General features: G+C 34.6%; 50 protein-coding genes, 1 tRNA gene and 1 pseudogene (1 of these 52 running past the window's edge). 38 read left to right on the top strand and 14 right to left on the bottom strand.

Going from position 1 to position 57,671, the window contains the following annotated elements; translation table 11 throughout:
- From ACIQ2L_RS09830 to ACIQ2L_RS09805, 6 genes are all read left to right on the top strand, one after another.
- Positions 1 to 635, top strand: partial view of a gliding motility-associated C-terminal domain-containing protein gene (locus ACIQ2L_RS09830; protein WP_396158265.1) — the 3' end only. It extends 1,183 nt beyond the left edge of the window; 635 of the gene's 1,818 nt are visible here — the last part of the coding sequence; the start codon falls outside the window, past its left edge; it ends in the stop codon at positions 633 to 635.
- Positions 636 to 671: 36 nt separating this feature from the next.
- The gene (locus tag ACIQ2L_RS09825) at positions 672 to 1,463 is read left to right on the top strand and encodes a TrmH family RNA methyltransferase (RefSeq protein ID WP_396158263.1); all 792 of its coding nucleotides are present in this window, start codon (positions 672 to 674) and stop codon (positions 1,461 to 1,463) included.
- 253 nt (positions 1,464 to 1,716) lie between these two features.
- Positions 1,717 to 3,936 (top strand): RelA/SpoT family protein, encoded by a 2,220-nt coding sequence (locus ACIQ2L_RS09820; RefSeq protein ID WP_396158261.1) that lies wholly within the window; start codon positions 1,717 to 1,719, stop codon positions 3,934 to 3,936.
- Positions 3,937 to 4,008: 72 nt separating this feature from the next.
- Positions 4,009 to 4,461, top strand: a complete 453-nt coding sequence (locus tag ACIQ2L_RS09815) for a Fur family transcriptional regulator (RefSeq protein ID WP_396158259.1) — start codon at positions 4,009 to 4,011, stop codon at positions 4,459 to 4,461.
- A 10-nt stretch (positions 4,462 to 4,471) separates the two neighbouring features.
- On the top strand, positions 4,472 to 5,110 hold the full coding sequence (locus ACIQ2L_RS09810; protein WP_396158257.1) for a hypothetical protein: 639 nt from the start codon (positions 4,472 to 4,474) through the stop codon (positions 5,108 to 5,110).
- A 23-nt stretch (positions 5,111 to 5,133) separates the two neighbouring features.
- The gene (locus tag ACIQ2L_RS09805) at positions 5,134 to 6,405 is read left to right on the top strand and encodes an adenylosuccinate synthase (RefSeq protein WP_396158255.1); all 1,272 of its coding nucleotides are present in this window, start codon (positions 5,134 to 5,136) and stop codon (positions 6,403 to 6,405) included.
- Positions 6,406 to 6,442: 37 nt separating this feature from the next.
- Here ACIQ2L_RS09805 and ACIQ2L_RS09800 read toward each other — a convergent pair whose 3' ends face one another.
- Together ACIQ2L_RS09800 and ACIQ2L_RS09795 are read right to left on the bottom strand one after the other, a co-directional pair.
- Positions 6,443 to 6,973, bottom strand: coding sequence for a CIA30 family protein (locus ACIQ2L_RS09800; RefSeq protein WP_396158253.1), 531 nt, complete (start codon positions 6,971 to 6,973; stop codon positions 6,443 to 6,445).
- A 2-nt stretch (positions 6,974 to 6,975) separates the two neighbouring features.
- Positions 6,976 to 8,847 (bottom strand): alpha-amylase family protein, encoded by a 1,872-nt coding sequence (locus tag ACIQ2L_RS09795; RefSeq protein ID WP_396158251.1) that lies wholly within the window; start codon positions 8,845 to 8,847, stop codon positions 6,976 to 6,978.
- Between the two features lie 128 nt (positions 8,848 to 8,975).
- On the opposite strand from ACIQ2L_RS09795, the gene ACIQ2L_RS09790 reads away from it, so the two are divergent.
- The 5 genes from ACIQ2L_RS09790 (at position 8,976) to rlmH (ending at position 14,837) form a co-directional block, all read left to right on the top strand.
- On the top strand, positions 8,976 to 10,679 hold the full coding sequence (locus tag ACIQ2L_RS09790; RefSeq protein ID WP_396158249.1) for an OstA-like protein: 1,704 nt from the start codon (positions 8,976 to 8,978) through the stop codon (positions 10,677 to 10,679).
- 25 nt (positions 10,680 to 10,704) lie between these two features.
- On the top strand, positions 10,705 to 11,898 hold the full coding sequence (locus tag ACIQ2L_RS09785; protein WP_396158247.1) for an aspartate aminotransferase family protein: 1,194 nt from the start codon (positions 10,705 to 10,707) through the stop codon (positions 11,896 to 11,898).
- Between the two features lie 207 nt (positions 11,899 to 12,105).
- Positions 12,106 to 13,503 (top strand): tetratricopeptide repeat protein, encoded by a 1,398-nt coding sequence (locus tag ACIQ2L_RS09780; protein ID WP_396158245.1) that lies wholly within the window; start codon positions 12,106 to 12,108, stop codon positions 13,501 to 13,503.
- A gap of 2 nt (positions 13,504 to 13,505) precedes the next feature.
- Positions 13,506 to 14,246, top strand: a complete 741-nt coding sequence (locus ACIQ2L_RS09775; protein ID WP_396158243.1) for a shikimate dehydrogenase family protein — start codon at positions 13,506 to 13,508, stop codon at positions 14,244 to 14,246.
- A 117-nt stretch (positions 14,247 to 14,363) separates the two neighbouring features.
- On the top strand, positions 14,364 to 14,837 hold the full coding sequence (rlmH, locus tag ACIQ2L_RS09770) for a 23S rRNA (pseudouridine(1915)-N(3))-methyltransferase RlmH (protein WP_396158241.1): 474 nt from the start codon (positions 14,364 to 14,366) through the stop codon (positions 14,835 to 14,837).
- 41 nt (positions 14,838 to 14,878) lie between these two features.
- On the opposite strand, the gene ACIQ2L_RS09765 is transcribed toward rlmH, so the two are convergent.
- Together ACIQ2L_RS09765 and folP are read right to left on the bottom strand one after the other, a co-directional pair.
- Positions 14,879 to 15,493 (bottom strand): hypothetical protein, encoded by a 615-nt coding sequence (locus ACIQ2L_RS09765; protein ID WP_396158240.1) that lies wholly within the window; start codon positions 15,491 to 15,493, stop codon positions 14,879 to 14,881.
- A complete protein-coding gene (gene folP / locus ACIQ2L_RS09760; protein WP_396158238.1) occupies positions 15,490 to 16,308 on the bottom strand; it encodes a dihydropteroate synthase in 819 nt (272 codons plus the stop codon). The genes ACIQ2L_RS09765 and folP overlap by 4 nt, the downstream gene beginning before the upstream one ends.
- 91 nt (positions 16,309 to 16,399) lie before the next feature.
- Between folP and ACIQ2L_RS09755 the strand changes: the two genes are divergently transcribed.
- The 8 genes from ACIQ2L_RS09755 to ACIQ2L_RS09720 all read left to right on the top strand — a co-directional run bounded on the left by ACIQ2L_RS09755 (position 16,400) and on the right by ACIQ2L_RS09720 (position 21,548).
- Complete coding sequence (locus ACIQ2L_RS09755; RefSeq protein WP_396158394.1) at positions 16,400 to 16,942, top strand: DUF1599 domain-containing protein; 543 nt, start codon at positions 16,400 to 16,402, stop codon at positions 16,940 to 16,942.
- 10 nt (positions 16,943 to 16,952) lie between these two features.
- Positions 16,953 to 18,044, top strand: coding sequence for a MauE/DoxX family redox-associated membrane protein (locus ACIQ2L_RS09750; RefSeq protein WP_396158236.1), 1,092 nt, complete (start codon positions 16,953 to 16,955; stop codon positions 18,042 to 18,044).
- A 70-nt stretch (positions 18,045 to 18,114) separates the two neighbouring features.
- Positions 18,115 to 18,414 carry a hypothetical protein gene (locus ACIQ2L_RS09745; protein WP_396158234.1) on the top strand — a complete coding sequence of 100 codons (300 nt, stop codon included), beginning with the start codon at positions 18,115 to 18,117 and terminating at the stop codon, positions 18,412 to 18,414.
- A 29-nt stretch (positions 18,415 to 18,443) separates the two neighbouring features.
- A complete protein-coding gene (locus tag ACIQ2L_RS09740; protein WP_396158232.1) occupies positions 18,444 to 18,941 on the top strand; it encodes a TlpA family protein disulfide reductase in 498 nt (165 codons plus the stop codon).
- Positions 18,941 to 19,693 carry a triose-phosphate isomerase gene (tpiA, locus tag ACIQ2L_RS09735; RefSeq protein WP_396158230.1) on the top strand — a complete coding sequence of 251 codons (753 nt, stop codon included), beginning with the start codon at positions 18,941 to 18,943 and terminating at the stop codon, positions 19,691 to 19,693. The genes ACIQ2L_RS09740 and tpiA overlap by 1 nt, the downstream gene beginning before the upstream one ends.
- 142 nt (positions 19,694 to 19,835) lie before the next feature.
- Positions 19,836 to 20,306, top strand: coding sequence for a hypothetical protein (locus ACIQ2L_RS09730; RefSeq protein ID WP_396158228.1), 471 nt, complete (start codon positions 19,836 to 19,838; stop codon positions 20,304 to 20,306).
- Positions 20,307 to 20,401: 95 nt separating this feature from the next.
- Positions 20,402 to 21,238: a 50S ribosomal protein L11 methyltransferase gene (prmA, locus tag ACIQ2L_RS09725; protein ID WP_396158226.1), complete on the top strand. Its 837-nt coding sequence runs from the start codon at positions 20,402 to 20,404 to the stop codon at positions 21,236 to 21,238.
- A 34-nt stretch (positions 21,239 to 21,272) separates the two neighbouring features.
- Entirely contained in the window at positions 21,273 to 21,548 is a 276-nt protein-coding gene (locus ACIQ2L_RS09720; RefSeq protein ID WP_396158224.1) for an ATP-dependent Clp protease adaptor ClpS, read from the top strand.
- A gap of 117 nt (positions 21,549 to 21,665) precedes the next feature.
- Here ACIQ2L_RS09720 and ACIQ2L_RS09715 read toward each other — a convergent pair whose 3' ends face one another.
- Positions 21,666 to 22,094, bottom strand: a complete 429-nt coding sequence (locus ACIQ2L_RS09715) for a hypothetical protein (protein ID WP_396158222.1) — start codon at positions 22,092 to 22,094, stop codon at positions 21,666 to 21,668.
- Between the two features lie 116 nt (positions 22,095 to 22,210).
- Between ACIQ2L_RS09715 and ACIQ2L_RS09710 the strand changes: the two genes are divergently transcribed.
- A complete protein-coding gene (locus ACIQ2L_RS09710) occupies positions 22,211 to 22,990 on the top strand; it encodes a hypothetical protein (RefSeq protein WP_396158220.1) in 780 nt (259 codons plus the stop codon).
- Here the strand turns inward: ACIQ2L_RS09710 and ACIQ2L_RS09705 are convergent.
- The 4 genes from ACIQ2L_RS09705 to ACIQ2L_RS09690 form a co-directional block, all read right to left on the bottom strand.
- A complete protein-coding gene (locus ACIQ2L_RS09705) occupies positions 22,987 to 24,186 on the bottom strand; it encodes an AIR synthase related protein (protein WP_396158218.1) in 1,200 nt (399 codons plus the stop codon). The genes ACIQ2L_RS09710 and ACIQ2L_RS09705 overlap by 4 nt on opposite strands.
- Before the next feature lie 99 nt (positions 24,187 to 24,285).
- Complete coding sequence (locus ACIQ2L_RS09700) at positions 24,286 to 25,056, bottom strand: OmpA family protein (RefSeq protein WP_396158216.1); 771 nt, start codon at positions 25,054 to 25,056, stop codon at positions 24,286 to 24,288.
- Positions 25,053 to 25,967, bottom strand: a complete 915-nt coding sequence (locus ACIQ2L_RS09695; protein WP_396158214.1) for an OmpA family protein — start codon at positions 25,965 to 25,967, stop codon at positions 25,053 to 25,055. The genes ACIQ2L_RS09700 and ACIQ2L_RS09695 overlap by 4 nt, the downstream gene beginning before the upstream one ends.
- Position 25,968: 1 nt before the next feature.
- Positions 25,969 to 26,853 (bottom strand): OmpA family protein, encoded by an 885-nt coding sequence (locus ACIQ2L_RS09690; protein WP_396158212.1) that lies wholly within the window; start codon positions 26,851 to 26,853, stop codon positions 25,969 to 25,971.
- A gap of 110 nt (positions 26,854 to 26,963) precedes the next feature.
- Here ACIQ2L_RS09690 and ACIQ2L_RS09685 point away from each other — a divergent pair, with 110 nt between their 5' ends.
- Positions 26,964 to 27,410: a T9SS type A sorting domain-containing protein gene (locus ACIQ2L_RS09685; RefSeq protein ID WP_396158210.1), complete on the top strand. Its 447-nt coding sequence runs from the start codon at positions 26,964 to 26,966 to the stop codon at positions 27,408 to 27,410.
- 1 nt (position 27,411) lies between these two features.
- Entirely contained in the window at positions 27,412 to 28,551 is a 1,140-nt protein-coding gene (locus tag ACIQ2L_RS09680) for a hypothetical protein (protein ID WP_396158208.1), read from the top strand.
- Between the two features lie 154 nt (positions 28,552 to 28,705).
- Here ACIQ2L_RS09680 and ACIQ2L_RS09675 read toward each other — a convergent pair whose 3' ends face one another.
- Entirely contained in the window at positions 28,706 to 30,895 is a 2,190-nt protein-coding gene (locus tag ACIQ2L_RS09675) for a glutamine synthetase III (RefSeq protein WP_396158206.1), read from the bottom strand.
- A 220-nt stretch (positions 30,896 to 31,115) separates the two neighbouring features.
- On the opposite strand from ACIQ2L_RS09675, the gene ACIQ2L_RS09670 reads away from it, so the two are divergent.
- Positions 31,116 to 32,054, top strand: a complete 939-nt coding sequence (locus ACIQ2L_RS09670; RefSeq protein ID WP_396158204.1) for a TerC family protein — start codon at positions 31,116 to 31,118, stop codon at positions 32,052 to 32,054.
- 196 nt (positions 32,055 to 32,250) lie between these two features.
- Here the strand turns inward: ACIQ2L_RS09670 and ACIQ2L_RS09665 are convergent, their stop codons facing one another.
- Complete coding sequence (locus ACIQ2L_RS09665) at positions 32,251 to 33,369, bottom strand: GTP cyclohydrolase (RefSeq protein ID WP_396158202.1); 1,119 nt, start codon at positions 33,367 to 33,369, stop codon at positions 32,251 to 32,253.
- Positions 33,369 to 34,310: a transporter gene (locus tag ACIQ2L_RS09660; RefSeq protein WP_396158200.1), complete on the bottom strand. Its 942-nt coding sequence runs from the start codon at positions 34,308 to 34,310 to the stop codon at positions 33,369 to 33,371. The genes ACIQ2L_RS09665 and ACIQ2L_RS09660 overlap by 1 nt, the downstream gene beginning before the upstream one ends.
- Before the next feature lie 149 nt (positions 34,311 to 34,459).
- Between ACIQ2L_RS09660 and ACIQ2L_RS09655 the strand changes: the two genes are divergently transcribed.
- The 13 genes from ACIQ2L_RS09655 to ACIQ2L_RS09595 all read left to right on the top strand — a co-directional run bounded on the left by ACIQ2L_RS09655 (position 34,460) and on the right by ACIQ2L_RS09595 (position 48,095).
- On the top strand, positions 34,460 to 34,741 hold the full coding sequence (locus ACIQ2L_RS09655) for a DUF4834 family protein (protein ID WP_396158198.1): 282 nt from the start codon (positions 34,460 to 34,462) through the stop codon (positions 34,739 to 34,741).
- Positions 34,742 to 34,796: 55 nt separating this feature from the next.
- Positions 34,797 to 37,301 (top strand): YfhO family protein, encoded by a 2,505-nt coding sequence (locus ACIQ2L_RS09650; RefSeq protein ID WP_396158196.1) that lies wholly within the window; start codon positions 34,797 to 34,799, stop codon positions 37,299 to 37,301.
- Between the two features lie 50 nt (positions 37,302 to 37,351).
- Positions 37,352 to 37,507 (top strand): hypothetical protein, encoded by a 156-nt coding sequence (locus ACIQ2L_RS09645; RefSeq protein WP_396158194.1) that lies wholly within the window; start codon positions 37,352 to 37,354, stop codon positions 37,505 to 37,507.
- A complete protein-coding gene (locus ACIQ2L_RS09640; RefSeq protein WP_396158192.1) occupies positions 37,504 to 37,971 on the top strand; it encodes a hypothetical protein in 468 nt (155 codons plus the stop codon). The genes ACIQ2L_RS09645 and ACIQ2L_RS09640 overlap by 4 nt, the downstream gene beginning before the upstream one ends.
- A gap of 34 nt (positions 37,972 to 38,005) precedes the next feature.
- A complete protein-coding gene (locus ACIQ2L_RS09635) occupies positions 38,006 to 39,262 on the top strand; it encodes a glycosyltransferase family 4 protein (protein ID WP_396158190.1) in 1,257 nt (418 codons plus the stop codon).
- A 2-nt stretch (positions 39,263 to 39,264) separates the two neighbouring features.
- The gene (locus ACIQ2L_RS09630) at positions 39,265 to 39,963 is read left to right on the top strand and encodes a hypothetical protein (RefSeq protein WP_396158188.1); all 699 of its coding nucleotides are present in this window, start codon (positions 39,265 to 39,267) and stop codon (positions 39,961 to 39,963) included.
- A gap of 35 nt (positions 39,964 to 39,998) precedes the next feature.
- Positions 39,999 to 41,465, top strand: a complete 1,467-nt coding sequence (locus ACIQ2L_RS09625) for a lipopolysaccharide biosynthesis protein (RefSeq protein ID WP_396158186.1) — start codon at positions 39,999 to 40,001, stop codon at positions 41,463 to 41,465.
- Between the two features lie 42 nt (positions 41,466 to 41,507).
- Positions 41,508 to 43,268, top strand: coding sequence for a DUF885 domain-containing protein (locus ACIQ2L_RS09620; protein ID WP_396158184.1), 1,761 nt, complete (start codon positions 41,508 to 41,510; stop codon positions 43,266 to 43,268).
- Positions 43,269 to 43,364: 96 nt separating this feature from the next.
- Complete coding sequence (locus ACIQ2L_RS09615; protein WP_396158182.1) at positions 43,365 to 43,901, top strand: AAA family ATPase; 537 nt, start codon at positions 43,365 to 43,367, stop codon at positions 43,899 to 43,901.
- Between the two features lie 171 nt (positions 43,902 to 44,072).
- Entirely contained in the window at positions 44,073 to 46,007 is a 1,935-nt protein-coding gene (locus ACIQ2L_RS09610; RefSeq protein WP_396158180.1) for an ATP-dependent DNA helicase RecQ, read from the top strand.
- An 11-nt stretch (positions 46,008 to 46,018) separates the two neighbouring features.
- Positions 46,019 to 46,966 (top strand): methionyl-tRNA formyltransferase, encoded by a 948-nt coding sequence (fmt, locus tag ACIQ2L_RS09605; RefSeq protein ID WP_396158178.1) that lies wholly within the window; start codon positions 46,019 to 46,021, stop codon positions 46,964 to 46,966.
- Between the two features lie 175 nt (positions 46,967 to 47,141).
- Positions 47,142 to 47,414: an HU family DNA-binding protein gene (locus ACIQ2L_RS09600; RefSeq protein ID WP_396158392.1), complete on the top strand. Its 273-nt coding sequence runs from the start codon at positions 47,142 to 47,144 to the stop codon at positions 47,412 to 47,414.
- A 120-nt stretch (positions 47,415 to 47,534) separates the two neighbouring features.
- Positions 47,535 to 48,095 (top strand): YqgE/AlgH family protein, encoded by a 561-nt coding sequence (locus ACIQ2L_RS09595; protein WP_396158176.1) that lies wholly within the window; start codon positions 47,535 to 47,537, stop codon positions 48,093 to 48,095.
- On the opposite strand, the gene ACIQ2L_RS09590 is transcribed toward ACIQ2L_RS09595, so the two are convergent.
- Positions 48,092 to 48,928: an aminotransferase class IV gene (locus ACIQ2L_RS09590; RefSeq protein WP_396158174.1), complete on the bottom strand. Its 837-nt coding sequence runs from the start codon at positions 48,926 to 48,928 to the stop codon at positions 48,092 to 48,094. The genes ACIQ2L_RS09595 and ACIQ2L_RS09590 overlap by 4 nt on opposite strands.
- A 62-nt stretch (positions 48,929 to 48,990) precedes the next feature.
- A complete protein-coding gene (locus ACIQ2L_RS09585; RefSeq protein WP_396158172.1) occupies positions 48,991 to 49,383 on the bottom strand; it encodes an START-like domain-containing protein in 393 nt (130 codons plus the stop codon).
- 200 nt (positions 49,384 to 49,583) lie between these two features.
- Between ACIQ2L_RS09585 and ACIQ2L_RS09580 the strand changes: the two genes are divergently transcribed.
- A tRNA-Met gene (locus ACIQ2L_RS09580) sits at positions 49,584 to 49,657 on the top strand.
- Positions 49,658 to 50,062: 405 nt separating this feature from the next.
- Positions 50,063 to 57,671: pseudogene (locus ACIQ2L_RS09575) on the top strand (hypothetical protein); the annotation flags it as partial.

Here is a 57,671-nt window from a genome sequence, read left to right as displayed (position 1 = left end):
GAGACGGAACAGGAATTGTGGCCGAATTAAACGAGAACAACAATACAGCTACTATTGCTGTTTCACTTTGGGTAACCCCAACCTTTAATACGTTAGAAAATTTAGTTGTTTGCAATGAAGGATTCACTCGCGGTACATTTGATTTTTCTACTTATGAGGAATTGGTGAAAACAAATCCTTTAGACGGTGTGCGTTTTTTCGAAACCCTAGAAAATGCAACTAATAATGTTAGTCCTATTTTAAATACAAGTAATTATCAAGCTAGTGCAACACCAAAAGAAATCTATGTTCGGATATTCAATGATAATTGTTTCGCGATTTCTGATTTTATTCTAACAACCAGAAACTGTCCTCCAACCGTTTACAACTATGTTTCTGTTAATAATGATACGTATAACGACAGTTTCACTATCGGAGGTTTGAGGGATATATTTCTAGATTTTAAATTAGAAATTTATAGCCGTTGGGGAAGATTACTTTGGACAGGAAATCAAAATACAGAAGATTGGAATGGTTATGTAAAAGATGGCTTTGGAAGCAAAAACGCTCCCGATGGTACTTATTTTTATTTGTTGTTTTTAAATGATGTCGATTATCCTGAACCATTGAAAGGATTTTTATATCTACATCATTAAAAAAAACAAGATACCTTTGGACATCCAAAAGCAATTATGAAACAAATTACTTCTTCACAAAATCCATTTATAAAATCATTAGTACAAGTACAAGAAAAAGCCAAAGCTCGAAAACAATTTGGTACTTTTTTGATAGAAGGGATGCGTGAAATTGAATTGGCGATTAAAGGAAATTACGAGATAGAAACCTTTCTTTTTTTAACAGAATTAGTTTCTGAAACGCAATTAAAAAAAATTATCAGTTCGAGCACAGTCGAGAACATAGAAATCTCTAAAGAAGTCTATCAAAAAATAGCGTATCGAGATACCACCGAAGGCATTTTAGCAGTAGCCAAAACCAAATCATTACAACTTTCAGATTTAAAGCTTCCGAAAAATCCATTACTAGTAGTTTTGGAAGCCATAGAAAAACCAGGCAATATTGGCGCTATCTTAAGAACTTGTGATGCTGCAAATGTAGACGCAGTGATTATTGCCAATCCAAAAACCGATTTGTTCAATCCAAATATTGTACGTTCTAGTGTTGGCTGCCTGTTTACCAATCAAATTGCACTGGCCTCAACAGAAGAAACTATCGATTTTTTAATCAAAAACAAGATTAATTTCTACAGCGCAACGTTACAAAATTCAACTTCGTATCACACCCAAAATTATACCACTCCAACGGCTTTGGTTGTAGGCACTGAAGCTACAGGATTAACTCAACTTTGGCGCGAAAAAGCAACACAAAACATCATTATTCCGATGCAAGGAGAAATTGACAGCATGAATGTGTCAGTAGCTGCAGCTATTTTGATTTTTGAAGCAAAAAGACAACGGGGATTATAATTTGGGATTTAGGATTTGGGATTTGGGATTTAGGATTTGGGATTTAGGATTTGGGATTTAGGATTTAGGATTTGGGATTTGGGATTTGGGATTTGGGATTTGGGATTTGGGATTTGGGATTTGGGATTTGGGATTTGGGATTTACAACTATATATTTAGTAATCACTTTTACTAATCAATAATGCTTTTTTAAATTTTCTATTTGCACATCTAATTTGTAATGCTTATTTTTAGCTACCTGATTACAAATGCTATGATCGAAATAGATTTAGAAGAAGAAAAAAAAGCCATTGCACGAGAATACAAAGAATTACTTCGCATAAGTTATCAAACACTCACTGATTCTGATAAAAAACTCATTCGAAAAGCCTTTGATGTTGCCGTAGAAGCGCACAAAGATCAACGCCGTAAATCAGGCGAAGCGTATATCTTTCATCCTATTGGTGTGGCCAAAATTGTTGCATCTGAAATCGGGTTAGGTGCTACAGGCATAGCAGCGGCATTGATGCATGATGTAGTTGAAGATACTGATGTAACTATCCAAGATATCGAAAAAAAATTCAATCCAAAAATCGCCCATCTGGTTGAAGGTTTAACTAAAATTTCTCAAGTTAAAAAAGACATGAACATCTCGATGCAAGCGGAAAATTTCCGTAAAATGCTCCTGACTCTGAATGATGATGTTCGTGTAATTTTAATTAAAATAGCAGACCGTTTGCACAATATGCAAACTATGGATTCGATGCCCGATTATAAACAGGTAAAAATTGCCTCTGAAACATTATACATTTATGCTCCATTAGCCCACCGATTGGGATTGTATAATATCAAAACCAAGCTCGAAGATTTAGGATTAAAATATACAGAACCTGAAGTTTTTAAAGATATCGTTAGCAAAATAAAAGAAACCAAAGAGGAACAGGATGACTATATCAAAACCATTTCTGATGTATTGAAAAAATCTCTTGATGAAGAAGGCGTTGACTATTTAATGAAAGGCCGTCCAAAATCAATTTACTCCATTCGAAGAAAAATGGCGGCTCAAAACGTAACGTTTGATGAAGTCTATGATAAATTTGCGCTTCGAATAATCTATAAATCAAATTTGCATGACGAGAAATTTTTGGCGTGGAAAATTTATTCTATTGTAACCGATCATTACCGCCCGAGTCCAAGCCGATTGCGCGATTGGATTTCTTCGCCAAAATCTACTGGATACGAAGCGTTGCACATTACTGTGATGGGGCCAAAAGGCCGTTGGGTAGAAATTCAAGTACGAAGCGAGCGTATGGACGAAATTGCAGAGAAAGGGTATGCGGCTCATTACAAATATAAAAATGGTGCTACCGAAGAAAGCGGATTGGATACGTGGCTGAACCTTTTAAAAGAAGCCTTAGAAAGTTCAGAAACCAATGCGGTTGACTTTGTAGAAGATTTTAAAATGAATCTTTACGCCAAAGAAATCTTTGTCTTTACACCCAAAGGAGAAATAAAATCATTACCTAAAGGAGCAACATCTCTCGATTTTGCATTTAGTATTCACTCCGAAATTGGAATCAAAACTAGAGGAACTCGTGTGAACGGAAAACTAGTCCCGCTCAATCATGAATTAAAAAGTGGCGACCAAATAGAAATTATTACCTCTGTACATCAAAAACCAACAATTAACTGGTTGGATTATGTGACGACTTCAAGAGCGAAAAATAAAATCAGAAATGTTCTCAACGAAAACACTAAAAAAATTGCCGAAGATGGAAGGGAATTATTAACCCGAAAAATGAAACATTTAAAAATCACACTTAGTGAAACTGTGATAAATGAATTGGTAAATTTCTTTAATTTAAAAACCAGCCTAGACTTGTTTTACCGCGTTGGAATTGGCTCTATTGAAAACCAACAACTCAAGGACTTTGCCGCCCAAAAAAGCAATACTTTAATGAACTTCTTCAAGAGTAAAATAAAACGCTCACCTAGCGCTGCTCCAGAAGACATTAATAAACAAGTGCTCAATAGCAATTATGACATGTTGGTCTTTGGCTTAGAGCAAGATAAATTAGATTATAAATTATCTTCCTGTTGCAATCCGATTCCGGGTGATAAGGTGTTTGGTTTTATTACGATTAATGAAGGTATAAAAGTGCATAAAAAAGATTGTCCAAACGCCATAACGTTGCAATCCAATTATGCCTATCGCATTATGCAGGCCCGATGGATTGACTCATCCCAACAAGAATTTAAAGCCATTTTGAAAATTACTGGCATGGATAGTTTGGGATTAACAAACGAACTGACTAAAGTAATTTCTAACAACATGCACGTAAATATTCAAAGTATTTCACTAAGTGGTGATGCTGGGATTTTTAACGGACAAGTTGCCGTAATTGTACAAAACAATGCTATTTTGAAAAAATTAATTGACAATATCAAAAAAATAGATGGTGTTGATAAAGTAACAAGGGTTTATACCAATTAATATTCACAGCACATTGTTAATATTTAAACTTGTAAACTTTTAAACCTTAAACAAAAAAATTACCTTTGTCACATGACACTAATTGCATCAGATAATATCAAAAATCAAGAGACGGTAAAGAATGTTTTTACATTGTATCTTGAAAACAAAGGACACCGAAAAACACCCGAGCGTTATGCTATTCTTCACGAAATATATGATAGCGAAGAACATTTTGATATTGAGAATTTATATATCAAAATGAAAAACAAAAACTATCGTGTTTCTCGTGCAACTTTATACAATACCATTGAACTTTTACTCGATTGTGGGTTGGTTCGTAAACATCAATTTGGACAAAATCAGGCACATTATGAAAAATCGTATTTTGACAGACAACACGACCATATCATAATGACTGATACTGGTGAAGTGATTGAATTTTGTGATCCTAGAATTCAAACTATTAAGCAAACGATTGAAGAAATCTTTGGGATTGACATACACAATCATTCGCTTTATTTCTACGCGAATAAAAAAGAATAATATTTACCAAATGAAACAGAAAAACCATTTATCTTTTGTATTTCTATTATTTATACTCTTTTCTTTAAATTCAAACAGCTTAGCACAAAGACTTCCCGAAGAGCAATTACGGTTTCATAGAGATTATACAGAAAACGGACTACTATTTGGGACCATAACATTTCCAGATGATAAAATGAGATTTGATAATTATACTTTTCCAATAGTTTATATTTCACCAGATAAAAAATTACAAAGAAAATATACCAAAAATTTAAGGATTGACCCTACTATGTTTGTAGGCAAACATTATGGAGAACTTGATGGTGGAAGAACGTATCTTTTTGTTCTAGAAAAAGTACCAGGACTATACAATTTATCTTCTGCAAAATTTACTATTTTTAAGCTTTTTGATTATGCACCTCAATATAAACACGTATCAACAGTTACATCAAATTTTGAGGTAAATAAAGGAGAAATTATATATATAGGCAATATAAATATAAATGAATATGCCAATAAAGGAGAACGTGTTATAAATTTTGAAGATAAATTTGAAAGAGATAAAAAAGCTATGAAAGACTTATATAAAATGGTAAATTGGGATTTAGCGAAAAATATGAAAATTGAACTAAACACTAATATGTTTGAAAATATAAGCAACCATTAATAGTAATTATAAAAAACAACACAATGACTGTAGATTTACTACTAGGATTACAATGGGGCGATGAAGGCAAAGGAAAAATTGTTGACGTTCTTACTTCAAAATACGACATTATTGCTCGATTTCAAGGCGGACCAAATGCTGGGCACACACTTGAATTTGATGGTATAAAACATGTATTAAGAACTATTCCCTCAGGGATTTTTCATGGTAATAATATCAACCTTATCGGAAATGGTGTCGTTATTGACCCCGTGGTTTTTAAAAGTGAAATTGACGGTTTGGCCAAATTCAATCTCGATTTGAAATCAAAATTGTTTATTTCAAGAAAAGCGCATTTGATTCTGCCAACGCATCGTTTGCTTGATGCCGCTTCGGAAGCTTCAAAAGGGAAGGCCAAAATTGGCTCTACACTCAAAGGAATTGGACCAACCTATATGGATAAAACCGGAAGAAACGGCATTCGTGTAGGCGATATTGAACTAGCTGATTTTGCAGCACGTTATAGAGCTTTGGCGGACAAGCATGAAGCGATGATTGCATTTTATGATGTAAATATTCAGTATAATTTGGCTGAAATGGAAAATGAATTCTTTGAAGCCATTGAAGACTTACGAAAATTAGATTTTATCGACAGCGAGGAATATTTGGCACAAGCTCAAAAAGCTGGAAAATCGATTCTTTGTGAAGGTGCACAAGGTTCGTTGTTGGATGTTGATTTTGGAACCTATCCGTTTGTAACTTCATCAAACACCACGGCTGCTGGCGCTTGTACTGGTTTAGGCATTGCACCAAATAAAATTAAAGAAGTGTACGGTATTTTCAAAGCGTATACCACGCGTGTGGGTTCTGGACCATTTCCAACCGAAGATTTTGGCGAAGCTGGAGATATGATGGCAAGTGTAGGCAACGAATTTGGTTCGGTGACAGGAAGGAAACGCCGTTGTGGTTGGTTGGATTTAGTAGCCTTGAAATATGCTATTCAAATTAATGGCGTAACGCAATTGATGATGATGAAAGGCGATGTGCTTTCGGGTTTTGACACTTTAAAAGTGGCCACTGCTTATAACTACAAAGGCGAAGTGATTCAACATTTACCGTATAATATTGAAGAAGAAAACGTAACGCCTATTTATACTGAATTTAAAGGTTGGAAGCAAGATTTGACCGGACTAACCACTTTTGAAAGTTTGCCAAAAGAGTTAAAAGACTATATAGAATTTATTGAAAAGGAAGTCGAAGTACCTATAAAAATAGTTTCTGTTGGTCCAGATAGAAAGCAGACGATAATGAGATAAATAAAAACCAGACTAAAAAATTTTACTGGTTTGTCTATTATTTCACTTCTATCTTATCAATCATCAATTGAAAGTTTTCATTTTGCTTATTGCCAATTAAAAAGGCAATTTCTTCTAAATTTGTCCCATCATAATTAGGAAGATTCAAGGTTCTTCCTCGGAAAGAAGCATACATTTCGGTTATTGGAATTTCAACTGTTTGCCAATCGGACGTGGTTTGAAATTCATATATATAGGAATAATAGTCACTAACTTTAGACTTCACCCTAAACTGATATTTTTTTCCATCGCCTTTTAATCGGATGCTGAAAGTCTTTTGGTTTTTTAGAGATATTGGTTTGAAAAAATAACGAACCGAACAAAATCCACCATTATTATCAGTAGAAACAGTTCCTGAAAAGTTTCCGTTACCGTCACGATCAACCCTAAAAGTACTTGATGAAAGGCCACCCATCACTCCGTCATCAACAATTTTCCAATTAGAAATATCGCATTTCTCAGTAAAATCGAACAATAATATTGAATTCATCGCAAAAGAAATTGTAATAAGAAAAAAAACTAATTTCATTATTAAAGTTTTAAAATAAAACTCTCACTCGGTTTTATGCTTAACTGAATCGTTCCAATACCATTAGTAACTTTAAGCTGTGCTTTGCTACCGTATAGTTGATCGGTTACATCGTATAATCCATCTTTTAAATCCCATGATTTGATTATCGTTTCAGGTACTTTCAACTCGAAATTACTAGTAGTTACCCATGAGAAGTTTGCCACAATTATCAATCGTTCCTTTGCTGACCAACGCACAAAAGAATACAAACCTGAATCATATCCTGAAGTTGTATCTCGATTATACTTTTGAATCTCTTGGTATTTTCCCATCAAAGCATCGCTACTTAAAGTAAAATTTAATAAACGTTTATAAAAATCGCGTAGCGCTTTTTCACTTTGAGATAACTGTCCGCCATCAAACTTACCTTCATTCATCCAACGCTGATGATGTGGAACACCAATATAATCAAAAATGGAAGTGCGCGAATGGGTTCCAAATCCAGCATTCTCTTTTCCGTCTTCGCCCACTTCTTGCCCGAAATAAATCATTGTAGGTGATGAACTTAGTGTAGCTGAAACCACCATCATTGGTTTTCCTTTTTCGGGAGTACCCGCAAATTCTGGACTAGCCAATCGTTGTTCGTCATGATTATCTAAAAAGTGAAGCATGTGGTGCTCAATGTCGGCCAATCCGTTTTGTATATCCGATAATCCGTCCGGCAACGTTTTACCTTGAATTACTGCTTTCAAATGATCGTACGTTTCCACTTTATCGTAGAGATAATCCATTTTTCCCAACTTGATATAATTTCTATACTCTTTCGGATTGTAGACTTCTGCCAATAAAAATGCCTTCGGATTTTTCATTTTTATTGCCGAATTCATATAACTCCAAAATTCATACGGTACCATCTCCGCCATATCATAGCGGAAACCGTCTATACCTTTTGCCGTCCAATACAAGGCAATATCACGGAATTTTTTCCATGAACTTGGAACATCTTTGTCTTTCCAAAAAGCGAAATGGGCCTTACAATCTTTTGTATCGTAACCTGCAGGTAATTCGGGGAAATCTTTGGAACCATCTGGCTTGATGCCATAATTTACTTTCACCGTTTCATACCAGTCATTTATATCTGGTTTTGCTTGACGTGAACCGTTACCTGTCCATTTTGCTGGATATTCGGTAAACTTTCCGTCAATTAAAGGATTTTGTTCACCATTTAAAGGTTTGTAAGTATCCGATGTTGGCACTTCAAAAGCTTTTCCTGGAATGTAATAAAAATTATTGTTGCGAGCATATTCCACCGAAGTATCATCATCGGTACCAAAATCTTTTACACCTTTTGGATTGCTCAAACTATGGTAATTTCGTGCAATGTGATTGGGAACAATATCAATGATTACTTTTAAACCATTTTTGTGTGTGCGTGCAATTAAGGATTCAAACTCTTCCAATCTTTTAGCTGGATTAACGGCTAAATCAGGGTTTACGTTATAATAATCCTTCACAGCATAAGGAGAACCAGCTCTTCCTTTAACTACATCGGGATCGTCATTGGAGATTCCGTATTGAGTATAATCACGAATCACATCATGATGCGGAACGCCAGTATACCAAATATGAGTAACACCTAGTTTTTTGATTTCTTGCAGTGCTTTATCGGTAAAATCATTGAACTTCCCTACTCCATTTTCTTCAATGGTTCCCCAAGGTTTATTGGTGGTGTTTTTATTGCCAAACAATCGGGTGAAAACTTGATAAACAACCGCTTTCTTTGGAGCAATGATTTCTTTGGGATTGGCACTCATGGTATTCTTTTTTTGTGCAATGGTTATATTAGCTATAATACAACTCATAATTAAGGTATAGGTTAAACTTGTTTTCATACGACAGCATGCTTATAATTGGTTCAATAAGTCATTGTCACAAATATAGAAATATATGTAACATAAATAATTCTTAATAACCATTTTCATTGTACCTAATTTCATAAATTTGGCTAAAATTAAAACTCTTGAAAAAGTTCCTTTTTTATACCGGATTTCTCTTTTTTATTTTAGCAAATGTTCAAGCTCAAAAAACATCTCAAATAAATGTAGAATATTCCGATTTTGCAGATAGAAATCAAGACGAAATTCCCGATGCTTTGTTGCTGCGAGGTAACGTTAGAATAAGGCATGAAGGTGTGCTTTTTACTTGTAACAAGGCCTATTTTTTTGAGAAAGAAAACTACATCAAAGCATTTGGCGAAGTGCAGATGGTGCAAGGTGATACGCTTTTCCTAAACAGTAAATATGCCGAATACAATGGCGAACTAAAAAAAGCATATGCCACAGGAAACGTAATTATGCGTTCACCCGAATCGACTTTGGTAACCGACACCATTAACTTTGACCGAAATACACAAGAAGCTTTTTACAATTCCTTTGGCACCATTACTAGCAAAGAGAATACTTTAAAAAGTAAATCAGGTAGATACTTTGCTAACGAAAAGAAGTTTAAATTTTTAACGGCAGTCACCATTACCAACCCAAAATACACAATAAAATCGAATCATTTGGATTATTATACCAATTCGGGTCACTCCTATTTATTTGGTCCTTCAACGATTACAAGTAAGGAGAATTTCATTTATACCGAAAAAGGGTTTTATGATACCAAAAAGAATTTTGCCTTCTTTAAACGAAAGTCTTACATCAAATACAAAGACCGAAAAATTGAAGGCGATAGTTTGTATTATGATCGAAATCGCGAATACGCATCGGCGACTAATAATGTCAAAGTTACAGACACTATAAATAAAGGAATTCTCAAAGGCCATTATGCAGAAATTTACCGCAATCTAAAAACCGAGAAAGATTCGATGATGATTACCAAAAGAGCTGTTGCTATTACTTTGGTAGAGAATGATTCGATGTACATACATGGAAAAAAAATGCTTATTACAGGAAAAGTTGGCGACCGAGTTATTCGTGGATTTAATAATGTTCGTTTTTATAAAACGGATATGAGTGGCAAATGTGATTCTATTCATTCCAATCAGAAAACGGCGCTAACCAAGCTTATTGGCAAACCAATTCTTTGGAATTATGAGAACCAAATGACAGGTGACCTAATGCATCTTATTGGAAATAATACCACCGAGAAATTAGATTCGCTTAAAGTATTGAACAATGCCTTTATAATCTCTAAAGATTCAATAGGGACAGGGTATAATCAGGTCAAAGGAATGAATTTATACGGTAAGTTTAAAGACAATAAACTCCATGAAGTTGATATAGTAAAAAACACCGAAGTCATTTATTACATGCGAAATGACCAAAACGAACTGATTGGTATCAACAAAAGTGTTGGTAGTAAAATAAATATGATTTTAGACAAAAACACCATAGAAACCTTAACCATTTTCAACAATCCCGATGGCGATATTTATCCCGAGATAGAATTGCCCGAAAATGCTAGAAAACTTCGAGGTTTTATTTGGCGCGGTGAGGAACGAATAAAATCGAAGGATGATATTTTCCCACAAGAAGAAAACGATCTTGATGCCAAAATTCAAGCGGAGCGAAAAGCAGAAATGGAAAAAGAAAATGTACCCCTGAAACCGAGTAAAGAAACTTTAGAGTACGACAAAAACAACTCAACGCTAGCCAAAGGCGAACAGGGCGAAACCAAACCGAAATCTGACCAGAATAAATCGAAACCAATAGTGAAATAAGATTGCTTCAAAAGTTCGTAATGACATGAAAGAGGATTTCCTAAAATACCAAGCACAAACTTCTCCTTATCCTTTAGGTATGGAGGTTTCACATGCAATTGGTTCTTATATTTATGATACCAATAATAAAAAACATTTAGATTTCGTTGCAGGTGTTTCCGCTACAAGTTTAGGACATCAACATCCACGAGTTAATCAAGCCATCAAAGACCAATTGGATAAGTATTCACACGTAATGGTTTATGGTGAATATGCACAACATCCTGCAGTGGCTTATTGTAAATTATTAGTTGAGAATTTGCCCCCAGTTTTAAACAAAGTCTATTTAGTCAATTCGGGAACAGAAGCCTGTGAAGGTGCACTAAAGTTGGTTCGTCGCGTTACCGGAAGAAGTCAATTAATTTCTTGTCACAATGCCTATCACGGCAATACCTTGGGTGCTATGAGCGTCATGGGATTTGAAGAACGAAAGCAAATTTTTCGTCCATTAATTCCAGATGTTGATTTTATCACTTTTAATAATGAAGATGATATTCAAAAAATAACGACCAAAACTGCTGGAATCATTTTGGAAAGTATTCAAGGTGGCGCAGGTTTTATTGAACCTCAAAATGATTTCTTAGCCAAAGTAAAAAAACGTTGTGAAGAAGTTGGTGCTTTACTGATTCTCGATGAAATCCAACCTGGTTTTGGTAGAACCGGAAAATTATTTGGTTTTGAGAACTATAATGTTATACCCGACGTTGTGATAATTGGAAAAGGAATGGCTGGTGGTATGCCAGTAGGTGGATTTATTGCAAACTCTACATATATGGATTTACTAAGTCATGATCCTAAACTTGGTCACATCACAACTTTTGGAGGTCATCCTGTCATTGCGGCAGCATGCGTAGCCACCTTAGAAGAAATTCTTGAAAAAGATTACATTACGCAATCTTTAGCTAAAGAAAAGATATTCAGAGAACTTTTGGTACATCCTTTGATAAAGGAAATACGCGGAAGAGGATTGATGTTAGCGGCAATGACAAAAAACGCTGAAATAACAAACCAAGTAATTTTTAAATGTATGGAAAAAGGGTTGATATTATTTTGGTTGCTTTTCGAAGGTTGTGCTATTAGAATTACTCCACCATTAACTATATCTGAAAAGGAAATCAGAGAAGGTTGCGCCATTATTATTGAAGCAATGAATGAAATTCAAAATGAGAATAGATATTGAATTTTGTAATTGAATTGAAATTGATATTGATATTGATATTGACATTGAAATTGATATTGATATTGATATTGATATTGACATTGAAATTGATATTGATATTGATATTGAATAATTGTTAATTAAATTGTTTACAACAATAATCGCAACCCACAAAAAAAGCAACGTGTTTCCCTAATTTTATTAAGGATAATTTTAACACCTACAGTTATGCAATTAGATCACGACGAAGAAGACTACAACTTATCCTTATCAAAATTTGAATCGATGTTGAAAACCAACAAAGTTTTATTTTTTGATTCCGAGGAATTCGAGGAAATTATTCTACATTATCTCGATATGGGAAAAGCCTCTTTAGCCAAAAAAGCGTTGAAGTTGGGATTGGAACAGCATCCAAAATCTACTGGTCTTAAACTAGTACAAGTAGAAATGCTAGTGTATGACGACAAGCTGGATCAAGCGGAAAAATTGCTTAACGAATTGTATGCTATTGAACCAACCAACGAAGAAATTTTTATTCAAAAAGCCAATATTTATTCAAAAAGAGATGACCACGAAAAAGCGGTCGGATTCTTAAAAACAGCGCTAAATTATACAGAAGATTATGCCGATGTTTACAACTTGATAGGCATGGAATATCTTTTTATGGATAATCTAGAATTGGCAAAAGAAAGTTTTATTAAATGTTTGGAAGAAGATATGGAAGATCAATCGGCCTTATATAATGTGGTCTATTGCTTTGAGTTTTTAGATCAAAATCAAGAAGCAATAGAATATCTAAAGACTTATATTGACAGAAATCCATATAGCGAAATTGCATGGCATCAGTCCGGTAGATTGTATTATGGTTTGAAAGATTACGAAAGTGCCTCTACCTGTTTTCAATTAGCAACCTACATAGATGAAGAATTTATAGGTGCTTATATGGAAAGAGGAAAAGCATTAGAGCGACTTAAAAATTATGCGGAAGCAATAGAAAGCTACAATCGTACCATTGAATTGGACGACCCAACCTCCTATGCCTTACTAAGAATTGGAAAATGCTATGAAAAATTAGGCAATAAAGTAGAAGCATTAAAATATTTTAATAAAACGGTTCATGAAGATCCGTTATTAGATAAGGGTTGGATTGCCATTACTGATTTTTATGTACGTCAAAAAAATTACCAAAAAGCGTTGTATTATGTAAACAAAGCATTGGCAATTGACGATCAAAACCGTTTATATTGGAAACGCTATGCAACCATCAACAAAGCGATAGATCATTTTGAGGAAGCAGAGTTTGGTTACAGAAAAGCAATAGAATTTGGCGATTATCAATTAGACACCTGGTTATTTTGGGTGGATATTATGCTCATTATGGGCGAGTATAATAATGCCATTTTGACTTTAATTCAAGCATCAGAATATTTCCCTGATGATTTTGAAATTGAATATCGCTTAGCAGGTTTTCACATGCTTTTGAACGAAGAAGAAAAAGGAAATTATCATTTAAGTAATGGTTTGCGAATTAATATGAAACACCAAACCCTTTTAAAAGAAATGTTTCCAACTGTTTGGGACAGAATATCGGTGCAAGATTATATTGCAAAACACGCAAAACCATAACAATGTCGAAAAGACAATTTGGTTTATTAGGTAAAAACATCTCCTATTCTTTTTCAAAAGACTATTTTACTGATAAATTTGCTTTAGGGAATTTAGTGGATTGTTCCTATGAAAACTTCGACATTCAAACCATTGAAGAATTTCCCTCAGTTATATCTAACAATCCAGATTTAATTGGCTTGAATGTTACTATTCCGTACAAAGAAACGATAATTCCCTATCTGAATAAACTTTCCAAAACCGCAGCACAAATTGGCGCTGTAAATGTCATTCGATTTACAAAAAATGGAAAACTAAAAGGGTACAATTCGGATTACTATGGATTTATGAAATCCTTAGAACCATTGCTGCAATCCCATCACAAAAAAGCATTAATTCTTGGAACTGGAGGTGCAGCAAAAGCGGTTTCTTTTGCTTTAGATAAACTCGGAATTCTATACACTTTTGTGACTCGTGAAGAAAAAGAAGGTATGATTGATTATAACCGAATCAACGCAACGACTTTTGACAATTACCATATCATAATCAATTGCACGCCTGTTGGAACTGTTCCAAATACCAAAGAGTTTCCCCCTATTCCCTATAATTTCTTTACCGAAAAGCATATTGCTTTTGACCTGATATACAATCCTGAGGAAACACAATTTTTGAAAAAAGCCAAGAAAAATGGTGCAGTAACTAAAAATGGTTATGAAATGTTAGTATTTCAAGCCGAAAAAGCGTGGAAGATTTGGAATAAATAACCGAGTTTTTTGTCATTCTGAATATAACAAAGTGGAATGAAGAATCTCATACTATTTGAATAATTATATGAGATTCCTAGTACCTCGGAATGAACAAAACACAATAGAAAAGAAAAAATGAACATCAAACTTATCGCCATAGGCAAAACTGATAACAAAGCGCTACAATCATTAATTGACGATTACACCAAGCGATTGTCATTTTACATCAAATTTGATTTAGAAACTATTCCCGATATTAAAAATGTCAAAAATCTTTCAGAAAGTCAGCAGAAAGAGAAAGAAGGCGAACTCATTTTATCAAAAGTTGCTCCAACCGACCAATTAATTTTATTGGACGAAAACGGAATTACTTTTTCGAGTATCAAGTTTGCTGATTATTTACAAAAGAAAATGAATTCTAGCGTAAAAACTTTAGTCTTTGTAATTGGTGGTCCATACGGATTTAGCGACGAAGTGTATAAAAAAGCACAAGGAAAAGTGTCGCTTTCAGAGATGACTTTTTCGCATCAAATGGTGCGGTTATTTTTTATTGAACAGTTGTATCGTGGGTTTACTATTTTGAGAAACGAGCCTTACCATCATCAGTGATTCGAAGTGTTCAGTAAACAGTTTTTAGTTGGCAGTTGAAACTAATAAATATACTCTTTAAAAGTAATAAATTTTATTTCTAAATCATTAGCGACATTTTTAGCAATAATATAATCTTGAAAAGACAAGTTTTTATCAAAACCAAAAGCTATTTCTTGATATGTCCTATTCAAGTTATTTAAATAGCTTTCTAAATCTTTTTTATCAACAAGAATGTTATTTACAAATATTTTATTTCTTTTTGTAAAGAAAACTGAAATACCATTATTATAATTCTTTAAAGTATAAGTCACATTTGTAAACGGTAGAAAAGCCAACGTCTTCTTTTTGCTATCCATATAAGTAAAATAGTTTTTGGAACCATTTATTAAATGTGAACTTTTCGCTTTTTTATCTTGCAATTTCTGAATTTCAGGAATAACTAATTTCAATGGCAATCGCTTGTCGATATTAAACAACCAATTGGTTGAACTAATCGAATTGCTTCGGTTCACATCAATCAAAGTGTCTTTTCCATTAGTTTCAAAAAACATATAAATTGGCGAATGATTTTTTACATCTACCACTATTGTTTCGTTCAATTGTGGCAATTGAATTTCTTTTTTACCACAAGAAAATAATGAAATCAGAAATAAAGCAACTATTATTTTTTTCATAATTGGGATACTAATTTTATACATTCCATAGCTTCTTTTACATCATGCACTCTCAGGATATTAGCTCCTTTTTGCAGCGCAATGGTATTTAAAACCGAAGTGCCATTTAATGCCTGTTCAGCAGAAGTTTCAAGAGTTTTATAAATCATTGATTTTCGAGAAACGCCAACCAATAGTGGTAATTCTACCATTTGAAATAATTCCAAGTTATTCATTACCTCAAAATTTTGCTCCACTGTTTTAGCAAAACCAAATCCAGGGTCAATGATCAAATCATTAATTCCAAAACTTCTGGCTTGTGCTACTTTTTCGGAGAAATAATACAACATTTCTTTAGTGATATTCGAATAGTGGGCCAAACTCTGCATCGTTTGTGGATTGCCTTTCATGTGCATCATAATATATGGCACCCGAAGTTTTGCAACGCTTTCCATCATTATTGAATCCAAAGTACCTGCAGAAATATCATTTACCATGCAAGCACCTGTTTCTATAGCAGTTTTAGCTACATCACTACGAAACGTGTCAACAGATATCAACGTTTCAGGGAAATATTTCAATACTAATTTTATAACGGGTACTAAACGACGCATTTCCGCCGCTTCTGAAACAAATTCTGCATCAGGTTTACTAGAATAGGCGCCAATATCAATAAAAGCTGCGCCTTCAATAATCATTTTTTCAACATGATTTAGCAAAGTTTTTTCATCAGAATGTTTACCTCCATCATAGAACGAATTTGGTGTTACATTCAGTATACCCATTACTTTGGGAACAGACAAATCAATTAGTTTTCCGAGACAGTTTATTGTCATTGTTTTTTTAAGATAGTTATAAGTTTTAGTGCTTTGTACTTCAATCTTTATTCGTTACTTTTGGCCAAATTTGATACAAAGATACACTGAAATGAGTAATACTTCTCAAGAATATGACAAGGTTATCGCTATATGCCGACAACTTTATGCCAACAAAATGAAAGATTATGGAAGTGCATGGAGAATCTTGAGATTACCATCATTAACCGACCAAATATTCATCAAAGCTCAAAGAATTAGAAGTTTACAACAAAACAAAGTTCGTAAAGTTGAGGAAGATGAAACAGGTGAATTTATCGGAATTATTAATTATTCTATTATGGCTTTAATTCAATTGGATTTAGGTGTTGTTGATCAACCTGATTTAGATGCAGTAAAAGCGGTACAATTGTATGATGAAAAAATTGCGATAACCAAAAAATTAATGGAAGACAAAAACCACGATTATGGTGAAGCTTGGCGTGAAATGCGTGTGAGTTCGCTAACCGACTTAATTCTACAAAAGTTACTTCGTGTAAAACAAATTGAAGACAATAAAGGAAAAACTCTGGTATCGGAAGGTATTGACGCTAACTATCAAGATATGATTAATTACGCTGTTTTTGCTTTAATTTTAATGAACTTCGGACAATAAAAAATAATCAATGACACTATCAAAAAACACATTATCGTGGGGAATTCGATTTGTAATTTCATTTTTATTCTTGCTTTCTGCAGTTGCTAAACTGTATCCATCTCCCTATTTTGCGATATCTACTTTTGAAGTAAAACAACTTTATCCAATGGGGTTCAGCGAAAGTTTTGCTCCTTATTTTTCTCGAATTCTTATTGGAATTGAATTTGCTCTAGGGTTATTAATCTTGCAAAAAAACTTTCTACGTAGTGTTGTTATTCCAGCTACAGTCTTATTGTTAGCTGTATTTACAACACATTTAACCATTGTAACTTTTGTTAGTGGTGGCAACTCAGGAAACTGCGGATGCTTTGGTAGCCTGTTGCCAATGACACCAATAGAAGCAATTATCAAAAACGTGGCGGCACTACTTTTATTAGGTTGGCTTTACATTATCTTACCAAAATCCAATGAAAAAAAAGGAAACTTTTGGGTTTTAACTACTGTTACGTTTGCTTCAATTTTAGCGATGTTTATGATTGCACCTATGCAACCTGTCGAGAGTAAATTCAGTATTTCTGAACCAAATGAAACAACTATTGACTCTTTGGTTGTAGATAGTACAAAAGTTGAAGTGAATCCCGTTCTAGTTAAAGATAGTGTAAAAAAAGTTGAAGTTAAAAAAGAAGAACTTTTAGTGGAACTTAATGAACCTTCTAAAAAGAAATCAGGATATGCACAGTATTTTTCTAAACTAGACAATGGTAGAAAAACACTTTGTTTCTTTGTGCCTGGTTGTGATCACTGTCGAGTTGCGGCAAAAGAACTAACGGCATTGAAAAAGACCAATAAAAATTTTCCTGAAATTTCAATCGTCTTTATGAATGAAGAAGCCGATTTAATACCAGATTTTTTCAAAGAAGCTGGAGCTGAATATCCTTATAAAGTCATCGAAGTCATTCCTTTTTGGAAAGTTCTGGGTTCTGGAAAAGATACTCCTGGAGTAAAATATCTTTGGAACGGTAATGAGTACAAATACTATTGGGGTATTACCGATAATAAATTTGATGTTCAAGATTACCAAAAATTAATAAACAAATCCTACTCCGAGTTAAAAAAATAAAATTACACTATTTTGAATATCTTTTTAGTATATTTAAATCTTTAAAATTTAGATTATGATAAAATATTTTATGTCTAAGTCGGTAAAACAACGAGGACTAATTGGAATCATTTGTTGCATCATTCTTTTCGCTTTTGGATATTTCTTTGTTTTGAATTATGTATCAATAATGGAAAAACCTCCTTTAGGAAATACCGTATATATTTTATTAGGCAGTACTATTAGTATTGGATCAATATTGGGTATTTTGGTAATTTTGAAATATTTATACGATCATAAACAGAAAAAAGAATATAAAGAACGTAAAAGAAGAAAGCATAAAGTATTGTACTTAAAGAAGTCTAGGACAAAAAATAATCTGAGTAAATGATTTTAAATAAATCAACCATTTATATAATTATGAAAAAAATATTTTTTTTCTTGATAACGAGTATAGTCTCTTTAGGATGCACAAATGCTCAAAATAAAGAATTCTCAAAAGAAAGTTTATCTAAAAAATTAATTGCTTTAGATACCAGTGAAATATCATTTGAAAGAATCTTAAAAAAACACGCTGGTAAAGTTTTAGTAATTGAAGTTTGGGCTTCTTGGTGCAGCGATTGTGTAAAAGCTATGCCAAAAGTAAAAGAGATGCAATCCAATAATCCAGATGTGAATTATATTTTCATATCAATGGATAAGGCCTTTGATAAATGGCAGGCTGGAATTGAAAAACACGAATTAAAAGGCGATCATTATTGGGCAACCGACGGTATGAAAGGCGAATTTGGAAAATCAATAGATGTAGATTGGATTCCGAGATATATTGTTATCGATAAAAAAGGAAAGGTTCAAATTTACAGAGCAATAGAAACTGACTTTGACAAAATAAATGAGCAATTAAAAAAATTAAAATAATGAGACAAAAGATTGTTGCGGGCAATTGGAAAATGCATAAAAATGCAGAAGAAACAGAAGATTTATTAAATGAACTCATAAACGTATTGCCACATGACATTGAAGCTCAAATAATTGTAGCCCCAACATTTGTCAATCTTGCCTCTGCAGTTGACCACTTAGAATTTACCAATATTGGAGTAGCAGCTCAAAATATGAGTCAATTTGAAAATGGCGCGTATACTGGTGAAATTTCTGCCGATATGTTAAAAAGTATAGGCGTAAATACGGTATTAATTGGACATTCTGAACGTCGTGCCTATTTTAATGAAACTGATTTTATTTTATCTGATAAAGTAACTACAGCATTAAAACATAATATGACTGTGATCTTTTGTTTTGGAGAAGAATTAAAAGATCGACAAAATAATCAACACTTTAATGTGGTAGAAAATCAACTTCGTGATGGTTTGTTTCACATTAAAGATAAAGACTGGGAACAAATAGTTTTAGCTTATGAACCTGTTTGGGCTATAGGAACTGGAGAAACCGCTTCTCCTGAACAAGCTCAAGAAATGCATAAATTTATTAGAGAAACCGTTAGACATACTTTTGGAAGTATTGTTGCCGAAGATGTTTCTATACTTTACGGTGGCAGCGTAAAACCCGACAATGCAAAAGAAATTTTCTCAAAACCTGATGTGGATGGAGGATTAATTGGTGGTGCCGCACTTAAAGCAGCCGATTTTGCAGCTATAGTTAACTCTATTTAAAATATACAAATATTTTTATACTAACCTTTCATTAATTTGAAAGATTTTTTTTATTTTTTTAAAATTTAATTGCATTTTATCGATTTTATTTGCTTTTAATCGAAGTATTATTTTATTTTACGTTACAATAAAGTCAAAACAAATGAAAACAAGATTCGTCCTAATTCTTGTGCTTATTTTTTCATTGAACATGAAAGCACAAATTGATACACAGAAACGATTTCAATCGGACTCAAGAAAATATTACGTTTGGAACACTGAATTTGAAAAATATGAATTGAAAGAAACTGAATATGAAAACTCAGTAGTTGATATTCGAGAAATTGGTTCAAAAACAAACGGCTACATTGCCATCAGTATGATTGACAATGGTCAAGTGAGACTACACCATGGTTCAATAACAGAATTCTCTCAAACCAGTGAAACTGAAGGAACTTGGTATATTCGTTCCAAATTCATGAGAGCTAAACTTATTTATAATCCAAAAGAAAATACGATTACCTATTTATATGATGCTGAAAACAAACGTTACAGTAAACTTATGATTTTTTCTGTAGTTCCAGATGCGCTTCCTAACGCCAGCTTAAAAACTGTAGTCAAGACAGACGATTAATTTTTGTTGAAATGATTCGAAAGTGATACAGCCGATTGTTACCTTTGCACCCGAGACCACATAAGGTCGAATGTACAAAGTAAAAAAAAACAATAATGTCAAACGTATATTTAGGGTATCATTTTTCAGTTGAACCAAAAGAACTAGGTTCAGAAATTTTAATCGCAGAACTTGGCGAAAAACCATTTGAAAGTTTTATTGAAACCGATAACGGATTCAGTGCCTATATTCAAAAAGACCTTTGCACTAAAAATATATTAGATGATATTTATTTGTTACATTCTCCTGAGTTCATTATTTCCTATACAATCGAAGAGATTGACCAAGTCAATTGGAATGAAGATTGGGAAAAAAACTTCGAAGCCATCGACGTAGATGGAAAATGTCACGTACGAGCTTCTTTCCACCCAAAAACAACTGCTGAATTTGATATTGTCATCGAGCCCAAAATGAGCTTCGGAACAGGTCATCATGAAACTACTCATATGATGATTCAACATCTTCTAGAAACTGATGTAACCAATATGAAAACCTTAGACATGGGTTGTGGTACTGCAATTTTGGCTATTCTTGCCGAAATAAAAGGTGCCAAACCAATTGATGCTATTGACATTGACAATTGGTGTTATTTAAATTCCATCGAAAATTCGGAACGAAATAACTGTAACGAAATTACAGTTTATGAAGGCGATGCAGCTTTGCTGAAAGGCAAAAAATATGACCTAATTATAGCCAATATTAATCGCAATATTTTGTTGAACGATATGCAACATTATGTAGATTGTTTAAACAAAAAAGGAACATTATTATTGAGCGGATTTTATACAGAAGACATTCCATATATCGATGCTTCATGCACTGAAAAAGGGCTAACTTTTGTTAAAAAAATAGAAAGAAATAATTGGACTTCGCTTAAATATGTAAATTTGTAACTGAAAATTTTGCATAAAGTAAAACGAAATGAAAATGAGCACCATCGAAAAAGTACAGGAAGACGTTTTAGTCGAAGATCAAGTTGGTATTAACAACGAAATCATATTATATAATGATGATGTCAATACGTTTGATCACGTGATTGACACGCTAATTCGTGTTTGCAAACACACGGCTGAACAAGCAGAACAATGCGCTATATTAGTTCATTATAAAGGGAAATGTACTGTGAAAACGGGAAGTTTTGACGAACTTAAACCACAATGTATGCAACTTTTGGAAGCTGGTTTGAGTGCGGAAATAGTGTAATACTTCCGTCAGTTCGTATTTTTTGTGAAGTAAAACGAAGCAAAAAATGTATCGAGAACTACTAAACATCTCGATACATTTCGATTGCGGCGAAACACTCGAAGTGACGTGATAAAACTAACTTTTAAACTTCCAATTAAATTCATCTTTTTCGTTGATAATCGCACCTATTTCAACCCTAATGATATCATTGAATTCAGATTGTAGAATTAACCAATTACTTTCGTTGAAGTGATTTTCTGTTGTATCAAAATCTTCTTTTGTCCAGGATTTAAAAGGTAATTCGGCTTTAATGCTTTCTATATTTTTACCGATGACTTTTTTGTCCAAAATCGTAGCATCCGAATGGGAACAAATAATATATCCCAATCGAAAATCCTCTTCTTCATAAAAAGTTAAACTCCATTTTTGTTTATTAAACAAACAAATAACATTTCCTTCTTCATCTTTATATTGCTTATCTGGTTTCCCATAGATTGATTCCACATGAGTTTGTTTCATGCCAAAAAGCAATTGCTCTATTCCATTTTTAAGGTTGATAATCATTTTTATTTATTTAATATTTGATACAAAGGTCGTAAAGTTTTTAAAATATAATTCAAATTTTCATACCTTCGACACTAGTCCAAATCATCTTCTACATTAATTATAATAAAATAAACATGAAAACTGATTTACTTATTCAAACTGAAGCGTGGGTAATTGCCTCAATCCTATTTATATTAATGATTATTGCCACGATGGTTGGAAAAATAATTGGAAACAAAATTCGATCGAACAATAAATCAACACAAAATTTAACAGAAACTTCAGGACTAACTGCATTACTTTTTTTCTTATTAGCATTTACCTTTGGTATGAGTGGTAACCGTTATGATTCTAGGAGAACTATTGTGGTGGAAGAAGCAAATGATATTGGAACAGCCATTTTACGTAGCGATTTATATCCAGAAACAGAAAGAGTTCTATTCCGAAAAGATTTTAAAGACTATGTTGAAGCCAGAATTCAATACTATGAAGTTGGACCAAATGTAAAAGGAATTCTAAAAGCCGATAGTTTATCTCAAACAATTTCCGCAAGATTATGGAAACGAGCAAGTAACCTATCCAAAGACCCAAATAATCTTGCTGCCACACAACAAATGATTCCAGCTTTAAATACAATGATTGATGTAGCGACTTCGCGCTTATCAGGAGAAAAAGCAAAAGTTCCTGAAAGCATTCTAATCATGTTGTTTTTACTCGCGTTGATTACTGCCTTTTATAGTGGCTATTCCGATGGACGAAAAGGCAAAACTGATTGGTTAGTACAAACCGGATTTTGCTTATTAGTCTCTTTAGTTATATTATTCACTTATGACCTAGACCGACCGCGAAGAGGTTTTGTAAACTTAGATGGACCAAATCAAACGATAATTGAACTTCGAAAAAATTTTAATTAATACTCAAACTTCCCAAACTCACTTTCAATAGTGAGTTTTTTGGTTTTATTCTGATGCATATCAGAATCTATAGCTTCTACTCTACCCACAATTTGAGCGTCAACTCCAAAAGATTTTGAGATTTCGATGATGTCCTGAGCGATTTCATTTGAGACATACAACTCCATGCGATGACCACAATTAAACACTTGATACATTTCTTTCCAATCAGTATTTGACTGTTCTTGTATTAATTTAAAAAGTGGAGGTACCGAGAATAAGTTGTCTTTAATCACATGCACATTATCAACGAAATGTAATACTTTCGTTTGTGCCCCGCCAGAACAATGCACCATACCGTGAATGTCTTTTGCGCTGTACTTGTCTAAAATAGTTTTAATAATTGGAGCATACGTTCTCGTTGGTGACAATACCAATTTTCCAGCATCAATGGGAGAATTTTCAACTTCATCTGTTAATTTAACCTTTCCAGAATAAACCAAATCATTTGGGACAGCAGCATCGAAACTTTCCGGATATTTGTCCGCTAGATATTTGGCAAAAACATCATGACGCGCAGAAGTTAATCCGTTGCTTCCCATACCACCATTATAACTTTGTTCATAATTGGCCTGACCGAAAGAAGCCAATCCCACAATCACATCGCCAGCTTTTATATTAGCATTATCAATCACATCAGCCCTTTTCATCCTGGCTGTAACAGTTGAATCTACAATAATCGTTCTTACTAAATCGCCTACATCAGCCGTTTCGCCGCCGGTAGAATGAATAGTTACACCGTAGGTTTTGAGTTCCGCAATTAATTCTTCAGTTCCGTTGATAATGGCTGAAATTACTTCGGCTGGAATCAAATTCTTATTTCTTCCAATGGTAGATGAAAGCAGGATATTATCGGTAGCACCCACACAAAGCAAATCATCGATATTCATTATCAAGGCATCTTGCGCAATGCCTTTCCACACCGAAATATCACCTGTTTCTTTCCAATATAAATACGCTAAAGACGATTTTGTCCCTGCACCATCAGCATGCATGATAAGGCAAAAGTCTTCATCATTCGTTAAATAATCGGGGACAATTTTGCAGAAAGCTTTTGGGAATAATCCTTTATCAATGTTTTTGATGGCATGGTGTACATCTTCTTTAGAAGCCGAAACTCCTCGAAGATTATAACGTTGACTGTTATCAGAACTCATGTGCAGTAGTTAGTTGCCCTTCGACAAGCTCAGGGTGAATGAGTGGCAAAGATACCATTTGATTTGAAATTCAAGATTTGAGATTTGGGATTTTTTGAATTATTTTTCTAAAATTAAAATTTCAACTCTTCTATTTTCATCTTCTTCTTGTTCATTTTTTTCAGGAATTTTATGTATCGGTCTTGATACACCAAACCCAGTATATTTCATTCTAGTTCTATCAATTTTGTTTCTGATAAGATAGGAATAAATAGTTTTGGCTCGAGCTGTTGAAATCCCGTTAAAATCATTCACCAATTGACAGCAAATATGTCCTTGGATTTCAATTTTTAGTTTGGGATTTTCTTCCATAGCACAACGTAAGTCAATTAAAGTAGGTTGTGACTTTGGAACAATGCGCGCTGAATTATTGAAAAAATAAATATTGGGTAACGCAATCGTTTCGCCCACTTTGGAATTCTTTATTTTCTTGGTCAGTTCACTTTCAACGGGAACAAGTTCAGGTTCCGTATAAAAAATAGTTACTTTTCTATTTTCTGATTGAATTTTAGATTGCTTAAAATCTTTCCCAAAAGCAATTTTCTCTAAATTTTTATTAAACTTTAACCCACTTTTTTCTAATAAAATCTGAACATTATCAATCCGTCTTTCCGCTAATTTTTTATTATAATTTTTGGTATCGATACTGTCACAATAGCCTAAAAGCTTAATGATATCAACATTTTTATTATTAGCAATCCATTCGTTGATTTCTAAAATAGAAGTTTGATTTGGAAAATCTTTATTAAAGTCAAAGAAGACCTCAACTTGCTTTTGTCCTAGTGATTTGAAGGAAATAAGAAGAAATAGTATGAAGATTATCCATTTCATCGTTTGGCAACAATTAAAATTTCGACTCTGCGATTGGCAGCCCGTTCTTTTTCATTTCGTTCTGGCACTTTATAAATCGGATCGTTACTTCCATATCCTTTGAATGCCAATCGGTTTACTTCTATTCCGTTTTTAGTCAAATATTTAAGAATAACTAGTGCTCTTCTATAAGATAGTTTTGTGTCATTCGGGTTCGGATTGCAACAAATATGCCCGTGAATCTCAATTCTCAAAGTTGGATTACTTATCATTATTTCAAGTAATTCATCCAAGAGCGGAAACGATTGATCCATTACTTTTTCTGAATTAAAATAAAAATTGATATTACTAATTCTAACTAAATCCCCAACTTTTGCTTTGTTAAATTTTGCTGCTAATGTCGATTTTTCATCTTCAACTAGGGCTTCCATATCAATAGCTTCTACTATATCATATTCTTTATTTTGAGATGTTTCTTCTGCAGCAGCTTCTCTAACTGGCCTGTTACCAAAAGGAGTATCGGGTATTGTTTTAGTGTTTTTTACATCTTGTTTTTCATCTTTCAAAAGATTAAAAAAAAATACTACTTTTCTATTCTCGCTTTGATTTTTAGAATACTTAAAATCTTTGCCAAATGATTTAAGTTCTACTTTATGAGTAATCCTAACATTGTTCGTTTTAAAAAAAGTTACTATCGAATTGATTCTTCGCATGGCTAAATCTTTATTGTATTTGCTGTCGTCAACGCTATCGCAATAGCCAAGAACTTTAGTGATTTCAACATTTTTATTATCTAAAACCCATTGATTAATTATAATTTGGGACGACTTGTTAGGAACATCCTGATTAAAATCAAAAAAAACGTCGAGTTTGTTTTGACAAAAGCTATGCATCGAAAAAAACAAAAGATAAAGTAAAAAGAGCTTTTGCATCTTAATTTTCAATAATTAAAATTTCTACTCTTCGATTGGCGGCACGCTCCTTTTCATCTTTCTCGGGCAACGGATAAATGGGTTGTGTGCTTCCAAAACCTTTGTAGGACAATCGGCTTTTGTCGATTTCATTTTGTATCAAAAAATTATAAATGGCTTTGGCACGTTGGGTTGATAAATCAGTTCTATCTACTGGCATACAACATAAATGTCCGTGAATCTCGATTTTTAATTGCGGTTTTTTTTGCAAAACTAATAACAACTCATACATTTTTCCACGAGACTCATTCACCACAGCAAAGGTATTGATGATGAAATTAAGGTTTTCTATTTTTAATTTTTCACCAGGTTTTGCTTCACCCATTGTCTTCATAAAAACTCGATCCAATTTGAACTCTGATTTAGTTCCATTGGGATTTTCAAATACTAATTTTTCGGGGTAAACTATTTCGGGTTTTGGTTGTTCCTCCTTTACCACCTTTTTAATACCTAAAATTTCATCTTCTCGAGGTAAATCTTTTTCAAGGATATAAAAGATGGTAACTTTCCTGTTTTCGGCTTTATTGACTGACTGATTAAAACTTTCACCAAAACTTCTTGTTTTAAAATCTTCTCTAATTTTGATTTGATTTTTTACATTTTGAAAAATAAAATCTACTCTTTTTTGCGCTAAAGTATCATTAAAACCCGTTGTCCCAACTTCATCGGTAAAACCGTGAATGGCTACTATTTTATTGTTTTTATTTTCGGCAATCCAAATGTTTAGTCTTGTCTGTTCTTTGGTGCTTAATTCAAATTTGTTGCTGTCAAAATAAAGAGAAAATTGCTCTTGTGCGTATTGCGAAGTTGAAAAAAAAAGAAAGAGAAAAACAAATGTAAGTTTCATAAACTGTTTTTAATACAACCGAAAGTTACACAAAAATAACATTTGAAAGTAAAAATTTTGTCAAATAGTCATAATATAATATTTACATTTGTAAATAAAAACTTTAAGATATGAATCGAATAATATTTTTTTTTGCATTTTTAACCTTCACCATTTCAGTTAGTTCACAATCGGTTATTCAATCTGTCAATTCTGGAAGTTTAATTACAGCGAGTTCTTCGGTTTCCATTGGTGAAATTGTGGTAGTTCCTCAAAATCAATCGCAATCCAGTTCAGGAATTATTGGAATCTTAGTGCAAACGTTGGAAGTTCCACAACTAGAATTAAACAATAAGATTACGGTTTATCCTAATCCAACTTCGGCAACGATTTACTTTCAAACTGATACTAATCTGTCAGATGAACAAGTTTCAATTTTCAATTTATCGGGACAATTAGTTTCTGAAAACAAAATTACGTCGGACAAAGCTTTGGATTTATCGGAGCTTTCTGCTGGCGTTTACCTAATTCGATTTAAAAACAAAAACATTAATTCATTCAAAATTATCAAACGTTAACATGAAGAAACTATTATTATTATCAGCACTTTTTATTTCCTTTTTGACTTTTGCACAAGTGCCACAAGGAATTTCGTATCAAGCCATTGCGTTAAATACTTCTGGAAATCCAGTAGTAAATTCTAACGTAAGAATTCGTTTATCTATTCTAAACAACTCGGTTACAGGAACAAATCTTTACTCAGAAACACATTTAAGAACTACCAATGCACAAGGATTATTTAATTTAGTAATTGGACAAGGAACCGTAGTTTCTGGAACTTTCAACACGATCAATTGGTCAACAAATTCTAAGTTTTTATCAGTAGAAATGGACATAGCTGGCGGTACCAATTTTGTAGCTGTTGGTACAACACAATTGCTTTCTGTTCCTTATGCTTTGGCTGCAGACAGTTTAATTACTTCGCCTGGAGAAGGAATCACCTTAGTTTCGCCAAATGGAACGCCTTATCAAGTTACTGTAAATGATAGCGGGCAATTATCTTTGCCGTCGACTAATTCTTCGTCTACAAGCAGTCCAAATAATTTTTATATGTATGGAAGTTTTAATAGTTTTAACCCAACTTCAGCACTGCTAATGGATAATTCTTTTGGTTTATTTGCAAATTCCATTATAAGAACAGGTTATAGATATTTAACAGCTGGAACAGAAATTAAGTTTTTAGCGTCAAACTCAGTGTCATCACCGATTTATGGCATAAACATAACAAATAATTTAACGATAAATGGTTCTAGTTTTTTAGTTAACAATACAGGATTTTATTTGATAAACTTAATAAATCTTAATGAACAAAATAATTATCCATTAGAAAGTTTTTCATTAGGATTATCATCGTTTGCTCCCACTTTGATATTAGGTTCTGGGAATAATATAAATGGTACCTATTCTGTGGCTAATAACAGATTTACATTTATTGTTAACGGAATATCAAATAGTAGTGGTTCTAACACTAACTTTAGATTTAATATTTTGGGTCCAGAACAAACTTTTGATTATGGTGATAATCTCTCAGACGGAACAATAGATAATGGTGGAACATCTATAACTTTTCCAAACCTGACTTCCACACCTAAAAACTTTAGAGTAGAGCTAACTTTAAATTTCAACGGCTCAGGAACCTATACAATAACTCAGATTTAATCTGATTAAATTATAAAAAAATCCCGTCTCGTTTTGAACGAGACGGGATTTTTTTTGCGTTAAGGATTGGAGCAAGTACCGTGTACTGCGGAAAGCCTGACCTGAAGGAACACGAGGCTGAAAGCCGACTGCCGAAGGAAACGCCCTAATTTAATTATCTCGTAAACAACAACTCTCTGTATTTAGTCAAAGTCCAAATTTCGTCATCAACTAAAAGCTCTAATTTATCGCAATGTTCTCTAATTACATCGAAGTATGGTTTTACTTTATCACAATACATTTCGGCCATTTTTTGAGCATCGGTTAAAGCGTTTGCTTTCTTACGCGCTTCGGTCATCGCTTCAACATTAGAATTAATTCCTTCGATATGAGCTGAAATTTCTTTGATTAAAGAGATTTGTTCTTTAGCAATTTTCTCAAAGTCTTTACCGAAGATTTCTTTTAATCCACGTACGTTTTCAATCAACGTATTTTGGTAACGAATAGCGGTTGGAATTACATGGTTACGAGCAATATCTCCCAAAACTCTTCCTTCAATCTGAATTTTCTTAGTGTATTCTTCTAATTCAATTTCATAACGCGCTTCTACTTCTACATGGTTCATTACGTTCAAATCTTTGAACAAGTCTAACGCTTTTTTAGAAACTTTCGCTTTTAACGCTAAAGGAGTAGTTTTATGATTACTCAAACCACGTTTTTTAGCTTCTTTTTCCCATGCATCACTATATCCATCACCTTCAAAAAGAATATTTTTAGTTCCTTTAATGTATTCTCTTAATACGTTAAAAATGGCTTCGTCTTTCTTTAAATCGTTTTTCTCAATTAGAGCATCTACTTCTTTTTTGAAATCTTTCAATTGTTTGGCAACGATAGAATTCAGGGTTGTCATTGCGTTAGCACAATTGGCAGACGAACCAACCGCTCTAAACTCAAATTTATTTCCAGTGAATGCAAAAGGTGACGTTCTATTTCTATCGGTATTATCTAACATTACATCTGGAATTTTACCAACTACATTAAGCTTTAAGTCGGTTTTTTCTTCAGGAGATAATTTCCCTTTTGAAACACCTTCTAATTCCGCTAAAACCTTAGTCAATTGTTGCCCGATGAAAACCGAAATAATGGCTGGTGGTGCTTCGTTGGCTCCTAACCTGTGATCGTTACTTGCCGTTGCAATAGCTGCACGAAGTAATTCTTCATATTCATTTACCGCTTTAATTGTATTGATAAAAAACGATAGGAATTGTAAGTTACTCATTGGAGTTTTACCTGGTGATAATAAATTCACACCTGTATCAGTTGCCATCGACCAGTTATTGTGTTTCCCTGAACCGTTAACTCCTTTAAAAGGTTTTTCATGAAACAGTACTTTAAAATCATGTCGCTCTCCTACTTTTGACATTACATCCATCAACAATGAATTGTGGTCAACGGCCAGATTGGTTTCTTCAAAAATCGGAGCTAACTCAAATTGGTTTGGCGCTACTTCGTTATGACGTGTTTTAACTGGTATTCCCAACAACATACATTCTTCTTCTAACTCACGCATATAATTCAACGCACGCGATGGAATGGAACCAAAATAATGATCATCCAATTGTTGCCCTTTTGCAGAAGTATGACCTAACAAAGTTCTTCCTGTCATTACTAAATCGGGGCGAGAATTAGCTAGAGATGCATCAACTAAAAAGTATTCTTGTTCCCAACCCAGAGTGGCAGTTACTTTTTTTACGTTTTTATCAAAATATTTACAAACATCTGTCGCCGCTTCATCTACTGCATTTAAAGCACGTAACAATGGTGTTTTATAATCTAAAGCTTCACCAGTATAAGAGATAAAAACGGTTGGAATACATAAAGTAGTTCCAAAAATAAACGCTGGTGAGGTTGGATCCCAAGCAGTGTAACCACGAGCTTCAAATGTATTTCTGATGCCTCCATTTGGAAATGAAGAAGCATCTGGTTCTTGTTGTACTAATTGACCACCTCCAAATTTTTCAACAGGATCAGATCCATCGTAAGACGTTTCAAAAAAAGCGTCGTGTTTTTCAGCGGTTGCTCCTGTTAACGGTTGAAACCAATGCGTATAATGTGTTACCCCTTTGGCAACAGCCCATTCTTTCATTCCCATTGCGATATAATCGGCAAGTTTTCTATCTATTTTAGTTCCATGCTGCACCGCATCTTTTACACCTTTATAAGCATCTGAAGTTAGAAACTGCTTCATCGCTTTGTCGTTAAACACATTGGAACCAAAAATTGCTGATTTTTTTCCGGCTTCTTCAAATTTAACAGGTTTTCTACCTGAAGCCTCTTTTAATGCTTGGAAACGTAAAGTTGACATAAAATTTAATTTTTTATAGTTATACCCTAATAATTTGATGCAAATATAGAGTTATTTATAAATTAAAAAAAGACATACCCTATTTTTTTAGGGGTATTTTTAAAAATTATGAATAATTTTTGTTAACAACTTTTATGGTATAGATTTTTATTCAGTAAAACAACTTCAAATTATACTTTGAAAATCTAATCCACTATATTTGTACCTTAAAATTAAAAACATGATTGTTTGGATAATTTTTCTAGCTACAATTTTCCTTTTTCTTGCATTAGATTTGGGCGTATTCAATAAAAACCCACATATTATAAAACCAAAAGAAGCCGGAATATGGACGGGAATATGGGTAACGCTTTCTTTTGTTTTTTCTCTTGTTATCAATTGGATTTATAGTAATGGCTATATATCCAATCCCACAGGAATCACTCCTTCAGTGGCAACTTTAAAATTCATTACTGGTTATTTAATCGAATTATCATTAAGTATTGATAATATTTTTATCATAGCCGTGATATTTGCGTCTTTTAAAATTCCACAAAAATACCAGCATCGGGTTTTGTTTTGGGGAATTTTAGGTGCTATTGCATTTCGAGGTTTGATGATTTTCTTTGGTGTGATTTTAATAAATAAGTTTAGTTGGATGACTTATATATTTGGTGCATTCTTACTATTTACCGCTGTCAAAATGTTGTTAAAAGGTGAAGAGGAAGAATTCAATCCTAAGAAATCATTTGTGTATAGAAATTTACGTAAAATAATTCCCATCACAACACATATAGAAGGAGAACATTTTTTTGTGAAAAGAAAACACATCACGGCTGCCACTCCTCTTTTTGTAGCGTTGATAGTTATAGAAGTTATGGATATGTTATTTGCTTTGGATAGCGTTCCAGCAATATTAGCCATAACAGCTGATCCGTTTTTAGTTTTTAGCTCTAATATTTTTGCGATTTTAGGATTACGTTCTATGTATTTCTTTTTGGCCAATATGTTGGAAAAGTTCAGTTACTTAGAATATAGTTTGATTGCAATTCTAACTTTTGTTGGTGTTAAAATGTTATTGGTTCATTATTACAAGTTTCCAGAATGGGTTTCGTTATCCTTTATTGCACTTTCTCTTTTAATTGGTATAGTTGTTTCAATTAGAAGAAAAGAAGAATAAATATAGATTGAAACCAATTCAATTAATTCAGAATAATTACTAGTGATTAACTAACCGTAAAAGGGTCAAATCAAAAAGAGGAGTCCAATACCCTTTTCGATTTCATTGGTATCAAAATTAATTATAGGATTGACAACGCTTTTGGGTTTAGAAATAAGAAAATAGCTTTTTATTTAAAAAAGTTGAATAGTTATCCTCATAAAGGCAACTTATACGTTCTTCTTCTTCTGAAAGTAACTGGGTCAAAATGCTTCCACATATTATGAATGGCATGATTATCCTCTAACTCAGGAGTTCTAATGCAATTTAGTATGCCCTTTTCTTTAAAAGTATTATAATATTCGTTAAAGATTATTGCTGTTACTCCTTTACTTTGGTAGTCAGGGTCTACACCAATTAAGTAGAAAAGCACCTCTTTACTTTCTTTTTTTGCCTTGAGTAAATGATAAAATCCAAAAGGAAACAGTTTGCCTTTCGTTTTTTGCAATGCTTCTGAAAAACTAGGCATTACAATACTAAAAGCAACCATCTTGTTATCTTTATCCATCACAAATTTGATATATTCCGGATTGATGAAACTGATGTATTTCTTTTTGAAATAATCCTTTTGAATATCCGTAATGGCAACAAATGAAGATAAGCCTGAATAAGCTGCATTGAACAAATCAAACATCTTATCTACATAAGGCATAATTTCTTTGTTGCTGGTAAAATTTATCGGTCTTAGTTCATAGCGTTTCTTTATTAATTCATTTCCTTTCAAAAATATTTCTGGTTTAACATTGGCAAATGGAAATTTATTCTCCAAGTATTCTTTCTCTTTTATAAAAGACAATTTTTCTAAGTGATCTTTATAATAAGGAAAGTTATACCAAGTAATCATAGAGCCTATTTCATCAAAACCTTCTGTAAGCACACCTACTTTATCTAAATTGGAAAAACCCATCGGCCCCTCAACATATTCTAAGTTATTTTTTCTACCCAATTCATATACTTTCTCCAACAATGCTTTGGTGACTTCAATATCATCAATAACATCCCACCAACCAAAACGAACTTTCCGCTTTTTTTGATTATTAACTTCATCCCAATTTATAATGGCTGCAATTCTACCAACAACTTTATTGTCTTGGTAGGCCAAATAAAAAGTAGCTTCCGCAGATGTAAATGCTGGGTTTTTAGTTTTATCAAAAGTGTCTAGCTCGTCATTAATTAATGGAGGAACCCAATACGGATGGTTTTTATATAAGGTAAACGGAAAATTAACAAATGCTTTGAGCAGCTTTTTTGAATTGGCTTCAACTATAGTAATCATTATTTGGTCTTTTCTAATTCTACTTCGTCTTTGCGCTTTTTGCCTTTATCTCTTTTCGATTTCTTATCTTTCTTTTTGTCTTTTTTACCTCCATCAATTCGCTTGTAATTGGTTTCCCAATTGCTATCAAAACGCCAAGACATTCCAATATTGGCAATTAAAATCGAAGGGGTTTCTTTTACATTCTTATTAAAAGAAGCATCCAACTGAATGTTTTCACGAATTAGATAAGCAGCCCCAAAACGAAAAAGAGTGTCGGCATAATAATCACTTTTGTAGCCTTGTAATTCCAAAAAACCAGACCAACGCATATTAAAACCTCTTGTTAATGTTGATATGATTCCGAAGCTAGGATAATCTGTCATGTATTTATCAGCGATAATATTGTTAACCCAAACCCATTTAGATCCAAAATGATGCTGTGTAATAGCCATTATCTTGGGGCTTATCGTTCGGTCTGTTGGAAAAGTATATGGATTGGTTCCCAACTTTAAATTAAATCCCGCATATACTGCAACAGCAGGTATGAACTGCTTCCAACTAAATTTATGATTTGCTTTCCAACTATAAATATTTGCTTTTTCTTTCCTTATGAAAGGATCATATATCAAATATTTTGCACCAATAATAATTTGCTTAAAACCGCCTCGTGTATCATTGACCAAAGGTGCCTCATACCAATCATATTGATATTGTGTGTTTAGAGCAAACTCAAACTGGTCAAAAAAAGCGCCATATCTAACGTCAATTTCGGTTCCAAATCCATTCGCTTGATAACGTAATAAATCATGCTTCTCTTTAATTCCATATAATCCAGCTTCTGCCTGAATTACGGCCTTGCCAACAGAAAAAGCCGACATTGATTCTCCTGGTCTATTGGAATTAATAATATCGGTATATTGTGCATAAGGAGTGGCTGATAACAAAAAAAAACCAACCATAAGAAACATTTTTATATTCACCATTAGTTATGAAAATTAAGCATTAAAACTTAGTGTTTCAAAAGTAGTATATTTTATCATTTATTTAAGAAGTTAAACCGAATTTTAAATTGTGGAATTTAGTATTTTTGACAAAATTATTTTTTATAATGGAAACAGCATCTTTCAATGGTTTGTTAAAAGCCATATTCTATATCCTACTATTTTACTATGTAATTAAGTTTCTAGCGCGATTATTTTTACCTATACTGGCAAAAAAAGTAGTTGAAAAAGCCTCACAACAATTTCAACAACAGCAACAGAATTCACAAAACCAATATAATACTCAAAATCGTTCCAACGAAACCCGAGCCGAAGGCGAACGGAGTAAAACTAAACCAAAAGAGAAAAAAATTGTAGGTGACTATGTCGATTTTAAAGAAATAGAATAATTTCGTGGTCTATTATAACCATGAACCGTAAACCAAAAACCACTAAACCAAATACATGAAGCTACTTCAAAAGTTATATCCGCATCTATTAGCCATAATTGGTTTTATCGTTATTTCGCTAGTGTACTTCTATCCGGTTATTCAAGGAAAAAAAATCTACCAATCCGATATTGCTAAATATACCGGAATGGCCAAGGAACAAATCGATTTTAGAGCCGAAAACCATACAGAACCGTATTGGACAAACTCCTCTTTTGGTGGAATGCCAACGTATCAAGCGGGAGCAAATTATCCGAATGATTATATCGGAATGTTGGATAATGCGATTCGGTTTTTACCGCGTCCTGCGGATTATTTATTCCTTTACTTTCTTGGTTTTTATGCCTTAATGCTGGTTTTTCGAATTGACCCACTAAAAGCCTTTTTTGGTGCCTTAGCGTTTGGATTATCTACCTATTTGATTGTCATTATTGGTGTTGGACACAATGCCAAAGCTCATGCTATCGGCTATATGCCATTTGTGGTAGCTGGTTTTATTTTGGTTTTTAGAAAACGATATTTGTATGGTGGAATACTGACCATGTTAGCCATTGCACTTGAAATCACCGCCAATCACTTTCAAATGACGTACTATTTGTTATTGCTTTTGATAGTAATGAGTTTCTTTTTTGTATATCAACTTTACCAAGAAAAAGAATTGAAAGCTTTGCCAAAAATTATAGGGACATTCCTTGTTGCACTTATAATTGCTATTGGGGTAAATGCTACGAGTTTGATGGCAACTAAAGAATATGCTGATTTTAGTACGCGTGGAAAAAGTGAATTAACTTTTAATACCGATGGCACAAAAAAAGAAGCTAATATTGCCATGGACAGAGAATACATCACTGAATATAGTTATGGTATTTTAGAAAGTTTGAATCTCTTTTCGCCAAGATTATTTGGTGGCGGAAACAATCAAAAGTTAGGCGAAGATTCCCATGTATACAACTTCATGCTCAATTATGGTGCTTCTCCTGAAGAAGCCAAACAACTTACGGATAATTATGCCGTGGTATATTGGGGAGATCAACCTCAAGTGGCTGCCCCAGCCTATATTGGTGCTGTAGTTTTCTTCCTATTTGTGTTGGCATTATTTCATGACAAACGCAAAATTAAATATGCATTCCTTGCTGGAGCCATTTTCTCATTACTGCTTTCTTGGGGGAAAAACCTATCAATCGTGACCGATTTCTTTATTGATTACGTTCCGATATATGATAAGTTTAGAGCGGTTTCGTCCATTCAGGTTTTATTAGAATTATGTGTGCCTGTTTTGGCTATTCTGGGGTTACAATCCTTTTTTACTAATGAAGAAAATCGTTGGAAAAGCTTATGGAAAGCTGGAGCATCAACTTTAGGAATAATTGTGTTACTTTTTGTGTGCAAAAGCATGTTTCATTTTGTGGGCGAAATCGACAGCCAATTAATCGATGCCTTAAAACAACATCCAGATAAAACATTCGGATCACAATTTATAGATGCCTTAAGAGAAGATAGAAAAGATTTGTATTCGGCTGATTTATTGCGCTCCGGATTTTTAATTGCTATTTCGTTTGGTGTACTATATTTCTACATAAAAAATAAATTAGCGGCAAATACTGCTGTTATTTTGATTGGTGTAATTATGGTGGGTGATTTATTTTTTGTAGCTAAAAATTATCTAAGTAATGATGGCGAACAATTTAGAAGTGCCCAAGAAGTGGACGTGCCTTATCAACCGACTCAAGCTGATTCATTAATACTTCAAGACCCAACCAACTTTAGGGTATATGAAGTGGCGGGCGGAATTTACAGCCCACGTTCTTCGTATTTCCATAAATCTATTGGTGGCTATAGTGCTGTTATGCCTAGGCGTTTTAAAGAAGTCTACGAATATCAAATAGAAAAAAGCATGTCCGATTTGGGTAGCATTATCGATCCAAAAACGCTTTCACTTTCCAAAAGTATTCCGGTAATCAATGCCTTCAATATCAAATATTTGATTGTTGGGACTGAAGAAGGTGATATTCCAATTGTAAATCCGTTTCACAATGGGAATGCGTGGTTTGTAAAAGAATTGAAGTATGTAAATTCAGCAGATGAAGAGATTAAGGAATTTGGCAAAATTGAAACTAAAGATGTGGCTACATTAAATGAGTACGAATTTGGAGCATGGCGAAAAACAGATCCAAAAACTTTTATAACTGATAGTTTAGCAACCATAAAACTCGATTTATACAAACCAAACCATTTGATATACACTACCAATAATTCAAATAATGGCTTTGCAGTCTTCTCTGAAATCTATTATAAAGACGGTTGGAATGCTACAATTGATGGTAAAAAAGCATACATTTATAAAGTAGATTATACTTTACGTGGAATGGATATTCCCAAAGGAAAACACACCATCGAGTTCAAATTTGAGCCACAAGTGGTAAAAACGGGAAGTACGATTGCGCTGATTAGTTTTATCATTATGATATTGGTAATTATTGTCGGAGTTTTTTTCGATAGAAAAAGGACTCAAAATAGTTAAGTTAATTTTGTAAATTTGATTGTTAATTTCAAATTTTTATGAAGACAAAAATGTTAAATCATGCTCATCCTTCCAAAATGGAAGCACGTTATATTGATGAGATTAGAAAGATGTCTCCTCAACAACGATTTGATAAAATGATGGCTATTATTGAAATTTCCTATCTATTAAAAACAGCAAAAAAATCAAACCGAATAAATAAATGAATAGTCAAATAATTGATATTTGGAAGTACTTTTCTTTACATAAAGTAAAATATTTGACTATTGGAGGATTTGCTGTAAACATTTACGGCTATGGTCGAAATACAGGTGATATTGATATTTTTATTGAAGATTCAATTGAAAATAGAAAAAATTTAAGACTAGCATTGAAAAAAGCAGGAATAGGAGATTTTGAAAACTTAAATACAATGCAATTTATTCCGGGCTGGACTGATATTACGTTAAATTTTAATTTGCGTTTAGATATTATGACTTCAGTTAAAGGCCTAGAAAATAGTTCTTTCGAGCAACTTTTAGAAAAAGCTTACATTACTGAAATTAATGATATTCCCGTTTATTTTTTAGATTATGACAATTTAATTAAAGCTAAAAAAGCTTCTAATCGGCCAAAAGATATTTTAGATATTGAAGAGTTAGAAAAAATCAATAAAAAATCTAATTCATAACTTGAAACCTGAAACCAAAAAACTTTTAATCATCATGTACTATTGGCCGCCTGCCGGCGGTCCAGGAGTGCAACGATGGTTAAAGTTTGTGAAATATTTACCCGATTTTAATATCCAACCCATAGTTTTTATTCCCGAAAATCCAACTTATCCAATTATTGATGAAGGTTTGGAAAGCGAAGTTTCGGACAACGCTATTATTTTAAAAAACAAAATCTTTGAACCTTATGGTTTGGCTTCTGTTTTTGGTAAATCCAAAACCAAAAAAATCAGTTCCGGCATTATTCCCAATCAAAAAAAACAATCTTTTTTTGAAAAAACCATGCTCTGGGTTCGTGGCAATCTATTTATTCCTGACGCTCGTTTTCTTTGGGTAAAACCATCGGTAAAATATTTGAAAAAATACATTCAAGAAAATAATATTGACACCATTGTAACCTCCGGACCGCCGCATAGTTTGCATCTAATTGGTTTACAATTAAAAAAAGAATTGACTATAAAATGGTTGGCCGATTTCCGAGATCCATGGACAACCATTGGGTATCACAAAGCGCTGAAATTATCTTCTTATGCCGAAAAAAAACACAAAGCTTTAGAGGCAGCAGTGTTGAATTCAGCCGATACTATTATTGTAACGAGTAAAACTACTAAAACGGAATTTCAGGCGATAACTTCTCGACCAATTGAAGTCATTACGAATGGCTATGATATTGAAAAAGTTAACAAAAAACCTTTAGACGACAAATTCACTTTGGCTCATATTGGTTCGTTTTTATCCGAAAGAAATCCGAGAATAGTTTGGCAAGCCCTACAAGAATTAGTTACTGAAAATGAAAACTTCAAAAAAGATTTCCAGCTAAAATTAATTGGAGCTGTGAGTCAGGAAGTGTTGGATACCATTTCGGAATTTAAACTTACCGATTATGTTTTAAATTTGGGTTACGTTTCGCATCAAGAAGCATTAGAACACCAACGAAAATCTCAAGTTTTATTAGTAATCGAAATCAATTCAAACGATACCAAAAGTATTATTCCGGGAAAATTATTTGAATACATGGTTTCCGAAAGACCTATTATCGCAATTGGTCCAGAAGGTTCTGATTTTGCCGAAATTATTACCGTTACCAATACGGGAGTTTTCTTTACTTATGATGAGAAAGAAAAGTTGAAAGCGTTACTTTTGGAGTATTACAATTTATATTCGGTACAAAATTTAAAAGTTCATGCTGTTGGTTTGCAACAGTATTCAAGGCAGCATTTGACAGAAGAATTATCAAAACTTATATCCTAAGTATGAAAAACCGTTTTCTTATTATTTTGATTATTGTTAATTATTGCATTTATTCTCAAACAATAAATCCTTCAATTGGTTTAGGTCTTAGTACTCCTGAAAAAACTTCATTTGAAAAAGCTATAATTCATTTCAATGATGAAACTTCTATTGAAGGTATTGGAAGAATAAAAACTATTTTTATGTCTCAAGAAGAAGTTATTATTTTTAAAATTGAAGAAAAAGACAAAGATGAAACGTGGACTTATAAAGATGTCAAAGGAATAACCATCATTTCCGAAGATGAAGGTGTTACAGATTATGAATATCTGAAAGTGACAAAAAACAGTTTCCACGAATTATATGAAGTGGTTACTGAAGGTGATGTTAAGCTTTATAAAAAAACTACAAAATTTAGAACTTCAGGCACAACAACATTAACAACTTACAACAGCGTTCCTATGGGTAATACTGGAAAAATGGTAAGTTTTCCATCAACAACAACTTTTCCAGGGATGGCATCTGAAATAGAAAACTCAGTATATTATGTAAAAAGAAAAAGTGAACCTTTTCCAACAAAGATTAGAGACAATTACATTAAATCTTTTGCCAACTATATGAAAGATTGCGAGGTAATAATTGAAAAAATAAAGAACAACGAATACAATTTCAGCGAACTGAAAGATTTAGTCGATTATTATAATGCCAATTGTGGAGAATAATAAAAAACCTCTAACTTCGTAAATCGTACCTTAACATGGGCATCGTAATTAACCAATCCATCAAAAACACCATCATTACCTATATTGGTTTTGTGATTGGAGCTGCCAATGCGTTGTTTATGTATCCTCATTTTTTGGGTGAAAAATTTTATGGATTAACAGGTTATATCTTATCGTGTGCTAATGTTATTTTTCCATTGATGGCTTTTGGTATTCACAATACACTTGTAAAATTTTTCTCTGAATACAAAACCGAAAAAGAAAAAACGCAGTTTCTAAGTTTTGTTTTGGTGCTTCCATTAGTAGCAATTATTCCAATAGCAATTGTGGGGTCAATTTTTTATGATAGTATTGCTCAATTTTTATCCACCAAAAACGATATTGTATATGATTATGTTTGGCAAATACCAATTATCGGTTTGTGTATGGGTTATTTCGAGATTTTCTATGCTTGGGTAAAAGTGCACTTGCAATCTGTTTTTGGTAATTTCATCAAAGAGATTGGTTTACGAGTATTAATTTCTATTTTCCTTATTTCAGTTTATTTTGGGGCTCTTTCTATCGAACAATTTATCACGGCTACAATGTTTGTCTATTTATTGAGTACGCTAATTATGTTGTTCTATGCTAACAAAGTGAAAACTATCTCCTTTGATTTTAAATTCCCTCATAATTCTAAAGCCATATTAATCTATTCCAGTTTTATTATTCTTTCCGGCAGTGTTGCCAACATGCTTTTGGATATTGATAAAACGATGCTGAACCAATATGTAAAAATTGAAAATATTGCCTACTATTCGGTAGCCATATTTATTGCTACGGTTATAGCCGTTCCAAGCCGTGCGATGCATCAAATCACCTATCCAATTACGGCAAAACTAATGATCGAAGGTAAACACGACGAACTAAACGATTTATACAAGAAAACGGCTATTACATTGCAAATCGTTGGCGGATTGGTACTGGTTGGTATTCTAGTTAATATTGATCAAGTATATAGTCTATTGCCTGAAAATTATCGTGGTGGTATATTAGTTGTTTTTCTTATCGGATTGTCCAAATATTTTGATTTGGTTTTAGGAAATAACAATGCTATCATATTCAATTCCAAATACTATAGAGCCGTTTTATTTTTAGGATTGTTTTTAGCTTTTTTTGCCATTACACTAAATAAGATATTCATACCAATTTACGGAATTAACGGCGCAGCTATTGCTACTTTAATTTCAATTACACTATACAGTATTGCTAAATTACTTTTTGTTGTTATTCGAATGAAACTGTTTCCTTTTACCTTAAAAAACATTTATGCTTTATTGATTGGATTGCTTTGTTTCTCCTGCTTTTATTATTGGGACTTTTCTTTTCATCCCATCATAAACATCATTTTGAAATCAATATTAGTCACCATACTATATGTTGGTTTGGTATTCAAAGCCAATCTTTCAGCAGACATTAACGGCGTTATTGTAAATGTGTTGAAGAAAATAAAGCTGTTATAATTTTTTGTAAATTCGTAATACAAAAATTAACCAACCAATCTCATGAAAAAAACAATTGCGAAACTTCTTGTTTTGCTCACCCTTATTTTTATCAGTTGCAATTCGAATAAAAAAGAAAGTACTAGTACTATAGATTTGGACTTCGCAACATTTGAAACAAAATTTTTAGGCGCCTATTGGAAACAATATCCTTCGGGTTCAATCGCTCAAGGGTATGGCAAATATTATGATAAATTAGTGGTGCCAAATGCTGCCGCTTTTGACGATAATGTTGCCTTTTCTAAAAAATGGTTAGCCAATTTAGACGCTTTGGATTTTGACCAATTAAATGACAATAACAAAATAAGTTCCAACATTATTAAAAATCAATTGGAAAGCGACATTTGGTACACTAGTGTTTTCAAACAGCAAGAATGGGATGCCTCTGTATATAATATAAGTGGTTCTTGTGATTATATTATCAATCAACCTTATGCTCCGCTTGAAGAACGTTTGAAAATATTAACTAAATATCTGGAGAATTCAGAGGCATACTATAAAGCGGCTTTAGCCAATTTGAAGCAACCCACCAAAGAACATTTGGAAATGGCAATTAATCAAAACAAAGGCGGAATAGAAGTATTCGGCAAATCGTTAACCGATTCGATTGCGGTTTCTAAATTAAGTGCTGTTGAGAAAGAAAATCTACAAAAAAACATTACCAAAGCAATTACGGCAATGAACGGTTACGTAAGTGGTTTACAAAAAATGGAATCAAATAAAAATTTCAAATTCAAAGACTATCGAATCGGAAAAAAACTCTTTGCCCAAAAATTCAAATACGATTTAGCGACTGATTTTACTCCGGAACAGATTTATGAGAAAGCCATTACCGATAAGAAATTGTGGCATAGCAAAATGTTTATCACTGCCAATAAAGTATGGACAAAATATTATCCAACACAATCTCAACCAAAAGACAGTCTAGAAGTAGTTCGAATGGTGCTTGGTAAAATGCAATTGAATCATGCTACACCAGCTAACTTTTACCCAACACTTAAAAATCAAGTTACGCAATTGAAAAAGTTTATCATCGAGAAAGATTTATTCGATTTTGATACTACGTCAACTCCAATAAAAGTGAGATACATGCCAGCTTATGCACGTGGCTTTGCCATGGCAAGTGCCGAATTTGTTCCTCCTTATCAAAAAAAGGGAACTACTTTTTATAACATTGATGACCTAACGCTTTACACACCAGCAAAAGCCGAAAGTGCGTTGCGCGAAACCAACTCATACTCGTCACAAATATTATCGATTCACGAAGCGGTTCCTGGACATTGTATGCAAGGAATTTACAACAACAAAAAATCGCCAGATGTGTTGCGTTCTGTCTTCCAAAATGGTGCAATGATTGAAGGTTGGGCTGTGTATTGTGAAGGTATGATGGTAGAAAACGGATGGGGAAATCATGCGCCAGAAATAGAATTGGCATTGGGTGTTTGGAAACTTCGTGAATTGGCTAATGTTATTATTGATTATGATATTCAATGTTTGAACAAACCAAAAGAAGCTATTGTAAAACTTTTGTCCAAAGAATGTTTTCAAACCGACCAACAAGTTGAGGAAAAATACCATCGTGCAACGGTGTCACAAGTACAGCTTTGCTCCTATTATAGTGGGGCAACGGCAATTCAACAACTTAGAGATGACTATCAAAAGAAAATGGGTAATAAGTATAACCTAAAAGATTTTCATGAGAAGTTTTTAAGTTTTGGAAGTTCTCCTGTTAAATATATTCGAGAACGAATGTTACAAAAATAATACTAAAACTACGGCTTTAAATCAATTAAAAATAAATCTAAAAACACTTTAGGTATTCTAATTTGTTTCGATAAATTTGCGCTTCATTTCAAGAACTTGAAAAAAGAACTCATAGTCATAACAGGTGGCCCGGGAACCGGAAAAACGACCATAATCGATGCACTTATAGAGCAAGGTTATGCGTGTTTTCCTGAAATATCCAGACAAATAACACTCGAAGCGAAAAAGCAAGGTATCGAACAATTATTTCTCGAAAAGCCATTATTATTCAGCGAATTACTGTTAGAAGGAAGAAAAAGGCAACATGAACAAGCAATGGCCGGTCATACAGAAATTGTTTTTTTAGACCGAGGCATACCTGATATATTGGCCTATATGCACTACATAGGTGATCCTTATCCCGCTTTTTTCGATCAAGCAAGTAGAGAACATTCGTATTCCAAAGTGTTTGTGCTACCTCCTTGGGAAGATATTTATAAAAGTGATGAAGCGCGTTATGAAAACTTTGAACAGGCCAAACTCATTTTTAATCATTTACAGGAAACCTATCAAACCTATGGCTACAATTTAATTGAAGTGCCGAGAGGAACAATCGAAGAACGTGTACACTATATTTTAAGTCAACTTTTTTAAAAAGTTACGGATTTCGGGTTTCAAGTTTCGGGTTTCGGGTTATTTTTAAATCGTTGATTTAATATCTTTACATTAGGTCCATTCTATTTTCTTTTCTCTCATTTCTTTTCTCTAATTTCATATAAAATAAGTAGTTTTGAAAAACTCGTAACACGAAATACGTAACGTTAAATGTCTAAAGCATTAGAAATCCTTACAAAGTATTGGAAACACAGTACCTTCCGTTATCCTCAAGAAGAAATTATAGCTTCTGTTTTGGATGGAAAAGATACTTTTGCATTAATGCCTACTGGCGGTGGTAAGTCGATTTGTTTTCAAGTTCCGGCCATGATGCAAGAAGGCATGTGTTTGGTTGTTTCGCCCTTGATAGCCTTGATGAAAGATCAGGTGCAGAATCTGCAAAACATCGGAATAAAAGCTATAGCATTGACTGGCGGCATTCATCAAGATGAAATCATTGATTTATTAGACAATTGTCAATTTGGAAGTTATAAATTCCTTTATCTTTCTCCCGAGCGTTTACAGAACGATTGGATTTTGGAACGCATCAAAAATCTACCGGTAAACCTCATCGCTATAGATGAAGCTCATTGTGTGTCGCAATGGGGACATGATTTTCGCCCAGCGTATTTAAAGATTGTACAACTTAAAGAGTACTTTCCGAAAGTACCTTTTTTAGCTTTGACGGCTTCGGCCACTGTCAGAGTGAAAGAAGATATCATCACACAATTAAAACTCGAAAATCCTCAAATTTTTACAAAATCATTTTATAGAGATAACCTAGCCTATATGATTTTTGAGACAGAAGATAAGGTGCATCTCTTGCAGCAAATTTTATCCAAAAATGCAGAACCTTCCATTATATATGTTACCAATAGAAAATCGTGTCTTGAAACGGTTCATCAATTGGAAAGCCACGGATTTACGGCAACCTATTATCATGGTGGACTGACGTCTAACGACAAAGAACGTCATATGAAACTTTGGATGACCGAAAAAGTTCAGGTAATGGTGGCTACTAATGCTTTCGGAATGGGAATTGACAAAGCCAATGTGAGAACGATTATTCATTTACATTTACCTCAAAATTTAGAAAATTATTATCAAGAAACCGGACGAGCCGGAAGAAACGGCGAAAAAGCATTTGCGATTTTACTTATCAATCCATCGGATGTTTTGCATGCCGAAGCGCAGTTTTTAAGTGTATTGCCCGATAAAGCTTTTTTGAATTTGGTGTTTGTCAAACTTTGCACTTTTTTTCAAATTGCTTATGGTGAAGGAATTGACGAACAGTTCACTTTTAATCTGAATCAGTTTTGTAGTAAATATAATTTCCCAATTCTAAAAACCTATAATGCATTACAGTTTTTAGACCGTCAAGGTGTAATTACTTTGTCACAGGAATTCACAAAAAAAGTGAGTGTTCAATTTAATATTCCATCCAAAGAAGTGATACGGTATATGAGTTTAAATCCCAATGATGAAGACATCATGTTAACTATGCTCCGAACGTATCCTGGAGTTTATGATATGCAAACTGCTTTTAATACAACCCTAATTGCTAAAAAGTCCAATCGCAATGAAAAAGAGGTACTTTCACTTCTGCAAAAACTAAAAGAAAAGCAGGTAATTGATTTAATTGCTACCAATAATGACGTTATGATTACTTTTAATGAAGTTAGAGAAGATGAACGTACCGTAAATAGAGTATCCAAACATTTGCTCGCGCAAAACAAATTAAAAACCGAACAATTGCATGCGGTATTATATTATGGTAAAGAGAACAAGACTTGCAAGAATAAAGTATTGATGCGGTATTTTGGTGAAACCATAAAAGAAGATTGTGGTATTTGCTCTTATTGTATATCCAAAAATAAAAAGACGCGAGGTAAAGCCGAACTGAGTGAAGTTAAACAAAATGAAGAAAGCACTTCTGAAAAAATCCTTACTATGTTAAAGATTAAAGATTTCAATTCGAGAGATATTCAAAAATTGACCAAACTTCCGAAAGACGATGTTATCTTTGCACTTCAAAATCTATTGGAAAATGATACGATTTGTATCAACGCTACTAATTTATATTCTTTAAAGAAGCAACGGAACTAAATACAGCATAAATGGAAAAGCTACGCATTGTTTTTATGGGCACACCCGAATTTGCGGTTGGTATTTTGGATTCAATAGTAAAGAATAACTACGATGTCATTGGCGTTATTACAGCGGCTGATAAACCAGCTGGCCGCGGCCAAAAGATAAAATATTCAGCAGTGAAAGAATATGCATTAGAAAACAACTTGAATTTAATGCAGCCGACCAATCTAAAAGACGAAACTTTTTTGGCCGAATTAAAATCGCTGAATGCCAATTTGCAAGTTGTAGTTGCATTTAGAATGTTACCCGAAGTAGTTTGGAAAATGCCAAAACTTGGAACCTTTAATCTACATGCATCACTACTTCCTAATTATCGAGGTGCAGCACCAATTAATTGGGCTATTATAAATGGAGACACTAAAACTGGAGTAACGACATTTTTTATAGATGAAAAAATAGATACAGGAGCTGTGATTTTAAGTAAAGAAATAGCAATTACACCAAATGAAACTGCCGGAGTATTACATGATAAATTAATGACACTTGGAAGTGATGCAGTCATTCAAACCATGTCTTTAATAGAAAAAGGTACAGTTGAAACAACTATTCAACACGATAATTCAGAACTAAAAACGGCGTACAAATTAAATCGGGAGAATTGCAAAATTGACTGGTCTAAATCAGCTAGTGAAATTTATAATTTAATTAGAGGATTGTCTCCATATCCCTCAGCTTGGTGTTTGTTTAATGACAATGAAGAAGAATGGAATGTTAAAATATATAATGCCAAAGTTATTATAGAAAATCACACTTATTCTATAGGTAGTATTATAACAACAAAAAAAGAACTTAAAGTGGCTACAAAAGATGGCTTCATCCAGATTTTGAATATTCAGTTTCCGGGAAAGAAAAAAATGCAGGCCAATGAGCTACTTAATGGAATTGCATTTACCGAAAAAGCACAAGCTCAGTAGGGTCTGAAGAACATATCATCGACAAAATTGCTAATAAATCGCAGGTTTATCAACAAATAACCCAAGTTATCAACAAATGCTTGAAAAAAAGACGAAAACAGTTGTGTACAAAGGAATTCCTTTTAAATTTGTTTTCATTAACGAAATTTTTAACCAACAATTAATAACTAACATTATGAACAAATCAGAATTAATCGATGCAATCGCAGCTGACGCTGGAATCACTAAGGCAGCAGCTAAATTAGCTTTAGAATCATTTTTAGGAAATGTAGGTGGTACTTTGAAAAAAGGTGGAAGAGTATCTTTAGTAGGATTCGGATCTTGGTCAGTATCTAAAAGAGCTGCAAGAGACGGAAGAAATCCTCAAACAGGAAAAACTATCAAAATCGCTGCTAAGAATGTAGTTAAATTCAAAGCAGGTGCAGATTTAGACGGATCAGTAAACTAAGAATTTATTTCATCCGATATATAAAAACCATCCGCCACGGCAGATGGTTTTTCGTTTTTTTACAAAAAATATTTGGTTACTAAACTTTTTTTTAGCAATTTTATTACAAATTTAATCTAAATGATTACTGAAAAATTACAGAAAGGACTTCTATTACTAGCTGAGCCCTCTATAATTGGAGATGTATCTTTTAATAGGTCGGTTATTTTATTAGCAGACCATACCGATGAAGGTTCAGTAGGATTTATTTTAAACAAACCCCTTAAATACTCTATAAACGATTTAATCCCTGAAATCTCATCAGATTTTAAAGTTTATAATGGCGGTCCCGTTGAACAAGACAATCTCTATTTCATTCACAATATTCCTAAACTAATTCCTAACAGTATTATGATATCAAATGGTGTTTTTTGGGGTGGTGATTTTGAATCGACTAAAGATTTAATCAACAAAGGAATAATTAAAAAAAGAAATATACGTTTCTTTTTGGGCTATACGGGTTGGTGTGCTGATCAATTAGAAAATGAGATGCAGTCTAATTCGTGGATTTTAATTAAAAATAGTTATGAAAATAAAATTCTTCGCAAAGCAACTCCTCATTTTTGGAAAGAAAAAATTGTAGAATTAGGCGGAGATTACCTCATTTGGTCTAATGCTCCCGAAAATCCAATTTTAAATTAAACTTCGATTAAAGCATTCAATTTCTCTAATAATACTTGTGATACCAATACCCCAAACTCTTTTTTACGATATTTTGTAATAGGTCGGATCCCCATAATTACACTAGTAATAAATAATTCATCTGCTTTTTGCAAATCAAAGGGGGAAATAGGCGTTTCTATAACTTCAATAGAATCGATTTGTTTCGCAAGAGCTATAATTTGTTTTCTCATTATTCCATTTAAACAACCTTCGGTAATTGGTGGCGTAATTAATTGGTTCCCCATCACCATAAACAAATTTCCATTTGCAGCTTCAATTACATTTTTATCTTCATTAATAAGCAAGGAAGAATCAAGTTGATTTTCGTTGGCAAAAATACTTGCCGTGACATGTGTGATTTTATTAGCTGTTTTAAGTGTTGACAATAATTGCTTTGGAACTACATAATCTTTATACAAATCAACTTCAAATGTCTTTTTTGAAAATTGATACTTTATCTGTTCTAGTTCGCTTGTCTGAATAATATAAGAAATGGAATTATCTGTTGGCAAATAAAATCCGCCTTCATTTCTAAAAACGGTAAACCGAACACGAGCAGAATTCTGAACGCCATTTATAGCAATAAGCTTTACTATTTCTTCTTCCAGATATTCTAATGTAAAGCTAATTGGAATCTGCAGTCGTATGATTCGCATAGATGCCATAAGTCTAAAATAATGATCTTCAAAAAATAAAATTTTATTATTGACAACTTTTAAAGTTTCGAAAACGCCATCTCCGTATAGAAACGATCGATTAGAAACCGTTAATTGTTTATCTGAATCTAGAAGTACACCATTAAAATTAATCATAAAAAAATCCCATCTCGTTTTTTGATCGAGACGGGGCAAATATAACTTTTAAAAAATTGATTTTAAATAGAACCTATAACATGTTTTAAATCGGAAACTTGATTTTCCCACAACAACTTAGATTCATCTAATTCATCTTCTATGGCAAAATCAACCACCATTAACGATACATCTTTGGTGATTTCATCTTCTAATATTCTTAATTCAAAATAATAATCTGTATCTTTTTTGTTATCATCAACCCATCTAAACTTTATCTTCTCTCCTGTTTTTTTTGATGCAAGTCTGGCATTTTCTTCATTTCCATCCCAAATAAAAGTAAAAAATTCGCCTCTAGAGTTTACATTGTCAGCAAACCATTCCTGCAAACCAGATGGTGTAGAAATATATTGATATAACAATTGAGGTGAAGAATTTAGAGGGAACTCAAGTTCATAACGTATTTTACTATCCATAATTTGAATAAATTTTGTGGAAATATATAGATTATAAAATCAATAAAAAAGCATTTTTAAAAAATAAAAAAAATAAGTGTTTTAACTTTGCAACCATTGATATTAATTTTATATTTGCACCCGCAATTAAGCCGTAAGGCGTATCACTGAACACCTATAAAAAATAGAAATCAGTGAAGTATTCAAGGAATGCATTTAATGGCGAGGTAGCTCAGTCGGTTAGAGCGCAGGATTCATAACCCTGAGGTCGGGAGTTCAAATCTCCCTCTCGCTACACTTTAAAGGTTTGGAACGCTCCAAGCCTTTTTTTGTGTTTCATAGTTATACAATTCCAAGTATTTATAAACCTTTTTTTTATAAATAAAAATAGAAAAACTGAGTTTAGAAAAAATATAATAATTGTAAGTATTTTATATGTTTTAAATTTTATATTATGCATTTAATCGATTTTTTATGTGTTTTATCGATTTTTTATAATTATTCTATAGTTTTGTAATGTCAAATAATCATTAATTAATTAAAGCTTTATTAATTAAGCAAATTAAATAGTTTAATTTTAAAGCGTAATTACATACAAAATATGAAACAATTATTACTTAAATCGAAAAAATCAAACTTGCCGTTTTCCTTTTTAGAAAAAAAACAAGTTAAAAAAAGTTCATTTTCTATCACAACAAATATGCTTAAGTGCCTCTTTGTTGTGTTGTCACTCAATCCTTTTGCCGACCTAAAAGCCCAAAGCAACAATAGTTTCGACATGGTAAATATGTATGGTATAGAGACAACTACCGGGTACAGTCTCCGAAAATTGAGCAGCACTTATTTTGGCAGCGCCATTGAGGTTCGCAGAAGCGGCGATAATGCTCTAAAAGATATTGGCTTTATGTTTAGTCCGGATTGGGGAGCAATCCGCGATCTCGATACCCCTTCCTTAATTGCCTTTACCGATGCAGGTAATGTTTGGAATACAGGGGTACTCATCTCTGGGACCCCTACCCCTCAATTGTATTTCAATAAACAATTAGCAAATGGCGACCTATTGGTTGTTTCATACAATAACAACAGGATACATCGATCAACAAATAATGGTGTTAACTGGAATGCCGGTGTAGTGGTTGCGGCAGGTGCCGGTTTAAGAGGAATCACTCAATTGGCAAACGGTGACGTGCTAGCCACGGGTTATCTTGACAATAAAGTGTACCGTTCTATTGATAATGGCAACTCCTGGAATGCTGGTACACTAGTAGCGGCAGGTGCGGGTTTGAGTGGCATCACACAACTATCGAACGGCGTTCTTTTAACGGTTGGGACTACAACCAACAGGGTATATCGTTCTACCGATAACGGCGCCACCTGGGATGCCGGTGTAGAGGTTGCAGCAGGCGCAGGTTTAAGTAGCATCACACAATTATCAAACGGTAACCTGCTCGTTACCGGAAACACCTCTAACAAAATATATCGTTCTACTGATTTTGGCGCCACCTGGGACGCAGGTACAACAATTACCGGCGCAAGTGTAACCGGCATAACGCAATTGGCAAGCGGCCATGTGGTGGCGGTCGATAATGCTGCAAATAAAATTTACCGTTCTCTAGACAATGGTGTCACCTGGAGTGCCGGTTCGCTCGTGGCCACCAGTGCCGGTATTGTTGGCATATCACAGTTGGCCAATGGTGAGGTGGTTGCCTCTGCCACAAACGGTAGAATATATAAGTCAATCAAATTGAATGCTTTTGTGCGAACTTGGTACGACCAAAGCGGCCGCAATTTACGTGCCGTACAAAGTGTTCTCGCCCAACAACCCCGAATTGTAAATGCCGGTGTAATTGAACAAGTGAATGGAAAGCCCGCTGTTTACTTCAATGGGGTAAATAATTTGAGATGCTTCACGCCAACCCCGTTTCCAACAACCGGCTTTTCTGGTTTTACAGCCAATGTCGTAGCCAAATGGACAACGACTGGTACTACCGCAAGCAGTTCTCAAACATTAATCGATAATAATTTTAATGGAACTACTCAGGGCTTTGTAATTCGAGACAGACCTGATTTAGCTGCCAAACCGGCATCGTTTGGCATTACCGTGTCGCCCGGCACCCTTTCTACTGTTTCCGACAACACACAAACCGGAAATGGAACTGCCCGCATGCTTACCTTTGGTGCCGACAATACCACCGTTTCGGGTTTTAAAGAGGGCACTGCTATGCCCACATCGCTCATTACAGGAACCAATTATAATTTACAAACCACAATGGTAATTGGTGCAAGATGGAATGGTGGTACTGTAAGCAATCGTCTGACGGGGCATATTTCCGAAATCATCATTTTACCCGTTGCGCCTTCCTGCAATACCCGGTATCTTGAGGAGGACCAAAGTTATTATTACAGTATCACTTATGATTATTCAACACAAGCATCGGCCGAACTTAATAATGAACCGACTAATTATACTTGTGTCAATACACCTTATACAAGATCTTATGCAACAACTGGCGTCAGTGGCATTAGCACTTCGGCAACAACTTACTTACCGCCAGGTTTAACAGCGAGTTGGTCAAATAATGTACTTACCATTAGTGGAACACCCACCCAAGTGAACTATGCTTCTATCGGAGTCCCTTTAAATATCATTAACCCGACCCCCTGTTCGGGCACACTTATGTATGCTTCAGGATCTTTATCTGTGACCAATTCCAGTCTTAATACAAGCCCAAGTTCGAATCCAACGGTATGTGCAAATACAGTAATGCCCCAAATTATGTTTAACTTAAATAGTAAAGCATACATCAAGGGCACGCCCGTGAATCTTCCGCCGGGGGTTTCGGCGGGGGATACTGGATATGGAGAGGGTTCTATAATTATTAGTGGAACACCAACTTTAGCCGGAACTTACAATTATACCATTCCTTTAACTAATGTTACCTGTGTAGGGAACGCAACCTTAAGTGGCACAATTATTGTAACAAACACTCAGATCAATAGCGTTGGCCCAGCTTCGAGTACACCCACCCTTTGTGTAGGATCGTTATTACCAACTATTACACATACCACTACCGCAGGAACTGGCATTGGCCCAGCAAGCGGGTTACCGCCCGGTGTTACCGCTACCTTTGCTAACAATTTAATCAGAATCAGTGGTACGCCAACTGTAGCGAATGTCTATAACTATAGTATCCCCCTCCTAGGTGCCTGCGGTTCATCAGCTGCCACGGGAACCATTACGGTAACTACTTCTGGTACAGCCAACACCGTTGGTCCCCCTTCAAGCAGCCCAACGATATGCATCGGGCAAGCGTTACCCACCATTACACATGCTACTACGGGAGTCAATGGCATTGGTTCGGCAATAGGCCTACCGGCGGGCGTAACTGCAACCTGGGCAGGCAATGTAATTACCATTAGCGGAACGCCTACAATGAATGGTATCTTTAACTATTCCATTCCTTTAGCCGGGGGTTGCGGCAATGTGTCGGCAACGGGCACCATTACCGTCAATGCTACCCAACCTTATATAACGAGTTCGCTGCCCACTACCGCCGTTGGCACGGTAAGTACCTTTGCCGGTAATAGTATCTCTGGTAATGTGAATGGCACGGGTACCGCTGCAAGCTTCAGGCGACCAGAAGGAGCAGTAGCCGATGCGCTTGGAAATATTTATGTAGTAGATGGCGGTAATAACAATATACGTAAAATAACACCGGCAGCAGTGGTGACTACTTTTGCGGGCAAAGAGGGAACTGGTTCCAGCCGGGGTTACGTTGACGCCACGGGCACTGCCGCTCGATTCAGTAGTCCCATTGATATTGCTATAGACCGATTTGGAAATTTATTTGTAGCTGACTCCGGTAATAATATCATCAGAAAAATAACCCCGCAGGGTGTAGTAAGTACCTACGCGGGTGTATGGCGTGTGTATGGAAACCAAAACGGTCCTGCATTACAAGCCACGTTTATGTACATATATTCCATAACTGTCGATCCTGCAGGAAATGTTTATGTGGGCGATTATGATTATAATATTGGGGGGGCAATTATTCGTAAAATAACCCCGGAGGGTATAGTGAGCACTTTTGCCGGTAGCGGCAATTGGGGCCATCAAGACGGTCCTGGTGCACAAGCTAATTTTAGTGATGTTGGTGCGATGTGCGCAGATGCTGCGGGCAATTTATACGTTGCGGACTATTTTTATGTGCGCAAAGTTACCCCATCCGGTTTTGTAAGTACCGTAGCAGGAAACGGAATATACGGCAGTACTAATGCTCCTGATGCATTGCAAGCCAGTTTTAATTACCTTACCGGCATTGTTTTGGATGCAGCAGGCAACCTTTATGTAACTGAAGCGGATGTTTCAAGGGATATTCGTAGGATAACTCCGGCAGGTGTAGTAAGCACTTTGGCGGGCAGCAGCACTGCGGGCTATGTTGATGGTGTGGGTACTGTGGCGAGATTTGATTTCCAAAGTAATTCAGGATTATGCATCGATTATTCCGGTAATTTGTTTGCAATGGATAATAGAAGAATACGTAAAATAGTGGTTGCAGAAACGGTAGGTGTCTGTAGTGGCGATGCGGTTACTTTAACTGCAAACGGTGGTACCAGCTATACATGGTCGGGCCCGCAAGCCATTACCAATGGTGTTCCTTTTACTGTAGCAGCCGGAGGCACACACACCGTTACGGCTACCAACGGCAGTTGCAATTCGGCTACCAGGGCTATAACCCTTAATGTTAACCAGCCAACCATAACTACCAGCAACCCAAGCGTATGTGTTAACACTATTCTTATCATTACAAGAACTACTACTGTTGCTACCAGTATCGGAATTCCAACCGGGCTTCCGCCGGGAGTAACAGCCACTTGGGCGTCAAACGTACTTACCATCAGCGGTATACCATCGCTGGCAGGTGTTTATAATTATTCCATTCCTTTGTTAGGGGCTTGCCCTTTCAATGCAACAGGCACCATTACAGTAAATGACAATTCGGTTTCTGCACCATCTTCAACGCCTAGTTTATGTATCAACACGCCGTTAACAGCTATTACGCATACAACTACGGGTGCTACAGGTATAGGTACGGTTAGTGACTTACCATCCGGTGTAACAGCATCTTGGGCAAGTAATACCATTACTATTAGTGGTACACCAACGGAAGAAGGAATCTTCGAGTACAGCATACCCTTAACAGGAGGTTGTGGTATTGAAAATGCTGTAGGTACCATTACGGTGGGTACCAATACGGCTGACAATTCGGCAGGATCAGGAGCCAGCTCACCTACAATATGTTTTAGTGACGGTTTATCAAATATCACATTTAATACTACAGGCGCGACAGGTATTATTAATAGTGGTATTTCTGGCGCAAATGGATTGCCACCGGGAGTGAGTGCTACCTGGGCAGCTGATGTAATTACCATCAGTGGTACGCCTACAACTACAGGAACTTTCCCCTACAGCATCCCATTAACGGGTGGATGTGGATCAGTATTTGCAACTGGAACGATTACGATTTTACCGGCATCCGTTGGTGGTTCAATTTCAGGAAGTGCTATCGTTTGTTCAGGAACAAACACTACGAATTTAACCTTAAGCGGTCATACAGGAACAATCACACGTTGGGAGTCGACATTGACTAATTTTGCTACAGCAGGTACACCTATTGACAATACATCAACAAGCTTAACAGCAACCAACTTAACAGCTACTACTTCTTACAGAGCAGTGATTACAATTGGTTCATGTGTTTCGTATAGCGCAACAGCAACAGTTACGGTTTCGCAAGCATCTGTTGGTGGTACGGCTACTGCTACGCCAGCTACATTATGTTCAGGCAATTCTACTACCATAACATTAACCGGAAATACAGGTTCAACCATCCAATGGCAACAATCAGCCGATGGAAGTACAGATTGGGCAACAGTAACCGCAGGAAGTGGAGGTACTACAGCAACTTACACTACACCCAATTTAACTGCTACAACCTATTATAGAGCAGTTGTTACAAGTGGTGCATGTGTTGCTGCGTATAGCACAACGGCACCAGTTACGGTTACGGCTTTTCCAGCATCCGTTGGTGGTACAATTACAGGAAGTGCTAGTGTTTGTTCAGGAACAAACAGTACAGTATTAACCTTAGGCGGTCATATAGGAACAGTCACCCGTTGGGAATCCTCACTTAACAATTTTACTACAGCAGGCACAACTATTAACAATACGGCAACAACATTAACAGCAACCAACTTAACAGCGACTACTTCTTACAGAGCAGTTGTTACAAATGGTGGATGTGCTGCTGCTATTAGTGCACCGGCAACAGTTACTGTTTCGCCAGCATCTGTTGGTGGTACGGCTACTGCTACCCCACCTACATTGTGTTCAGGCAATTTTACTACCATAACATTAACCGGAAATACAGGTTCAACCATCCAATGGCAACAATCAGCCAATGGAAGTACAGGTTGGGCAACAGTAACCGGAGGAAGTGGAGGTACTACAGCAACTTATACTACACCCAATTTAACTGCTACAACCTATTATAGAGCAGTTGTTACAAGTGGTGCATGTATTGCTGCGAATAGCGCAATAGCACTAGTTTCGGTTACGGCTTCTCCAGCATCCGCTGGTGGTACAATTACAGGAAGTGCTAGCGTTTGTTCAGGAACAAACAGTACAGTATTAAACTTAAGCGGTCATACAGGAACAATCACCAGTTGGGAATCCTCACTTGACAATTTTACTACAGCAGGCACAACTATTAACAATACTACAATAACATTAACAGCAACCAACTTAACAGCGACTACTTTTTACAGAGCAGTTGTTACAAATGGTGCATGTGCTGCTGCGTATAGCACAACGGCAACAGTTACGGTTTCGCCAGCATCTGTTGGTGGTGCGGCTACTGCTGCCGCAACTACATTGTGTACAGGCAATTCTACTACCATAACATTAACCGGAAATACAGGTTCAACCATCCAATGGCAACAATCAGCCAATGGAAGTACAGGTTGGGCAACAGTAACCGGAGGAAGTGGAGGTACTACAGCAACTTATACTACACCCAATTTAACTTCTACAACCTATTATAGAGCAGTTGTTACAAGTGGTAATTGTAGTGTAGCAAACAGTACAATAGCAACTATTACGGTTAATGGGCCAACCGGTCAACCTACCCTAGGTTCCTTGGTGCAACCAACTTGTGCCGCTATGATTGGAAGTTTTACCATTACCAATTACAATGCCTCTTATACTTATACTGCTTCACCTTCAACTGGTGTAGTGATATCAGGGGCAAATGTCTCTGCTCCAGCGGGTACGTATACCATTTCAGCATCTTTTGCAGGTTGTTCCTCTCCAGCTTCAGCTAGTGTGACGCTCAATGCTTTACCAACGAATACTTGGAATGGTTCTTCTTGGTCCTTAGGTTCTAATCCTACAAGTTCGCAAATTGTTGTTTTTGCTGGAAATTACACTTCTTCAACAGATATAATAGGATGCTCTTGCATCATTAATTCTGGAAATATAACTATTAATTCTGGAAATACATTAACCATTACCAATGCGGTTACGGTAACGCTTGGTACGTTAATCTTTGAAAACGGGGCAAGTTTAGTACAAACCAATGATGCTTCAATCAATACTGGAACTATAATTTATAAAAGAAACTCTTCACCACTCAAACAATATGATTTCACCTATTGGTCATCTCCTGTGGCTAATACACCTTTAAGTCAATTAGCCACAAGTTCCGTATTTTATTCATTCAGCCCAACTATTAACAACTGGGCTTACGAATCAAGCACTACAATTATGGCTCCTGGAGTGGGCTATATAGCAAGAGCTCCCGACAATTTAACCTATAATCCAACTCAAGTGGTAGAAACTGTTTTCTCGGGTATTCCTAATAATGGTGTCATTTCAACATCAATTATAAAAAGTACAGGAACTTACAATTTAATTGGAAATCCATATCCATCAGCTTTAGATATTGATTTGTTCTTGACCGATCCTAGTAATGCTGGCGTAGTTAATGGTACTATTTATTTGTGGACGCATAATACGGCAATAACGAATAACAATTATACGGCAAATGACTATGCAAAATATAATTTTACAGGAGGTGTTAGAACGGCAACTTCTGCTATCACTGGAGGTTTTTTACCTACAGGAAAGGTTGCATCTGGTCAAGGATTTTTTATCGAAGCCAATTCGTCTTTAGCGAATGGAACTTACACCGCTACCTATAGAAACGCAATGCGTGTAGCATCAAATAATACTCAATTCTTCCGAACAA

The organism is Flavobacterium sp. (genome assembly GCF_044369455.1).
Taxonomy (GTDB): domain Bacteria; phylum Bacteroidota; class Bacteroidia; order Flavobacteriales; family Flavobacteriaceae; genus Flavobacterium.
The sequence above is the reverse complement of the archived record's forward strand: the minus strand, read 5'-3'. Positions and strand labels throughout refer to the sequence as shown.

What these genes read in the sequence shown, in the direction of transcription:
- ACIQ2L_RS09825 (WP_396158263.1), top strand. Translation starts at nt 672, where the DNA reads ATGAAACAAATTACTTCTTCACAAAATCCATTTATAAAATCATTAGTA.
- ACIQ2L_RS09820 (WP_396158261.1), top strand. Translation starts at nt 1,717, where the DNA reads ATGATCGAAATAGATTTAGAAGAAGAAAAAAAAGCCATTGCACGAGAA.
- ACIQ2L_RS09815 (WP_396158259.1), top strand. Translation starts at nt 4,009, where the DNA reads ATGACACTAATTGCATCAGATAATATCAAAAATCAAGAGACGGTAAAG.
- ACIQ2L_RS09810 (WP_396158257.1), top strand. Translation starts at nt 4,472, where the DNA reads ATGAAACAGAAAAACCATTTATCTTTTGTATTTCTATTATTTATACTC.
- ACIQ2L_RS09805 (WP_396158255.1), top strand. Translation starts at nt 5,134, where the DNA reads ATGACTGTAGATTTACTACTAGGATTACAATGGGGCGATGAAGGCAAA.
- ACIQ2L_RS09800 (WP_396158253.1), bottom strand. Translation starts at nt 6,973, where the DNA reads ATGAAATTAGTTTTTTTTCTTATTACAATTTCTTTTGCGATGAATTCA.
- ACIQ2L_RS09795 (WP_396158251.1), bottom strand. Translation starts at nt 8,847, where the DNA reads ATGAAAACAAGTTTAACCTATACCTTAATTATGAGTTGTATTATAGCT.
- ACIQ2L_RS09785 (WP_396158247.1), top strand. Translation starts at nt 10,705, where the DNA reads ATGAAAGAGGATTTCCTAAAATACCAAGCACAAACTTCTCCTTATCCT.
- ACIQ2L_RS09780 (WP_396158245.1), top strand. Translation starts at nt 12,106, where the DNA reads ATGCAATTAGATCACGACGAAGAAGACTACAACTTATCCTTATCAAAA.
- ACIQ2L_RS09775 (WP_396158243.1), top strand. Translation starts at nt 13,506, where the DNA reads ATGTCGAAAAGACAATTTGGTTTATTAGGTAAAAACATCTCCTATTCT.
- rlmH (WP_396158241.1), top strand. Translation starts at nt 14,364, where the DNA reads ATGAACATCAAACTTATCGCCATAGGCAAAACTGATAACAAAGCGCTA.
- ACIQ2L_RS09765 (WP_396158240.1), bottom strand. Translation starts at nt 15,493, where the DNA reads ATGAAAAAAATAATAGTTGCTTTATTTCTGATTTCATTATTTTCTTGT.
- folP (WP_396158238.1), bottom strand. Translation starts at nt 16,308, where the DNA reads ATGACAATAAACTGTCTCGGAAAACTAATTGATTTGTCTGTTCCCAAA.
- ACIQ2L_RS09755 (WP_396158394.1), top strand. Translation starts at nt 16,400, where the DNA reads ATGAGTAATACTTCTCAAGAATATGACAAGGTTATCGCTATATGCCGA.
- ACIQ2L_RS09750 (WP_396158236.1), top strand. Translation starts at nt 16,953, where the DNA reads ATGACACTATCAAAAAACACATTATCGTGGGGAATTCGATTTGTAATT.
- ACIQ2L_RS09745 (WP_396158234.1), top strand. Translation starts at nt 18,115, where the DNA reads ATGTCTAAGTCGGTAAAACAACGAGGACTAATTGGAATCATTTGTTGC.
- ACIQ2L_RS09740 (WP_396158232.1), top strand. Translation starts at nt 18,444, where the DNA reads ATGAAAAAAATATTTTTTTTCTTGATAACGAGTATAGTCTCTTTAGGA.
- tpiA (WP_396158230.1), top strand. Translation starts at nt 18,941, where the DNA reads ATGAGACAAAAGATTGTTGCGGGCAATTGGAAAATGCATAAAAATGCA.
- ACIQ2L_RS09730 (WP_396158228.1), top strand. Translation starts at nt 19,836, where the DNA reads ATGAAAACAAGATTCGTCCTAATTCTTGTGCTTATTTTTTCATTGAAC.
- prmA (WP_396158226.1), top strand. Translation starts at nt 20,402, where the DNA reads ATGTCAAACGTATATTTAGGGTATCATTTTTCAGTTGAACCAAAAGAA.
- ACIQ2L_RS09720 (WP_396158224.1), top strand. Translation starts at nt 21,273, where the DNA reads ATGAGCACCATCGAAAAAGTACAGGAAGACGTTTTAGTCGAAGATCAA.
- ACIQ2L_RS09715 (WP_396158222.1), bottom strand. Translation starts at nt 22,094, where the DNA reads ATGATTATCAACCTTAAAAATGGAATAGAGCAATTGCTTTTTGGCATG.
- ACIQ2L_RS09710 (WP_396158220.1), top strand. Translation starts at nt 22,211, where the DNA reads ATGAAAACTGATTTACTTATTCAAACTGAAGCGTGGGTAATTGCCTCA.
- ACIQ2L_RS09705 (WP_396158218.1), bottom strand. Translation starts at nt 24,186, where the DNA reads ATGAGTTCTGATAACAGTCAACGTTATAATCTTCGAGGAGTTTCGGCT.
- ACIQ2L_RS09700 (WP_396158216.1), bottom strand. Translation starts at nt 25,056, where the DNA reads ATGAAATGGATAATCTTCATACTATTTCTTCTTATTTCCTTCAAATCA.
- ACIQ2L_RS09695 (WP_396158214.1), bottom strand. Translation starts at nt 25,967, where the DNA reads ATGCAAAAGCTCTTTTTACTTTATCTTTTGTTTTTTTCGATGCATAGC.
- ACIQ2L_RS09690 (WP_396158212.1), bottom strand. Translation starts at nt 26,853, where the DNA reads ATGAAACTTACATTTGTTTTTCTCTTTCTTTTTTTTTCAACTTCGCAA.
- ACIQ2L_RS09685 (WP_396158210.1), top strand. Translation starts at nt 26,964, where the DNA reads ATGAATCGAATAATATTTTTTTTTGCATTTTTAACCTTCACCATTTCA.
- ACIQ2L_RS09680 (WP_396158208.1), top strand. Translation starts at nt 27,412, where the DNA reads ATGAAGAAACTATTATTATTATCAGCACTTTTTATTTCCTTTTTGACT.
- ACIQ2L_RS09675 (WP_396158206.1), bottom strand. Translation starts at nt 30,895, where the DNA reads ATGTCAACTTTACGTTTCCAAGCATTAAAAGAGGCTTCAGGTAGAAAA.
- ACIQ2L_RS09670 (WP_396158204.1), top strand. Translation starts at nt 31,116, where the DNA reads ATGATTGTTTGGATAATTTTTCTAGCTACAATTTTCCTTTTTCTTGCA.
- ACIQ2L_RS09665 (WP_396158202.1), bottom strand. Translation starts at nt 33,369, where the DNA reads ATGATTACTATAGTTGAAGCCAATTCAAAAAAGCTGCTCAAAGCATTT.
- ACIQ2L_RS09660 (WP_396158200.1), bottom strand. Translation starts at nt 34,310, where the DNA reads ATGGTTGGTTTTTTTTTGTTATCAGCCACTCCTTATGCACAATATACC.
- ACIQ2L_RS09655 (WP_396158198.1), top strand. Translation starts at nt 34,460, where the DNA reads ATGGAAACAGCATCTTTCAATGGTTTGTTAAAAGCCATATTCTATATC.
- ACIQ2L_RS09650 (WP_396158196.1), top strand. Translation starts at nt 34,797, where the DNA reads ATGAAGCTACTTCAAAAGTTATATCCGCATCTATTAGCCATAATTGGT.
- ACIQ2L_RS09645 (WP_396158194.1), top strand. Translation starts at nt 37,352, where the DNA reads ATGTTAAATCATGCTCATCCTTCCAAAATGGAAGCACGTTATATTGAT.
- ACIQ2L_RS09640 (WP_396158192.1), top strand. Translation starts at nt 37,504, where the DNA reads ATGAATAGTCAAATAATTGATATTTGGAAGTACTTTTCTTTACATAAA.
- ACIQ2L_RS09635 (WP_396158190.1), top strand. Translation starts at nt 38,006, where the DNA reads ATGTACTATTGGCCGCCTGCCGGCGGTCCAGGAGTGCAACGATGGTTA.
- ACIQ2L_RS09630 (WP_396158188.1), top strand. Translation starts at nt 39,265, where the DNA reads ATGAAAAACCGTTTTCTTATTATTTTGATTATTGTTAATTATTGCATT.
- ACIQ2L_RS09625 (WP_396158186.1), top strand. Translation starts at nt 39,999, where the DNA reads ATGGGCATCGTAATTAACCAATCCATCAAAAACACCATCATTACCTAT.
- ACIQ2L_RS09620 (WP_396158184.1), top strand. Translation starts at nt 41,508, where the DNA reads ATGAAAAAAACAATTGCGAAACTTCTTGTTTTGCTCACCCTTATTTTT.
- ACIQ2L_RS09610 (WP_396158180.1), top strand. Translation starts at nt 44,073, where the DNA reads ATGTCTAAAGCATTAGAAATCCTTACAAAGTATTGGAAACACAGTACC.
- fmt (WP_396158178.1), top strand. Translation starts at nt 46,019, where the DNA reads ATGGAAAAGCTACGCATTGTTTTTATGGGCACACCCGAATTTGCGGTT.
- ACIQ2L_RS09600 (WP_396158392.1), top strand. Translation starts at nt 47,142, where the DNA reads ATGAACAAATCAGAATTAATCGATGCAATCGCAGCTGACGCTGGAATC.
- ACIQ2L_RS09595 (WP_396158176.1), top strand. Translation starts at nt 47,535, where the DNA reads ATGATTACTGAAAAATTACAGAAAGGACTTCTATTACTAGCTGAGCCC.
- ACIQ2L_RS09590 (WP_396158174.1), bottom strand. Translation starts at nt 48,928, where the DNA reads ATGATTAATTTTAATGGTGTACTTCTAGATTCAGATAAACAATTAACG.
- ACIQ2L_RS09585 (WP_396158172.1), bottom strand. Translation starts at nt 49,383, where the DNA reads ATGGATAGTAAAATACGTTATGAACTTGAGTTCCCTCTAAATTCTTCA.